46 protein-coding genes and 1 tRNA gene (1 of these 47 running past the window's edge) are annotated in these 46,462 nt (G+C 55.3%); 32 read left to right on the forward strand and 15 right to left on the reverse strand.

Annotated elements, in window-relative coordinates; translation table 11 throughout:
• From coaBC to slmA, 3 genes are all read left to right on the forward strand, one after another.
• Nucleotides 1–753, forward strand: partial view of a bifunctional phosphopantothenoylcysteine decarboxylase/phosphopantothenate--cysteine ligase CoaBC gene (gene coaBC, locus EKN83_RS11690; RefSeq protein ID WP_126800986.1) — the 3' portion only. 459 nt of this gene lie to the left of the window's left edge; 753 of the gene's 1,212 nt are visible here — the last part of the coding sequence; its start codon lies off the left edge, out of view; the stop codon is at nt 751–753.
• Nucleotides 731–1,189, forward strand: a complete 459-nt coding sequence (gene dut, locus EKN83_RS11695) for a dUTP diphosphatase (RefSeq protein WP_008502691.1) — start codon at nt 731–733, stop codon at nt 1,187–1,189. Before coaBC ends, dut begins: the two co-directional genes overlap by 23 nt.
• A 120-nt stretch (nt 1,190–1,309) precedes the next feature.
• Nucleotides 1,310–1,906, forward strand: coding sequence for a nucleoid occlusion factor SlmA (gene slmA, locus EKN83_RS11700; RefSeq protein ID WP_047957446.1), 597 nt, complete (start codon nt 1,310–1,312; stop codon nt 1,904–1,906).
• 81 nt (nt 1,907–1,987) lie between these two features.
• Here slmA and pyrE read toward each other — a convergent pair whose 3' ends face one another.
• Nucleotides 1,988–2,629: an orotate phosphoribosyltransferase gene (gene pyrE, locus EKN83_RS11705; RefSeq protein WP_126800964.1), complete on the reverse strand. Its 642-nt coding sequence runs from the start codon at nt 2,627–2,629 to the stop codon at nt 1,988–1,990.
• 67 nt (nt 2,630–2,696) lie between these two features.
• Entirely contained in the window at nt 2,697–3,413 is a 717-nt protein-coding gene (gene rph, locus EKN83_RS11710) for a ribonuclease PH (protein WP_013094888.1), read from the reverse strand.
• 125 nt (nt 3,414–3,538) lie between these two features.
• Here rph and EKN83_RS11715 point away from each other — a divergent pair, with 125 nt between their 5' ends.
• A complete protein-coding gene (locus EKN83_RS11715) occupies nt 3,539–4,402 on the forward strand; it encodes a YicC/YloC family endoribonuclease (protein WP_014830145.1) in 864 nt (287 codons plus the stop codon).
• Nucleotides 4,403–4,607: 205 nt separating this feature from the next.
• Nucleotides 4,608–5,225, forward strand: coding sequence for a trimeric intracellular cation channel family protein (locus EKN83_RS11720; RefSeq protein WP_126800965.1), 618 nt, complete (start codon nt 4,608–4,610; stop codon nt 5,223–5,225).
• 1 nt (nt 5,226) lies between these two features.
• Here EKN83_RS11720 and ligB read toward each other — a convergent pair whose 3' ends face one another.
• Nucleotides 5,227–6,897, reverse strand: a complete 1,671-nt coding sequence (gene ligB / locus EKN83_RS11725; protein ID WP_126800966.1) for an NAD-dependent DNA ligase LigB — start codon at nt 6,895–6,897, stop codon at nt 5,227–5,229.
• Nucleotides 6,898–7,148: 251 nt separating this feature from the next.
• On the opposite strand from ligB, the gene gmk reads away from it, so the two are divergent.
• Genes gmk through recG form a run of 5 tightly spaced genes read left to right on the forward strand, consistent with a single transcriptional unit; the run spans nt 7,149 to nt 13,015 of the window.
• On the forward strand, nt 7,149–7,772 hold the full coding sequence (gmk, locus tag EKN83_RS11730; protein ID WP_025757029.1) for a guanylate kinase: 624 nt from the start codon (nt 7,149–7,151) through the stop codon (nt 7,770–7,772).
• Nucleotides 7,773–7,826: 54 nt separating this feature from the next.
• Nucleotides 7,827–8,102: a DNA-directed RNA polymerase subunit omega gene (rpoZ, locus tag EKN83_RS11735; RefSeq protein WP_000135058.1), complete on the forward strand. Its 276-nt coding sequence runs from the start codon at nt 7,827–7,829 to the stop codon at nt 8,100–8,102.
• Nucleotides 8,103–8,121: 19 nt separating this feature from the next.
• Nucleotides 8,122–10,236, forward strand: a complete 2,115-nt coding sequence (spoT, locus tag EKN83_RS11740; protein ID WP_025757028.1) for a bifunctional GTP diphosphokinase/guanosine-3',5'-bis pyrophosphate 3'-pyrophosphohydrolase — start codon at nt 8,122–8,124, stop codon at nt 10,234–10,236.
• Nucleotides 10,237–10,240: 4 nt separating this feature from the next.
• Nucleotides 10,241–10,930 (forward strand): tRNA (guanosine(18)-2'-O)-methyltransferase TrmH, encoded by a 690-nt coding sequence (gene trmH, locus EKN83_RS11745; RefSeq protein ID WP_047957437.1) that lies wholly within the window; start codon nt 10,241–10,243, stop codon nt 10,928–10,930.
• Nucleotides 10,931–10,933: 3 nt separating this feature from the next.
• Nucleotides 10,934–13,015, forward strand: a complete 2,082-nt coding sequence (gene recG / locus EKN83_RS11750; protein ID WP_095449935.1) for an ATP-dependent DNA helicase RecG — start codon at nt 10,934–10,936, stop codon at nt 13,013–13,015.
• Between the two features lie 2 nt (nt 13,016–13,017).
• Here recG and gltS read toward each other — a convergent pair whose 3' ends face one another.
• Complete coding sequence (gene gltS / locus EKN83_RS11755; protein ID WP_025757025.1) at nt 13,018–14,220, reverse strand: sodium/glutamate symporter; 1,203 nt, start codon at nt 14,218–14,220, stop codon at nt 13,018–13,020.
• A 225-nt stretch (nt 14,221–14,445) separates the two neighbouring features.
• Between gltS and xanP the strand changes: the two genes are divergently transcribed.
• Together xanP and EKN83_RS11765 are read left to right on the forward strand one after the other, a co-directional pair.
• The gene (gene xanP / locus EKN83_RS11760) at nt 14,446–15,837 is read left to right on the forward strand and encodes a xanthine/proton symporter XanP (RefSeq protein ID WP_008502668.1); all 1,392 of its coding nucleotides are present in this window, start codon (nt 14,446–14,448) and stop codon (nt 15,835–15,837) included.
• A 119-nt stretch (nt 15,838–15,956) separates the two neighbouring features.
• A complete protein-coding gene (locus EKN83_RS11765; RefSeq protein ID WP_126800967.1) occupies nt 15,957–17,645 on the forward strand; it encodes an AsmA family protein in 1,689 nt (562 codons plus the stop codon).
• 85 nt (nt 17,646–17,730) lie between these two features.
• Here EKN83_RS11765 and yicI read toward each other — a convergent pair whose 3' ends face one another.
• Entirely contained in the window at nt 17,731–20,049 is a 2,319-nt protein-coding gene (yicI, locus tag EKN83_RS11770) for an alpha-xylosidase (protein WP_126800968.1), read from the reverse strand.
• Between the two features lie 328 nt (nt 20,050–20,377).
• Here yicI and EKN83_RS11775 point away from each other — a divergent pair.
• Nucleotides 20,378–20,472, forward strand: a tRNA-Sec gene (locus EKN83_RS11775).
• 6 nt (nt 20,473–20,478) lie between these two features.
• Here EKN83_RS11775 and EKN83_RS11780 read toward each other — a convergent pair.
• Both EKN83_RS11780 and EKN83_RS11785 read right to left on the reverse strand, forming a co-directional pair.
• Entirely contained in the window at nt 20,479–21,690 is a 1,212-nt protein-coding gene (locus EKN83_RS11780; protein WP_126800969.1) for a DUF3644 domain-containing protein, read from the reverse strand.
• A gap of 42 nt (nt 21,691–21,732) precedes the next feature.
• Complete coding sequence (locus tag EKN83_RS11785) at nt 21,733–21,924, reverse strand: toxin-antitoxin system HicB family antitoxin (protein ID WP_028028019.1); 192 nt, start codon at nt 21,922–21,924, stop codon at nt 21,733–21,735.
• A gap of 125 nt (nt 21,925–22,049) precedes the next feature.
• On the opposite strand from EKN83_RS11785, the gene EKN83_RS11790 reads away from it, so the two are divergent.
• From EKN83_RS11790 to EKN83_RS11810, 5 genes are all read left to right on the forward strand, one after another.
• On the forward strand, nt 22,050–22,391 hold the full coding sequence (locus tag EKN83_RS11790) for a SymE family type I addiction module toxin (RefSeq protein WP_126800970.1): 342 nt from the start codon (nt 22,050–22,052) through the stop codon (nt 22,389–22,391).
• 59 nt (nt 22,392–22,450) lie between these two features.
• A complete protein-coding gene (locus tag EKN83_RS11795) occupies nt 22,451–23,488 on the forward strand; it encodes a virulence RhuM family protein (protein WP_126800971.1) in 1,038 nt (345 codons plus the stop codon).
• Between the two features lie 264 nt (nt 23,489–23,752).
• Nucleotides 23,753–24,238: a type VI secretion system tube protein TssD gene (gene tssD / locus EKN83_RS11800; protein ID WP_126800972.1), complete on the forward strand. Its 486-nt coding sequence runs from the start codon at nt 23,753–23,755 to the stop codon at nt 24,236–24,238.
• A gap of 9 nt (nt 24,239–24,247) precedes the next feature.
• On the forward strand, nt 24,248–24,613 hold the full coding sequence (locus EKN83_RS11805) for a tlde1 domain-containing protein (RefSeq protein WP_072052498.1): 366 nt from the start codon (nt 24,248–24,250) through the stop codon (nt 24,611–24,613).
• The gene (locus EKN83_RS11810; RefSeq protein WP_260591231.1) at nt 24,610–25,197 is read left to right on the forward strand and encodes a hypothetical protein; all 588 of its coding nucleotides are present in this window, start codon (nt 24,610–24,612) and stop codon (nt 25,195–25,197) included. The genes EKN83_RS11805 and EKN83_RS11810 overlap by 4 nt, the downstream gene beginning before the upstream one ends.
• Before the next feature lie 39 nt (nt 25,198–25,236).
• Here the strand turns inward: EKN83_RS11810 and EKN83_RS11815 are convergent, their stop codons facing one another.
• The 3 genes from EKN83_RS11815 to EKN83_RS11825 form a co-directional block, all read right to left on the reverse strand.
• A complete protein-coding gene (locus EKN83_RS11815; RefSeq protein ID WP_126800973.1) occupies nt 25,237–25,674 on the reverse strand; it encodes an acetyltransferase in 438 nt (145 codons plus the stop codon).
• 144 nt (nt 25,675–25,818) lie between these two features.
• On the reverse strand, nt 25,819–26,817 hold the full coding sequence (locus tag EKN83_RS11820) for a class I SAM-dependent methyltransferase (RefSeq protein ID WP_126800974.1): 999 nt from the start codon (nt 26,815–26,817) through the stop codon (nt 25,819–25,821).
• A 78-nt stretch (nt 26,818–26,895) separates the two neighbouring features.
• On the reverse strand, nt 26,896–27,420 hold the full coding sequence (locus tag EKN83_RS11825; RefSeq protein ID WP_025757018.1) for a lipocalin family protein: 525 nt from the start codon (nt 27,418–27,420) through the stop codon (nt 26,896–26,898).
• A 117-nt stretch (nt 27,421–27,537) separates the two neighbouring features.
• Between EKN83_RS11825 and EKN83_RS11830 the strand changes: the two genes are divergently transcribed.
• The 4 genes from EKN83_RS11830 (at nt 27,538) to EKN83_RS11845 (ending at nt 31,070) form a co-directional block, all read left to right on the forward strand.
• A complete protein-coding gene (locus tag EKN83_RS11830) occupies nt 27,538–28,263 on the forward strand; it encodes a MerR family transcriptional regulator (protein ID WP_025757017.1) in 726 nt (241 codons plus the stop codon).
• 99 nt (nt 28,264–28,362) lie between these two features.
• The gene (uraH, locus tag EKN83_RS11835; RefSeq protein ID WP_025757016.1) at nt 28,363–28,776 is read left to right on the forward strand and encodes a hydroxyisourate hydrolase; all 414 of its coding nucleotides are present in this window, start codon (nt 28,363–28,365) and stop codon (nt 28,774–28,776) included.
• A 102-nt stretch (nt 28,777–28,878) separates the two neighbouring features.
• Nucleotides 28,879–29,838 (forward strand): YbgA family protein, encoded by a 960-nt coding sequence (locus EKN83_RS11840; RefSeq protein WP_025757015.1) that lies wholly within the window; start codon nt 28,879–28,881, stop codon nt 29,836–29,838.
• A gap of 143 nt (nt 29,839–29,981) precedes the next feature.
• Nucleotides 29,982–31,070: an AAA family ATPase gene (locus EKN83_RS11845; protein WP_126800975.1), complete on the forward strand. Its 1,089-nt coding sequence runs from the start codon at nt 29,982–29,984 to the stop codon at nt 31,068–31,070.
• A gap of 96 nt (nt 31,071–31,166) precedes the next feature.
• Here the strand turns inward: EKN83_RS11845 and nlpA are convergent, their stop codons facing one another.
• The 4 genes from nlpA to EKN83_RS11865 form a co-directional block, all read right to left on the reverse strand.
• On the reverse strand, nt 31,167–31,967 hold the full coding sequence (gene nlpA, locus EKN83_RS11850) for a lipoprotein NlpA (protein ID WP_025757013.1): 801 nt from the start codon (nt 31,965–31,967) through the stop codon (nt 31,167–31,169).
• Nucleotides 31,968–32,106: 139 nt separating this feature from the next.
• Nucleotides 32,107–32,505: a type II toxin-antitoxin system VapC family toxin gene (locus tag EKN83_RS11855; protein WP_185857670.1), complete on the reverse strand. Its 399-nt coding sequence runs from the start codon at nt 32,503–32,505 to the stop codon at nt 32,107–32,109.
• 3 nt (nt 32,506–32,508) lie between these two features.
• Nucleotides 32,509–32,769, reverse strand: a complete 261-nt coding sequence (locus tag EKN83_RS11860) for an antitoxin (protein ID WP_126800976.1) — start codon at nt 32,767–32,769, stop codon at nt 32,509–32,511.
• Nucleotides 32,770–32,898: 129 nt separating this feature from the next.
• The gene (locus EKN83_RS11865; RefSeq protein ID WP_126800977.1) at nt 32,899–33,318 is read right to left on the reverse strand and encodes a GNAT family N-acetyltransferase; all 420 of its coding nucleotides are present in this window, start codon (nt 33,316–33,318) and stop codon (nt 32,899–32,901) included.
• Between the two features lie 186 nt (nt 33,319–33,504).
• Here EKN83_RS11865 and EKN83_RS11870 point away from each other — a divergent pair, with 186 nt between their 5' ends.
• The 5 genes from EKN83_RS11870 (at nt 33,505) to EKN83_RS11890 (ending at nt 40,233) form a co-directional block, all read left to right on the forward strand.
• Complete coding sequence (locus EKN83_RS11870) at nt 33,505–34,074, forward strand: TetR/AcrR family transcriptional regulator (protein ID WP_126800978.1); 570 nt, start codon at nt 33,505–33,507, stop codon at nt 34,072–34,074.
• 148 nt (nt 34,075–34,222) lie between these two features.
• Nucleotides 34,223–35,344: an efflux RND transporter periplasmic adaptor subunit gene (locus EKN83_RS11875; protein ID WP_126800979.1), complete on the forward strand. Its 1,122-nt coding sequence runs from the start codon at nt 34,223–34,225 to the stop codon at nt 35,342–35,344.
• On the forward strand, nt 35,344–38,454 hold the full coding sequence (locus EKN83_RS11880) for an efflux RND transporter permease subunit (RefSeq protein WP_126800980.1): 3,111 nt from the start codon (nt 35,344–35,346) through the stop codon (nt 38,452–38,454). The genes EKN83_RS11875 and EKN83_RS11880 overlap by 1 nt, the downstream gene beginning before the upstream one ends.
• On the forward strand, nt 38,454–39,818 hold the full coding sequence (locus tag EKN83_RS11885; protein ID WP_126800981.1) for an efflux transporter outer membrane subunit: 1,365 nt from the start codon (nt 38,454–38,456) through the stop codon (nt 39,816–39,818). The genes EKN83_RS11880 and EKN83_RS11885 overlap by 1 nt, the downstream gene beginning before the upstream one ends.
• Nucleotides 39,819–39,936: 118 nt before the next feature.
• Entirely contained in the window at nt 39,937–40,233 is a 297-nt protein-coding gene (locus tag EKN83_RS11890; protein WP_045286461.1) for a YicS family protein, read from the forward strand.
• 48 nt (nt 40,234–40,281) lie between these two features.
• On the opposite strand, the gene EKN83_RS11895 is transcribed toward EKN83_RS11890, so the two are convergent.
• Nucleotides 40,282–41,232, reverse strand: a complete 951-nt coding sequence (locus EKN83_RS11895; RefSeq protein WP_025757008.1) for a LacI family DNA-binding transcriptional regulator — start codon at nt 41,230–41,232, stop codon at nt 40,282–40,284.
• A gap of 293 nt (nt 41,233–41,525) precedes the next feature.
• Here EKN83_RS11895 and EKN83_RS11900 point away from each other — a divergent pair, with 293 nt between their 5' ends.
• The 5 genes from EKN83_RS11900 (at nt 41,526) to EKN83_RS11920 (ending at nt 46,401) form a co-directional block, all read left to right on the forward strand.
• Nucleotides 41,526–41,840, forward strand: coding sequence for a PTS sugar transporter subunit IIB (locus tag EKN83_RS11900; protein WP_014830072.1), 315 nt, complete (start codon nt 41,526–41,528; stop codon nt 41,838–41,840).
• A gap of 11 nt (nt 41,841–41,851) precedes the next feature.
• Nucleotides 41,852–43,177 (forward strand): PTS sugar transporter subunit IIC, encoded by a 1,326-nt coding sequence (locus EKN83_RS11905; RefSeq protein WP_045286460.1) that lies wholly within the window; start codon nt 41,852–41,854, stop codon nt 43,175–43,177.
• Between the two features lie 17 nt (nt 43,178–43,194).
• Nucleotides 43,195–44,568 (forward strand): glycoside hydrolase family 1 protein, encoded by a 1,374-nt coding sequence (locus EKN83_RS11910; protein WP_126800982.1) that lies wholly within the window; start codon nt 43,195–43,197, stop codon nt 44,566–44,568.
• 13 nt (nt 44,569–44,581) lie between these two features.
• The gene (locus tag EKN83_RS11915) at nt 44,582–44,884 is read left to right on the forward strand and encodes a PTS lactose/cellobiose transporter subunit IIA (RefSeq protein ID WP_008500136.1); all 303 of its coding nucleotides are present in this window, start codon (nt 44,582–44,584) and stop codon (nt 44,882–44,884) included.
• A gap of 137 nt (nt 44,885–45,021) precedes the next feature.
• Nucleotides 45,022–46,401: a carbohydrate porin gene (locus EKN83_RS11920; RefSeq protein WP_045286459.1), complete on the forward strand. Its 1,380-nt coding sequence runs from the start codon at nt 45,022–45,024 to the stop codon at nt 46,399–46,401.
• The last annotated feature ends 61 nt before the right edge of the window (nt 46,402–46,462 follow it).

Below are 46,462 nucleotides of genomic sequence, written 5' to 3' on the forward strand. Positions count from 1 at the left end.
GGCAGCCAGGCCTGTGGTGACGTTGGCCCAGGGCGTATGCTTGACCCGCTAACCATTGTCGATATGGCCGCCGCGCATTTTTCGCCTGTCAACGATCTGCAACATCTCAACATCATGATTACCGCAGGCCCGACGCGTGAGCCGCTGGATCCCGTGCGCTATATCACCAACCACAGCTCCGGCAAAATGGGCTTTGCGATTGCGGCCGCGGCAGCAAAACGCGGCGCGAACGTGACGCTGGTGAGCGGCCCGGTGTCGCTGCCTACGCCTGCGTTTGTCACGCGAATTGACGTCACCACCGCGCTGGAGATGGAAGCCGCCGTGCAGGCGCATGCGCAAAGCCAGCAAATATTTATCGGCTGTGCGGCCGTCGCAGATTACCGCGCCGAGACCATCGCCGAGGCGAAAATTAAAAAGCAAGGTGATGAATTAACACTAAAAATGGTGAAAAACCCGGACATCGTTGCCGGTGTCGCCGCACTAAAAAGCCACCGTCCTTACGTTGTTGGGTTTGCCGCAGAAACAAATAATGTGGAAGAATATGCCCGGCAAAAACGTACCCGCAAAAACCTCGATTTGATTTGCGCGAACGACGTATCGCTGGCCACACAAGGATTTAACAGCGACAGCAACGCACTGCACCTTTTCTGGCAGGATGGAGATAAAGTCTTACCGCTTGAGCGCAAGGAACTCCTGGGCCAACAATTACTCGACGAGATCGTTACCCGTTATGATGAAAAAAATCGACGTTAAGATTCTGGACCCGCGTGTTGGCGAGCAATTCCCGCTGCCAACCTATGCCACCTCCGGCTCTGCCGGACTTGACCTGCGCGCCTGTCTCGATGACGCCGTAGAACTGGCGCCGGGTGCCACCACCCTGGTGCCGACTGGCCTGGCCATTCACATTGCTGACCCGTCTCTGGCGGCGGTGATCCTGCCGCGTTCTGGCCTCGGCCATAAGCATGGCGTCGTGCTGGGTAACCTGGTGGGCCTGATTGACTCCGATTACCAGGGTCAACTGATGGTCTCCGTCTGGAACCGTGGTCAGGACAGTTTCACCATTGAACCGGGTGAGCGTATTGCGCAAATGGTCTTTGTACCGGTGGTACAGGCAGAATTTAACCTGGTGGCAGACTTTGATGCCACCGACCGTGGCGAAGGCGGCTTCGGCCATTCCGGGCGCAAATAACCGCCCGACAGACACGCATCTCACAGCGCCATAACGTCATAACAAACCGCAAACGTCAGTTTGCGGTCGCTGTGTGGATGCCAGCCTGACAAGTGCTTATTTTCAGGGGTATTTTGTAACATGGCAGAAAAACAAACCGCGAAAAGGAATCGTCGCGAAGAAATACTTCAATCTCTGGCGCTGATGCTTGAATCCAGCGATGGTAGCCAACGCATCACCACCGCCAAACTGGCCGCCTCCGTAGGCGTGTCTGAAGCGGCGCTGTATCGTCATTTTCCGAGCAAAACCCGGATGTTCGACAGCCTGATCGAATTTATCGAAGACAGCCTGATCACACGCATCAACCTGATCCTGAAAGACGAAAAAGACACCACCGCGCGTCTGCGTCTGATTGTGCTGTTAATCCTGGGCTTTGGTGAACGCAATCCAGGTTTAACCCGTATCCTGACCGGCCACGCGCTGATGTTCGAGCAGGACAGACTACAGGGCCGCATTAATCAGCTTTTCGAGCGTATAGAAGCGCAACTGCGCCAGGTACTGCGCGAGAAGAAAATGCGTGAAGGTGAAGGTTACAGCACGGATGAAACACTACTGGCGAGCCAGATCCTGGCGTTTTGCGAAGGGATGCTCTCCCGCTTTGTGCGCAGCGAGTTCAAATACAGCCCAACGGACGATTTTGACGCCCGCTGGCCGCTAGTGGCTGCCCAGTTACAGTAACATCGTTGCCGGATGGCGGCTTCGCCTTATCCGGCCTGGGGTTGTATTGCCCGGTAAAGCTGGCGCCACCGGGCAATACAATTACACCCCGAACTCTTCCCGGTATGCGCGTACCGCCGCCAGATGGTCAGCCATCTCAGGCTTCTCTTCCAGATACGCAATCAGGTCTTTCAGGGTGATGATTGACGTCACTGAGCAATGATAATCACGCTCCACTTCCTGAATGGCGGAGATCTCGCCGCGACCCCGCTCCTGACGATCCAGACAAATCAGCACGCCAGCCAGCGTCGCCCCGTTAGCCTGAATAATCTCCATCGATTCACGGATCGCCGTGCCCGCGGTGATCACATCATCCACCAGCATCACGCGGCCCTGCAGCGCGCTGCCGACCAGATTCCCGCCTTCACCGTGAGTTTTGGCCTCTTTGCGGTTAAAGCAGTACGGCACGTCGCGATCGTGGTGTTCCGCCAGCGCTACCGCGGTGGTGGTCGCAATCGGAATGCCTTTATAGGCCGGGCCAAACAGCAGGTCAAAATCAATCCCGGAGCCCACCAGCGCTTCGGCATAGAAACGGCCTAACAATGCCAGATCGCGCCCGGTATTAAACAGCCCGGCATTGAAGAAATAGGGGCTCTTGCGCCCGGATTTCAGCGTAAACTCGCCAAACTTAAGAACCTGCTTGTTAAGCGCAAACTCAATAAACTGGCGCTGATACGGTTTCATGGATTCGCTCCTTTGTCTTTTCTGTCTTACAGGCAAAAAAAAGGCGACTCATCAGTCGCCTTTAAAATCAATTTTCTAACGCCGCCTTCTGCGTCGTTACGATAGATTCAATTCCCCCTCGGGCCAGAGCCAGCAAGGTGAGAAGTTCTTCGTGGGTGAAGGGTTCGCCTTCTGCGGTACCCTGCACCTCAATGATACGACCGTCTTCGGTCATGACCACGTTCATATCGGTCTCAGCGGCAGAGTCTTCGACATATTCCAGATCGCACAGCGCTTCACCGTTAACGATGCCCACGGAGACCGCTGCAACCATGCCTTTCATTGGATTCGTTTTCAGCTTACCGGCCGCAACCAGTTTATTCAGGGCATCCGCCAGCGCTACACAGGCCCCGGTAATGGAGGCGGTACGCGTACCACCGTCGGCCTGAATGACGTCGCAGTCCAGCGTGATGGTGAATTCGCCCAGCGTTTTCAGGTCAACAGCGGCGCGCAGCGCACGCGCGATCAGACGCTGAATTTCCATGGTACGACCGCCCTGCTTACCTTTTGCCGCTTCGCGGGCATTACGGGTATGGGTCGCACGCGGCAGCATGCCGTATTCAGCCGTGATCCAGCCCTGGCCCTGGCCTTTCAGGAAGCGCGGAACGCCTTCTTCGATGGAGGCGGTGCACAGCACTTTAGTGTCACCAAACTCAACCAGAACGGAGCCTTCAGCGTGTTTTGTATAGTTACGGGTCAGAGTGACGGGACGCACCTGATTGGCGCTACGACCTGCTGGACGCATGATGAATTCTCCGGCTTGAAACGAATGTGGCTGCGCATTATACGGATAAAGGACGCTTATTCCTATCCTGAGAAGCCCCCGAAAGCTATAATCCCCCCATCTCTCCTTTAAAAACGGGAATGTCTATGATCCGCAGTATGACCGCCTACGCCCGGCGTGAAATCAAGGGTAGCTGGGGTAGCGCCACATGGGAAATGCGCTCGGTAAACCAGCGTTACCTGGAAACGTATTTCCGTATGCCGGAGCAGTTCCGCAGCCTTGAGCCGGTGGTACGTGAGCGTATCCGTACCCGTCTGACGCGCGGCAAAGTGGAATGTAATCTGCGCTTTGAGCCTGATGCCAGCGCGCAGGGCGAACTCATCCTTAACGAAAAACTGGCGAAACAGCTCGTCAATGCGGCGAACTGGGTCAAAATGCAGAGCGATGAAGGCGAAATTAACCCGGTTGATATTCTGCGCTGGCCTGGCGTGATGGCCGCCGGTGAGCAGGATCTGGACGCGATTGCCGCTGAAATTCTTGCCGCCCTCGACAGCACGCTGGATGACTTTATCGTTGCCCGCGAAACCGAAGGCCAGGCGCTGAAAGCGATGATTGAGCAGCGCCTTGAAGGGGTCAGCGCCGAAGTGGCAAAAGTGCGCACGCATATGCCAGAAGTGCTGCAGTGGCAGCGCGAGCGCCTGGTTGCCAAACTGGAAGAAGCGGAAGTTCAGCTGGAAAACAACCGCCTGGAACAAGAGCTGGTGCTGATGGCGCAGCGCGTTGACGTCGCTGAAGAGCTGGATCGTCTGGAAGCGCACGTTAAAGAGACCTACAACATTCTGAAGAAGAAAGAAGCCGTAGGTCGCCGCCTCGACTTTATGATGCAGGAGTTCAACCGCGAGTCGAACACTCTGGCATCTAAGTCGATCAATGCTGAGGTGACGAATTCAGCAATTGAGCTCAAGGTACTGATTGAGCAAATGCGCGAGCAGATTCAGAATATTGAGTAATACTTTTCGGGTGGTGTCGGCTGCGCCACCCATTATTTTTTCTAATCCATCCCAGTATCCACTTTTGCTTTTTTACCGCCTTTCATCAAGCCTATTCAATATAACTTGATAAAAATTTATAGGGCAAACTGACTCGCCTTAGAAAATCTCAATCGTGATCTTACGCACAAATCGCTAACCTCCACGCGTTCACACCGGAGGGTATATGCTGCTTCACATTCTTTATCTGATTGGGATCACCGCAGAAGCGATGACAGGCGCACTGGCCGCCGGGCGTCGCCGGATGGACACCTTTGGCGTGATCATTATTGCTACAGCAACCGCTCTGGGCGGTGGTTCCGTGCGCGATATCCTGCTTGGCCATTACCCGCTCGGCTGGGTTAAACACCCTGAGTATGTGATTATCGTGGCGACGGCTGCTGTATTAACCACCATCGTTGCGCCCGTTATGCCCCACCTGCGCCGTCTGTTTCTGGTGCTTGATGCGCTGGGGCTGATAGTCTTTTCGATCATCGGCGCACAAATCGCGCTCGATATGGATGAAGGGCCGGTCATCGCCACCATTGCTGCAGTGATCACTGGAGTATTCGGTGGTGTACTGCGCGATATGTTCTGCAAACGCATCCCTCTGGTCTTTCAAAAAGAGCTGTATGCCGGCATCTCCTTCGCTGCAGCGGTGCTCTATATCGCCCTGCAGCATTACGTTTCTAACCATGATGTAGTGGTTATCTCCACGCTGCTGTTTGGCTTTACGGCACGCATGCTGGCACTGCGTCTGAAGCTCGGGCTACCCGTTTTTCATTACAAACACAGCACACATTAGTTTAGAACCCGTTGATGTGCTGTTCAGCAAGCCACTTCGCCAGTACATCAATCTGAGGCGCGAGCATCCAGTTAACAATTTTTCTCGCCTTCTCCTCGCCCGTTCCCGGCAAGGTTTGCCAGTCCTTTGCGTTACGTCCGCTCAGCTTTTGCCACGTTACGTCTCCCATAGCCTTCAGTGAAGCCTGCGTCAGCGGAACACCCAGCGCCATGAGCCAGCGGATAAACGGCTGCTCACGCACCAGATTAAACTGATGCCAGAGCGCCAGCCCGCGCGCTGAGGAAAACCCTGGTGTAGCCTGCAGTTGCGCCTGAGTTAATAGCAGCCATGAAAAGAGATGCTCAAACTGATGCGCCTGCCAGAGCGTGCGCCAACCTGACTCGCCTAACCCTTCAATGTTTAACACCTGCTTTGAACTAAGCCATGTCAGCCTGGCAAAGAACTGATCCATACATTCAGGCGAAGCATAAAAGCAGCTCAGGGAATGAAAGCGCGTGGCGGGCGGTTCCGGCTTTTGTCGGTCCGTCCCACGCCAGACAACCTTATCAAACCGGGGGATCCCCTGCCCGGCAAGGCTCACCTGTATCTGATCGCCGGGAGCAATATCCAGCCTTTGCCAACGCGCGACCGATCCCAGACTCACCCGCTGCACCTGCTTATCATCCAGTTGCACCGCTTCCAGCGTTGCCACTACGGAGATTTTGCCCGTTCGACCAACGGTAAAACGAATATCTCTCACTTCCGCGACCTGGGCGGCAGGAGAATACTTCCATGCCACAACCCAGTTACCTTCACCGGGTAGCCAGCTATCGCCAGGGGGAACATCCGAAGACCGAACCACAATGCCGTCCGTGGCAAAGGGTAATGCCGCGTTTTGCCAGGCCAGACGCTGTTTTTCAACAGCTTCAACCGTCTGTACGGGCACGGTGTAGCGCGCCGTCAGGATAAATCCTGCCTGCGACAGCGCTGTCAGCGCGTTCTGCATCATCTGCGGCCCGTCCGGCCAGGCCCAGATAAAAACGCCAATCTGGTTCAGAGGCGCATTGTCCTTTTGTCGCATCATCGCGCCCGCTACCTTTGCACGGGCATTCATTCCGCCCATCTGCCGCTGAACATGGCCCTCACGCAACCAGAAAAGCTCCCCCTGTAAGACGCTGTTTGCCAGCTCCCCGGATACGTTCTTAGGCACGGACGGGATCAAACGCACTTGTGCCGTCCAGTCCTCACCTTTAAGTCCATTGCCACGGCTGATGGCCTGAGCGAGGATTCCGTTGCGATACACCAGCGTCACTGCCACGCCGTCGACTTTTGGCTGCATCCAGAGAGAGGTTCGGCCGTGCATCCACTGAGCCAGCGCGTCTATGCTGGCAACTTTACGAACCCCCGTATGCGCTACAGGATGTGTCACGCTTCCCGTCAGCGCAGGCAAGGTGTTTGCAGAAATATCGTTGCCAAAACAGCGCTGCCACTGGGTTAAGCGGGCGTTCAGCTGGTCATAAACGTCGTCATTAACCTCGCTCACGCCCTGCTTCCAGTAAGCGTCATCCCAGCGTTTGATTTGCGCGCTTAACGACGCGATCTCTTTTTCCGCTTTTGCCTGCGACCACACCGGGCACACCGCCGCGCCATAGCCACACCACAACAGCATTAACCCGCTTATCCATCGCCCCATCGCTATCCCTCCTTTACGTTGCAGGAGGTATACCGCGATGGCTAAAACAACGCTAACCACCTTGTTTCACTGTGCGAGGCGCTATCCGGTCTTTCTTTTTGTTGCTGAAAACCACAGATAAAACCTGAAAACGGCACGCAAAATTCAATAATCCAGGGGAAAAAGTGTGACAAAGGCTACGTCACACGGCGGTGACGTGTATAATAAGCCCGTATGTAGGACTTCTTCGCTAACACATACAAAAGACTCTCATGGCTCAAGGCACGCTTTATATTGTTTCTGCCCCTAGTGGCGCGGGTAAATCCAGCCTTATTCAGGCACTGTTAAAAACCCAACCGTTGTACGACACACAGGTTTCTGTTTCTCACACCACGCGTAAACCGCGTCCGGGTGAAGTGCACGGTGAACACTATTTCTTTGTGGATCACGACGAATTCAGAGCGATGATCGGCAGAGACGCGTTTCTTGAACATGCTGAAGTGTTCGGTAATTACTACGGCACCTCACGTGAGACCATTGAGCAGGTTCTGGCCACGGGCGTGAATGTGTTCCTGGATATCGACTGGCAGGGCGCGCAGCAGATTCGCAAGAAAATGCCTGACTCGCGCAGTATCTTTATTTTACCGCCATCGAAAGATGAGCTGGATCGCCGCCTGCGTGGCCGCGGTCAGGACAGCGAAGAGGTGATCGCAAAGCGTATGGAACAGGCTGTTGCAGAAATGAGCCATTACGCGGAATATGATTACCTTATTGTGAATGATGATTTTGATGCCGCACTGAGCGATCTCAAAACCATCCTTCGCGCAGAACGTCTGCGTATGAGCCGCCAGAAGCAGCGACATGACGCATTAATCACCAAACTGTTGGCAGACTGAACCCACTTTCAGTATCATGCCCAGTCATTTCTTCACCTGTGGAGCATTTTAAGTATGGCACGCGTAACTGTTCAGGACGCTGTAGAGAAAATTGGTAACCGTTTTGACCTGGTGCTGGTCGCCGCGCGTCGCGCTCGTCAGATGCAGGTAGGCGGTAAAGATCCGCTGGTACCGGAAGAAAACGATAAAACCACCGTTATTGCACTTCGCGAAATCGAAGAAGGTCTGATTAACAACCAGATCCTCGACGTGCGTGAGCGCCAGGAGCAGCAAGAGCAGGAAGCCGCAGAACTGCAGGCCGTAACCGCTATTGCTGAAGGTCGTCGTTAATTAAACCTGCGGGTCGCCCTTGTATCTGTTTGAAAGCCTGAATCAACTGATTCAAACCTACCTGCCTGAAGACCAGATTAAGCGTCTTCAGCAGGCGTATCTCGTTGCACGTGACGCTCACGAGGGCCAGACACGTTCAAGCGGTGAACCCTACATCACGCACCCGGTAGCGGTGGCCTGTATTCTGGCCGAGATGAAACTCGACTACGAAACGCTGATGGCCGCGCTGCTGCACGACGTGATAGAAGATACCCCAGCCACTTACCAGGACATGGAGCAGCTGTTTGGCAAAAGCGTTGCCGAACTGGTGGAAGGGGTCTCTAAGCTTGATAAGCTGAATTTCCGCGACAAGAAAGAGGCGCAAGCCGAAAACTTCCGCAAGATGATTATGGCGATGGTGCAGGATATCCGCGTCATTCTCATCAAACTCGCTGACCGTACCCACAACATGCGCACGCTGGGCTCACTTCGCCCGGACAAACGTCGCCGCATTGCCCGTGAAACCCTCGAAATCTACAGCCCGCTGGCGCACCGTTTAGGTATTCATCACATTAAAACCGAGCTGGAAGAGCTGGGTTTTGAAGCGTTGTACCCGAACCGCTATCGCGTGATTAAAGAGGTGGTGAAAGCCGCTCGCGGTAACCGTAAAGAGATGATTCAGAAGATCCTCTCTGAAATTGACGGGCGCTTGCAGGAAGCGGGGATCCCGTGCCGGGTCAGCGGTCGCGAAAAACATCTTTACTCCATCTACTGCAAAATGGTGCTCAAAGAGCAGCGTTTTCACTCGATAATGGATATCTACGCGTTCCGCGTGATCGTCCACGACGCCGATACCTGCTATCGCGTGCTGGGGCAGATGCACAGCCTGTATAAACCGCGTCCGGGTCGTATGAAAGATTACATCGCCATTCCAAAAGCGAACGGCTATCAATCTTTGCATACCTCGATGATCGGGCCACACGGCGTGCCGGTTGAAGTGCAAATTCGCACAGAAGACATGGACCAGATGGCGGAGATGGGTGTTGCCGCACACTGGGCCTATAAAGAGCACGGTGGCGAGAGCAGCACAACCGCACAAATCCGCGCCCAGCGCTGGATGCAGAGTCTGCTGGAGCTGCAGCAGAGTGCGGGCAGCTCGTTTGAATTTATCGAGAGCGTGAAATCCGATCTCTTCCCGGATGAGATTTACGTTTTCACCCCAGAAGGTCGCATTGTCGAACTGCCTGCGGGCGCGACGCCGGTCGACTTCGCGTATGCCGTGCACACCGATATCGGTCACGCCTGCGTGGGCGCGCGCGTCGACAGACAACCGTATCCGCTGTCTCAGCCGCTCGCCAGCGGCCAGACGGTGGAAATCATTACCGCGCCGGGTGCACGTCCGAACGCGGCCTGGCTGAACTTTGTCGTGAGCTCCAAAGCGCGCGCCAAAATTCGCCAGCTGCTGAAAAACCTCAAGCGTGATGATTCCGTGAGCCTCGGGCGTCGTCTTCTCAACCACGCGTTGGGCGGCAGCCGCAAGCTGGCCGAAATCCCGCAGGAGAACATCCAGCGTGAGCTGGAGCGCATGAAGCTCGCCTCCCTTGACGATCTGCTGGCAGAAATCGGCCTCGGCAACGCCATGAGCGTGGTGGTGGCGAAGAACCTGCAGCAAGGCGACACGACAGCCGTGCCTGCAACAACCCAAAGCCACGGACACCTGCCGATTAAAGGCGCGGACGGCGTGCTTATCACCTTCGCAAAATGTTGCCGTCCCATCCCTGGCGACCCGATTATTGCGCACGTCAGCCCCGGTAAAGGGCTGGTTATCCACCATGAATCCTGTCGTAACATCCGCGGCTATCAAAAAGAGGCGGAGAAATTTATGGCGGTCGAGTGGGATAAAGAGACCGCGCAGGAATTTATCACCGAAATTAAGGTGGATATGTTCAACCACCAGGGTGCCCTGGCGAACCTGACGGCAGCGATCAACACGGCCTCTTCCAATATTCAAAGCCTGAACACGGAAGAAAAAGATGGCCGCGTGTACAGCGCCTTTATTCGTCTGACCGCCCGCGACCGCGTGCATCTGGCGAACATTATGCGCAAGATCCGCGTCATGCCGGACGTGATTAAAGTCACCCGTAACCGAAACTAGTGGCATGAATTCACAACGTTACGCGCGGATATGCGAAATGCTCGCCAGGCGTCAGCCTGACCTGACGGTCTGCATGGAGCAGGTCCATAAACCGCATAACGTCTCTGCTATCGTCCGTACCGCAGATGCCGTCGGCGTGCATGAAGTGCACGCCGTCTGGCCGGGCCACCGGATGCGAACCATGGTCTCTGCTGCGGCAGGCAGCAACAGTTGGGTGTCCGTTAAATCTCACCAGACGATTGGCGATGCCGTCTCGCACCTGAAAGGGCGCGGTATGCAGATCCTTGCCACCAACCTGTCCGCTAAAGCCGTGGATTTCCGTGAGATCGACTACACCCGCCCGACCTGTATTCTGATGGGCCAGGAGAAAACCGGGATCACCCAGGAAGCGCTGGATCTGGCAGATCGGGACATCATCATTCCGATGATCGGCATGGTGCAGTCCCTGAACGTCTCCGTGGCCTCCGCGCTCATTCTGTATGAGGCGCAGCGCCAGCGTCAGAACGCCGGGATGTACGAGCGCAGCAACAGCATGCTGCCGGAAGATGAACAGCAGCGCCTGCTGTTTGAAGGTGGTTATCCGGTGCTGGCTCGCGTTGCGAAGCAGAAAAAATTGCCTTACCCCCACGTCAACGCGCAGGGCGAGATCGAAGCCGATGCCGGGTGGTGGGCCACCATGCAGTACGCAGGGTAACCGATGAAAGGCCGCCTGCTGGATGCCATCCCGCTCAACAGCCTGACGGGCGTGGGTGCGGCGCAAAGCAATAAGCTGGCTAAAATCGGCCTGCACACGGTGCAGGATCTCCTGCTCCACCTTCCCCTGCGTTATGAAGACCGCACCCAGCTGTACAAAATTGGCGATCTGCTGCCCGCCATTTATGCCACCGTTGAAGGCGAAGTCCTGAACTGCAACATCACCTTCGGCGGACGCCGGATGATGACCTGCCAGATAAGCGACGGCACCGGCATTCTCACCATGCGATTTTTCAACTTCAGCGCGGCAATGAAGAACAGCCTGGCAACGGGCCGCAGGGTGCTGGCCTATGGCGAAGCCAAACGCGGGAAATACGGCGCAGAGATGATCCACCCGGAGTACCGCGTTCAGGGCGATCTCAGCACGCCGGAGATGCAGGAGACGCTCACCCCGGTTTACCCGACGACCGAAGGCATCAAGCAGGCGACGCTGCGTAAGCTGACCGATCAGGCGCTGGAGCTGCTGGATACCTGCGCCATTACCGAGCTGCTGCCACCCGAACTGGCGCAGGGGATGATGAGTCTGCCCGAGGCGCTGCGTACCCTGCACCGTCCGCCGCCAACGCTGCAGCTCAGCGATTTAGAAAGCGGCAAACACCCTGCCCAACAGCGTCTTATCCTTGAGGAATTACTGGCCCATAACCTGAGCATGCTGGCGCTTCGCGCCGGCGCGCAGCGTTTCCATGCCCAGCCGTTAAGCCCGCGTGATGAGCTCAAGGATAAGCTGCTGGCCTCGCTGCCGTTTAAACCCACCGGCGCACAGGCGCGCGTTACCGCCGAAATTGAACGCGATATGGCGCTCGACGTACCGATGATGCGCCTGGTGCAGGGTGATGTGGGATCCGGTAAAACGCTGGTAGCCGCTCTGGCCGCCCTGCGCGCGATTGCACATGGCAAACAGGTGGCGCTCATGGCACCGACCGAACTGCTGGCCGAACAGCATGCGAACAATTTCCGCGCCTGGTTTGCGCCGCTGGGCATTGAAGTGGGCTGGCTTGCCGGGAAGCAAAAAGGCAAAGCGCGCCTTGCGCAACAGGAGGCGATTGCCAGCGGTCAGGTACACATGATTGTTGGCACCCACGCGATCTTCCAGGAGCAGGTGCAGTTTAACGGCCTTGCGCTGGTGATTATCGATGAACAGCACCGCTTTGGCGTGCATCAGCGTCTGGCCCTGTGGGAAAAAGGGCTGCAGCAGGGTTTCCACCCGCATCAGCTGATCATGACCGCCACGCCGATTCCGCGCACCCTGGCGATGACGGCTTACGCCGATCTGGATACCTCCACCATCGACGAACTGCCGCCGGGTCGTACGCCGGTGACGACGGTCGCCATTCCTGATACGCGTCGCAGCGATATCATCGACCGCGTGCGCAATGCCTGTACGCATGAAGGACGTCAGGCATACTGGGTGTGTACGCTGATTGAAGAGTCTGAACTGCTGGAAGCGCAGGCTGCAGAAGCCACGTGGGAAGAGTTAAAGCTGGCGCTGCCTGAACTCAACGTGGGTCTGGTTCACGGGCGAATGAAGCCTGCTGAAAAACAGGCGGTAATGCAGTCATTTAAGCAAGGGGAACTGCATTTACTGGTTGCAACGACGGTCATTGAAGTGGGCGTGGACGTGCCAAACTCCAGCCTGATGATCATCGAGAACCCGGAGCGTCTGGGCCTTGCCCAGCTTCACCAGCTCCGCGGGCGCGTTGGCCGCGGCGCGGTGGCGTCCCACTGCGTCCTGCTCTACAAAGCCCCGCTCTCGAAAACCGCCCAGATGCGGTTGCAGGTGTTGCGCGACAGCAACGATGGTTTTGTGATTGCGCAAAAAGACCTGGAGATCCGCGGCCCGGGTGAACTGCTGGGTACCCGCCAGACGGGGAACGCGGAGTTCAAAGTTGCGGACCTGCTGCGCGATCAGGCCATGATCCCGGAAGTTCAGCGCCTCGCCCGCCATATTCATGAACGCTACCCCGAACAGGCGGCAGCGTTAATTGAACGCTGGATGCCGGAAACCGAACGCTACTCCAACGCCTGACTTCAGGCGAACATCGGCAACATCAGGTACAGCTTAATCACCAGCGCGTTGACGATATCAATAAAGAATGCCCCGACCATCGGGACCACCAGAAACGCCATGTGCGATGGCCCGAATCGCTCGGTGATCGCCTGCATATTGGCGATTGCCGTTGGAGTTGCCCCGAGCCCAAACCCGCAATGCCCCGCCGCCAGCACCGCCGCATCGTAGTTTTTACCCATCATGCGCCAGGTGACGAACATGGCATAGAGCGCCATAAACAGGGCCTGCACCGCCAGAATCGCCACCATCGGCAGCGCCAGCGAGGCCAGCTCCCACAGCTTGAGGCTCATCAGCGCCATCGCCAGGAACAGCGACAGACAGACGTTGCCGAGCACCGAGACCGCCCGTTCAAACACGCGGTAGAAGCCCATCAGCGCCAGACCGTTGCTGAGGATCACTCCGATAAACAGCACGCAGACAAACGTCGGCAGCTCAAACGCGGAGCCCGCCAGCCCTTGCGCAACCACTTTGCCCACGGTCAGGCAGATGGCAATCATCGCGATGGTTTCAATCAACACCAGTGAGGTAATGCTGCGCCCGACGTCCGGCTTTTCAAAGGCGGTCGGGACCAGCTCATCGTCCGGTCTGCCGTCCGGCGTGGTGGAGTGCTTCACCAGATAACGCGCCACCGGGCCGCCAATCAGGCCCCCCAGCACCAGGCCAAAGGTGGCACAGGCCATCGCCACTTCCGTCGCATTTTCAAAGCCATAGCGCTCGATAAACAATTTACTCCACGCCGCCCCGGTGCCGTGGCCGCCAGACAGCGTAATTGACCCTGCCAGCAGCCCCATCAGCGGATCCAGCCCCAGCAGCGTCGCCATCCCGATACCGATGGCGTTTTGCATCAGCAGCAGCCCGACCACCACAATCAAAAATACGCCGAGCACTTTGCCGCCCGCCCGCAGGCTCGCCAGGTTGGCATTGAGGCCGATGGTGGCAAAAAAGGCCAGCATCAGCGGATCTTTCAGGGACATATCAAAATCGATTTCCCAGCCCATGCTTTTTTTCAGCACCAGCAGGGCCAGCGCCACCAGCAGGCCACCGGCGACAGGTTCAGGGATGGTGTATTTCTTCAGAAGGGAAACGCTATGTACCAGCTTACGACCAAGCAGCAAGACCAGCGTTGCGGCAACAAGGGTCGACAACGTATCGAGATGAATCATAGAAGGCTCCTGTTTTGCGCGTGTTCCATACACACGCGGCGTTATCCTGGGCCGTTTTGCGCTCTTCATGAGCCCCCGGCGCAAAAAGTGTAATTTTTTTTCCTTATCGGATGTAGAAAACCTGCTCACAGCGGCAGATTTTCTTGTCTTTTTTTGCTGGCAATCGTTTGCTTTTACCAGGTGGTCAGATAAAATGCCCGCTTTTCCACCGTGGGATTGCCGCCGATGTCCGTTAACACCATAGAGTCGCCTGATGCGCAACCGATTGCGCAGAAGCAAAATAGCGAACTGATTTACCGCCTTGAAGACCGCCCGCCGCTGCCGCAGACGCTTTTCGCTGCCTGCCAGCATCTTCTGGCGATGTTTGTTGCGGTGATCACCCCGGCGCTGCTGATTTGTCAGGCGCTCGGCTTACCGGCGCAGGATACGCAGCACATCATCAGCATGTCTCTCTTCGCCTCCGGCGTGGCCTCGATTATTCAGATTAAAGCGTGGGGTCCGGTGGGGTCGGGATTACTGTCGATTCAGGGCACCAGCTTTAACTTTGTGGCACCGCTGATCATGGGCGGTACAGCCCTGAAAACCGGCGGTGCGGATGTCCCGACCATGATGGCGGCGCTGTTTGGCACCCTGATGCTGGCAAGCTGCACGGAGATGGTGATCTCCCGCGTGCTGCATCTGGCGCGTCGCGTCATCACGCCGCTGGTTTCCGGCGTGGTGGTAATGATTATCGGCCTGTCACTGATTCAGGTGGGCCTCACCTCCATCGGCGGCGGTTATGCCGCAATGAGCGACCACACCTTTGGCGCACCGAAAAACCTGCTGCTGGCGGGCGTCGTACTGGCTATCATTATTCTGCTTAACCGTCAGCGTAACCCTTACCTGCGCGTCGCCTCGCTGGTGATCGCCATGGCGGCGGGCTATCTGCTGGCGTGGGCGCTGGGCATGCTGCCGGAGAATACCGCGCCAGCCAACAGCGCGCTGATCACCGTCCCGACACCGCTCTACTACGGCCTGGGCATCGACTGGGGTCTGCTCCTGCCGCTGATGCTGGTCTTTATGATCACCTCTCTGGAGACCATCGGCGATATCACCGCCACCTCCGACGTCTCCGAACAGCCGGTTTCCGGCCCGCTGTATATGAAGCGTCTGAAGGGCGGCGTGCTGGCGAACGGCCTGAACTCGTTTGTCTCCGCGGTGTTCAACACCTTCCCGAACTCCTGCTTCGGCCAGAACAATGGCGTGATCCAGCTCACCGGCGTGGCCAGCCGCTACGTCGGCTTCGTGGTGGCGCTGATGCTGATCGTTCTCGGCCTGTTCCCGGCAGTCAGTGGCTTTGTGCAGCACATCCCTGAGCCGGTGCTGGGCGGCGCGACGCTGGTGATGTTCGGCACCATCGCGGCTTCCGGCGTGCGCATCGTCTCCCGTGAGCCACTGAACCGTCGCGCGATCATGATTATCGCCCTGTCGCTGGCCGTCGGTCTGGGCGTTTCTCAGCAGCCGCTGATCCTGCAGTTTGCCCCGGACTGGGTGAAAAACCTGCTCTCTTCCGGCATTGCTGCGGGCGGTATCACCGCTATCGTGCTGAACCTCGTTTTCCCGCCAGAGAAAAACTGATCGTCCTCGCGGCAGGCTGTCAATGCCTGCCGTGACATCTCTTTACACCATTCCCGCCTTGAGGATTGCGCATAAATCGTGCATAACTCCTCTATGTGCGTTTTGCGGGATGGAAGACCATGAAATTTATTGGAAAGCTGCTCGTCTATCTTCTGGTAGCCCTGCTCATTGTGCTGCTGGCGCTCTATATTCTGCTCCAGACCCGCTGGGGCGCGACTCAGGTCAGCAGCTGGGTGACGGTGAATACCGACTACGAACTCAGTTTCGACAAAATGAACCACCGCTTTTCGTCGCCTTCCCACATCATTCTGGAAAACGTCACCTTCGGTCGGGACGGTAAACCCGCCACCCTGGTTGCCAAAAAAGTCGATATTGGCCTGAGCAGCCGGCAGCTCACCGATCCGCTGCATATGGACACCATCACCCTGTTCGACGGTACGCTGAATCTCTCCCCGCAAACCGCGCCGCTGCCCTTCCAGGCGGACCGCCTGCAACTGAACAATATGGCGTTTAACAGCCCCAATACCGAATGGGACCTGAGCGCGCAGAAGGTGACGGGGGGCGTCAGCCCGTGGCAGCCGGAAGCGGGCAACGTGCTGGGTAAAAGCGCGCAGATCCAGATGAGCGCCGGCTCGCTGACCCTGAACGGCGTGCCGGCCACCAACGTGTTGATCGAGGGCCAGCTTAACGGCAAAGAGGTGGTGCTGAGCACCATTGGTGCCGATATGGCACGCGGCTCACTCACCGGCTCCGCCCTGCGCAACGCCGACGGCAGCTGGATTATCGACACCCTGCGTCTGAACGAGATCCGCCTGCAGAGCGATAAAACGCTGATGGCGTTCTTCGCCCCGCTGACCACCATCCCTTCTCTGCAGATTGGTCGTCTGGACGTTACTGACGCCCGGCTGCAGGGCCCGGACTGGGCGGTAACGGACCTGGATTTAAGCCTGCGCAACCTGACGCTGAGCAAAGGTGACTGGCAAAGCCAGGAAGGCCGCCTGTCCATGAACGCCAGCGAGTTCATTTACGGTTCTCTGCATCTCTTCGACCCGATCCTGAATGCGGAATTCTCCCCGCAGGGCGTGGCGCTACGCCAGTTCACCTCCCGCTGGGAAGGGGGCATGGTACGTACCTCCGGTAACTGGCTGCGCGACGGCAAAGCGCTGGTGCTGGACGACGTCGCCATCGCCGGGCTGGAGTACACTCTGCCGCAGAACTGGAAAACGCTGTGGATGGCGCCACTGCCGGAATGGCTGAACAGCGTCACGCTGCAAAAATTCGGCCTGAGCCGCAACCTGGTAATCGACATCGATCCTGCCTTCCCGTGGCAGATCACCTCTCTGGATGGCTATGGCGCAAACCTGCAGCTGGTAAAAGATCGCCAGTGGGGCGTCTGGGGCGGCAGCGCAACCCTCAACGGCGCTGCGGCCACCTTTAACCGTGTGGACGTGCGTCGTCCGTCGCTGGCGCTAAACGCCAACGCCGCCACGGTGAATATTAGCGACCTGAGCGCGTTTACCGAGAAAGGGATACTTGAGGCGACCGCGACGGTTTCACAACTTCCTCAGCGACAGACAACCGTGAGCCTGAACGGGCGCGGCGTGCCGCTCAACATCCTGCAGCAGTGGGGCTGGCCGGCGCTGCCGATTGCGGGCGACGGCAATGTTCAGCTCACCGCCAGCGGCAGCGTGCAGGCCAGTGCGCCCTTAAAGCCGACGGTCAACGGCAAGCTGAATGCGGTGAATATGGATAAACAGCAGGTGCAGCAGACCATGACGGGTGGTGTAGTTTCAACACCGGTGCAATAAACAAGCCGGGTGGCGGCTATGCCTTACCCTGCCTACTCGATCCCGTAGGCCCGGTAAGCGAAGCGCCACCGGGCATTTTTACGGCTCAGAAGTAAACCACCACTTCATCCCCCTGGGCTTTCACCACCACTCCCCACTCGCTACCGACGTGTGAACCGCCTTTCACGCCGCTCACCTCCGGCACGTTGCGCAAGCAGACCGACCAGTTTCGCGCGTCACCCGTGCCGGTAAAGGTCACGGTGTCGCCCTGACGTGATGCCTTCAGCGTAAACGCCACAGAACCGTCCACCGCAGGTACCTCGCTCACTGCCGTGATGCCATCGCCCAGGTTAAACAGCTGGAACGCTGTCCCCTCATTCCATGCATAGTCCGGCTTCTGCTTATTGTTGCCCAGCGCCAGCAGGGTATTGTCGCGCACGTAAACCGGCAGGCTCATGAAACCATGCTGCTGTTTATGCCAGCGGCTGCCCTCGATTTCATCGTTATGCCACAGGTGCGTCCACCGTCCTTGCGGCAGGTAGAACTGCACGTCACCCGCCTCAGAGAAGACGGGCGCGACCATCATCGCATCCCCCAACATGTACTGACGGTCGAGGTAATCACACGCCGGATCGTCCGGGAACTCCAGCATCATCGCCCGCAGCATCGGCGTGCCGAACTCGCGGGCCAGCGCCGCCTGACGATACAGATACGGCATCAGCTGGCATTTCACCTCGGTGAAGTGGCGTACCACGTCGCAAGACTCGTCATCGTACGCCCACGGCACGCGATAGGATTTGCTACCGTGCAGGCGGCTGTGGCTGGAGAAGAGGCCAAACGCACACCAGCGCTTGTAGACGTGCGCCGGGGCGGTGTTTTCGAACCCGCCGATATCGTGGCTCCAGAATCCGAAACCGGAGAGACCGATCGACAGACCGCCGCGCAGGCTTTCCGCCATCGATTCGTAGTTGGCATAGCAGTCGCCGCCCCAGTGCACCGGAAACTGCTGCGCGCCGACGGACGCGGAGCGGGCAAACAGCACCGCCTCTTCCTCGCCCACCGTCTCTTTCAGCACGTTCCACACCAGCTCGTTATAGATGAAGGCGTAGTGGTTGTGCATTCTCTGCGGAACGGATCCGTCAAACCACTGCACGTCCGTCGGAATACGCTCGCCAAAGTCGGTCTTGAAGCAATCGACGCCGATATCCACCAGGCCTTTCAGCTTGTCGGCATACCACCGACACGCGTCCGGGTTGGTAAAGTCATAAATCGCCAGTCCGGGCTGCCATTTGTCCCATTGCCACACGCTGCCGTCCGGGCGCTTGAGCAGGTAGCCTTTCTCTTTCAGCTCCTGAAAGACCGGTGACTTCTGGCCGATATAGGGGTTGATCCACACGCAGACCTTCAGCCCTTTCTCCTTCAGGCGCCGAATCATCCCTTGCGGGTCCGGGAAGGTCACCGGGTCCCACTCGAAGTCGCACCACTGGAAGGCCTTCATCCAGAAGCAGTCGAAGTGGAAGACGTGCAGCGGCAGGTCGCGCTCGGCCATCCCGTCGATAAAGCTATTTACCGTGGCTTCGTCGTAGTTGGTGGTAAACGAGGTGGTGAGCCACAGGCCGAACGACCACGCCGGCGGCAGCGCCGGACGCCCGGAGAAGCGGGTATAGCGGTTTAATACCTCTTTTGGTGTCGGCCCGTCGATCACGAAATACTCCAGGTATTCCCCTTCAACGCTGAACTGCACTTTGGAGACTTTCTCCGAGCCAATTTCGAAAGAGACGTTTTCCGGATGGTTGACCAGCACGCCGTAGCCGCGATTGGTCAGGTAGAACGGGATATTTTTGTAGGACTGCTCGGTGCTGGTGCCGCCGTCGCAGTTCCAGGTATCGACCCGCTGACCGTTGCGCACCAGGGCGGTAAAGCGCTCGCCGAGACCGTAGACCGTTTCCCCCACGCCCAGATCCAGCCGTTCAAACACGTAATTGCGGTCGGTATGGGTATCCTGCACGTAACCGTTGTTTTTCAGCTGACTGCCGGTAATACGCTGACCGTCGCGCAGGAAATCCAGCGCCCAGAACTCCCCTTTGGTGACGCGCACGCTGATGTTGCCGCTTTTCAGCTCGGCAAACTCGGCGTTGTTTTCAATCTCAACCTTCACTTCGTTCAGCACGTTGAGCGGGTAGTGCGGGCCTTTATCCTGCCTCCCCTGGAAGTGCTCGATGCGCACCCCGACAATCCCTTCCTGCGGTGCGAAGAGCCGGACGGTGAACATCAACGTATCAAGCTGCCAGGCGCGTTCCCGCACGTCGCGCGGCGCCACGTAAACCACCAGGTCATTGCCCTGCCGCTCCACGTCGAACACCTGCACCGGATACGTCACGTTCAGCCCCGGTTGAATAAGCCAGTTTCCATCACTGATTTTCATACTTTCGTCCTCCTGGTTCTGTAATCCTTTGCTGGCCGTCAGGCGCCAGCCGTGTGGCGACACGGGCACTGAGACCGGTTACAGAGGTTTTAAACCATTGGTTCAGGGGGGAGTATTGCGTTTTCTGGTTAGCAAATTACGTTTCTTGTTTTTTGTGATCGGGGTAAATGTTGGGGGGCACGCAGGGCTAACATGAGGATTTTCTTAAGAATTAACTGAAATGGGGGTATTCAGGTCAAAAGAGAGGTGAAAAAAGTGTGTCGGGGTATGTGGTAAATGCCTGAAAGTAGCTATAATGCGCCCCGCCTCCATGTAGCAATGCAGGCGCGGAAGATCGTCATCTCCGGTGAGGTGGCTGGACTTCAAATCCAGTTGGGGACGCCAGCGTTCCCGGGCAGGTTCGACTCCTGTGATCTTCCGCCAGTTCGTTTATTTTTTCTTTCGCTTTGTTTTATAGAATAAAACTGCGTCATCAAGCCAATTTGGTTGTTTAAGATTCTTTATTACCCACTGTATGAATTTTTCTGAATATCTGTGGCGCTCATCGATCATAAAGTGCATATCAGAACGTTTTGTTTTTTGGATGTTATGCTTTTGAACAATTGCCCTGAACGAGAATCTTGTTATTGTCGTACATGTTTGCAATTTATTAATGAGTTCAATTGCTGTACTTTCATAATACGGATGTGTTATATCAGGATCTCGAGTTTCTCTAATAATAACAGCCTTATTGCCTGTATTACCCATATCTAAAGACAGGTCACTATCTTTTTCTGATCTTGTTAAGATCAGTCTGTAATCTATTGCTATACTGAATGCATTGGAATTTTGTTCTTTGTCTATATTATGAAAGCGAGTCAAAAATTCTTTTGCAATATTAGCGGTCATGTCACCATAATTTTCTTTCAGCGTGGCAATATCGCTTTTAGGCCCATCAACGATAAGACTTAACATACCAACACTTTGACCTGCCAGAGGAGAAGTACCAGTTTCATTCAAATATCGTTGTTGGTAATTCAAGACATTTGCCTGAAAAAGGCGTGAAAGTTCTGGCTGCAATTCAGGCAGAAGAAGATGTATTGCTCCATCCCGAAGTTCAATCAAAGTCTCTAGATTTTTTTTAACGGGATCACTTTGTTGTAAACGTTTGTTTATAGCATCAGAAATACATATCGTATATCCATTCTTTTTAAAAACTGAATCAACTCCAATCGACTTAATCAACTCAGCTTTTAACAAAAGCTCCCATGCATTCACTGCTAAAATACAAAAAGCCTCAACTCTATTATCTAAAGTTGGTCTATTGTATACTTCCAAAGACAAAATAAAAGCATCCAAACTTCTTTTTAGAAGAGATCTATAAATTTTTATATCTGGGGTTAATGCTTTAGCTCTTAATGATTGAGACATTATTAGTATGAAATCATCATTAGAGAGTTTCTGAATACCATCACACTTCCAAAATTTCCCATCCACACTATATACGTACTGACCATTTAGCTTTTCATTTATATACTTTCTAATACTGTTTTCTGTATACCCAGTTTCATTTGCTAAATCCTTTGCAGTAAATAAAGTCTTGTTTTTATCGTATTTTCTTAGAGAGTTTAATAATTTTAATTGATTAGCTGTGCGTGTCATAATAAATTCCTTTTTTGCTATTAAGCAATTTATTTGCATTAATCATCCTTTTGGCTCTAGACCTTTTCGTCGTAAAGCCTCCCTCGCCAGTTCCTTCAACCAACTGGCGAGACTAACTCCTTCCTCAGCCGCCACCGCATCCAACTGTTCCTTCAATGCCGGATCAATTCGCATCTTAAACTGCGGAGACTGCCCGCCACCTTTTGGTTTTTTTTCGCGCGATATGATTGACATGAGGCCACCTATCCATCTACTCTGACATACATAGGAGGCCACCTAAACCTCCTGTATTTGCAACGCCCCGATGTGCGGGAACACAGCCGGAGCGTCTAACCTCACCAACTATCAAGGAGTTGATTATGGCTGATTCGCATTCTACCCCAGACACCGACCAATCCGGAACCGAGCGTTCGTTAATTGTGGGATACCGCCCGAATGTTTTCGACAAATCCACACCCAATATCATTTTATCCGGAAAATGGCTGCGCGCAGCGGGGTTCGAAACCGGGCATTATGTGACCGTAAAGGTGATGAAAGGGTGCATTGTTCTGGTGGCGTATAACGAGCAGGAGCAGAGATTGCAGGATGAGTACAAACGGACAAAGGACAAACTTGTGCAGATAGAGAAAGGCCTTGCCGCGATTCAGACTCAGATTCCTGGAAAGCGCCTCGCAAAAGCAAATACAAACCATCTGGCTTAGCGGCTATTTCTGGCATACTACGTGCCTGGTGCGTTAATCATTAAGGATGAGGAGGCGACATGGCAGATAAAGACGTAATCCAAAATCCAACAGGCGAATTTATTATATTTGCCAGCGGTGACGGAAGAGTCCGTGTCGAATGTCGCTTCGAATCAGACACGATCTGGTTATCCCAGGCAGCAATGGCCGATCTGTACGGTAAAGATGTTCGAACTATCAACGAGCATCTGATGAATATATTTTCTGATGGTGAAATTGATCAATATTCAACTATCCGGAAATTCCGGATAGTTCGTCAGGAAGGAAAACGTCAGGTTTCCAGAGAGATAGAGCACTACAATCTTGAAGCAATACTTGCTGTCGGCTATCGCGTCCGCTCCACGCGAGGTACACAGTTCCGCCAGTGGGCCACCCAAACGCTGCAGGAATATCTGGTAAAAGGCTTCGTTATGGACGACGAGCGCCTGAAAAATCCCCCTGTTGGCTCATCCGTCGTACCTGACTATTTCGATGAAATGCTGGAACGCATTCGCGATATACGGGCCAGCGAACGCCGGGTTTATCTCCGCGTGAAGGAGATTTTTGCATTAGCCGCTGATTATCAGCCATCACTCAAAGAAACCACGCAATTTTTCCAGACCATCCAGAACAAACTGCATTTTGCCTGCACGGGTCTTACCGCTGCTGAGTTGATTCACCAACGTGCGGACGCCACGCAACCGCATATGGGGCTGACCAGCTATAAAGGCGAAGAAGTCCGTAAAAGCGATGTCACCACTGCAAAAAATTATCTGTCTCATGATGAGGTCAGCGAGCTTAATCGCGTCGTTAATATGTGGCTCGACTTTGCTGAAGATCAGGCCAAACGCCGTAAGCAGGTATTTTTACGAGACTGGCAAACTAAACTCGATCAGTTCCTGCAATTTAACGACCGGGACGTTTTAGAAGGCGCAGGCAAAATCAGCAAGAAAGCGGCGGATGAAAAGGCCTGCTCAGAATACGTTGAGTTTGAAAAAAAGCAGCGCCTGCTGAAAGAAGCCGAAGGTGAGAAAGATATTATCGGCTTATTAAAATGGGATAAGCAGGCTAAGCGATAATTCCGGTACAAGTTCGTTACTTAACGACATTCCCCATTTTAATACTAGATACTTTCTATAAGCTATTATTGCTCTTACTATAGAATAGCGATCATAAATAAATCCTATGTTTTTTTTCACATCAATTCACGCCACACATATTTCGCAAAGGTAATTTTATTTTTAAGCAGATAAAATTTTCCAGCATTTCTATTTTGAAATGTAGATCACAATTTAACATATCAATGAAGAGTAGTTTCCCTCAGTCTATAAAAGGAGACTGAGATGGCTATACCTGTTTACTTATGGCTCGAGGATGATTCAGGCCGTAAAATTAAAGGCTCTGTCGATATACAAGATCGCGAGGGTTCAATAGAGGTTATTGAATTTATGCACTCTATAGAACAACCAATAGATAAACTCACTGGGAAAACCACAGCAAAACGCATTTGTAGTACCTATGCATTCATGAAAGAGATTGATTCATCATCCTCTTATCTATACAAAGCCTTGACCACTGGACAAACGCTAAAAAAAGCAGAGTTTATATTTTACAGGATCAACTATAACGGGCTAGAAGAGGCTTACTTTAAGACAACTTTAGAAAACGCAAGAGTTGTTCAAATTGAACCGATCATGTTTGACATTAAACATCCGCAAAACGAACACAATACACACCATGAATATGTAGATCTGACATATGAAAAAATAACATGGCACTACATTGATGGAAACATCATTCACTCTGATACCTGGAAAGAACGCGCTTAAGGAGGAAATATGTCCTGGGAATATGATGTAAAAGAGCATAAGTTTTATCTGGATGGTGTCTACCAATTTGATGCGGATTATGCAGGAGCAAGTGGTTACAAAAACGATCCTTCGCAAGAATGTGTGAAAAACAGCGGACCTCTGCCCAGAGGTACCTACACTATTGGGTCCCCCCATAATTCAGCGCATACTGGAAAATATACTCTCAGCCTCACGCCCTACTCAACAAATGAAATGTGTGGTAGGGACTCATTTAAAATTCATGGTAAAAGCAGTTTGCACCCTGATGATTCTTCAGAGGGCTGCATCATTGCTCCTTTAAGTGCCAGAAGGAGTATCTGGAAAAGCAACGATACGGTACTGATTGTCAAATGAAGCGTTTATTTTATTTATTGCCATTACTCGTTGCAGTCAGTACGCATGTCTTCGCAACTGAAATGACCGGCTTTGCAACCCAGTATTACAATGAAGACGACTCGCTGGCAGAAATTTCAACAACATTGCCCCTCTCCCCCACCATTACCATCGGCAAGAAAACCGTTCAGATGGAGGTTACACCTCTGGTGGATATCTCCAGCACAACCGTTCAGAAAGGCAGTTCCGCACGCTGGGTCTGCCTTCATGACGATGATGGAACGAATTACTGGTTCATTTCGGATAACGAAATGGGAGCAGGATTGCTAACTGCGCTAGCTATAGCCCAGGATGGCATCCATAAAGAGTGTGCAAAAACAACGGAGCATGTCAGCGTCTCAGTCGCTAATGTTCCATTGTTAAATGCGACGCATGGGAACTTAGTCGAATTGCTCGGCAAGAAAGAGATCGCCAAAAACAACGCGATGCTTTTTTATCAGGAGACACCAGTAAAGAATGGATTCATCAGGAGTAATACCGTCTCTTATTACTTTGACGGCGAAAAAGTACGTGGCGTCATCATCGGGCAAATTACCAGTAACTAGCTCACAGGCTCCCTCTTCGCAGGAAGAGGGAGTAAAAGACTATTCACCCAACCGCATATGCAACAGCGGAAACGGATTCCCCTGCCCGTCCACTTCCGAGCGTCCGACCTGCTTAAACCCCATATGGCGATAAAATTCAACGCCCTGCGGGTTTTGCTCATTCACATCCACTTCATTCACGCCAAACTCTGCGATGGCATATTTCAGCAGTAATTTCCCGATGCCTTTTCCCCGGCTCGCATCGTCAACAAACAGCATTTCAATACGATTTTCATCCACGCCTAAAAAGCCATGAATTACGCCTGCGTCATCGCGAGCCATCACGACGGTGAGATTTGGCAGATACGCGTTGAGCAGTAGCGGGCGCAGCGCCGCAATATCGCTTTCCTGCAAAAAATGGTGAGTGGCGCGAACGGAGGATTCCCAGATGGCGACCAGTCGTTCGAAGTGTGAGGGGTGTACGGTTTCTATTTTCATGAGGAGATCATGTCTGGAAAACCAAACGCATTCAAGTCACTCTCTGCGGCCTGTTCCCCCTCACCCTCACCCTAACCCTCTCCCTCGAGGGAGAGGGGACTGTCCGTGCGGTTTCTGGCCAACTCAGCGGATGTACCGATCGCGCTAAACCCTAACCTCCATCACCGCATACACCCCATCCTTCGGCACCACCACGGTGACGTTTTCAACCGGGACGCCCGCCGCAATGTGGATATCCTGCAGCTGCTGTAACGACCGCGGGTGAATATCCTCCCAGCCGATACCGCGCAGCACAAAGTCAATCTGCGGGCTGCTGGTCAGCATGTTCGATACAATCACCGCCCCGCAGGGCTTGACCAGCCGCAGCGCGCGCTGGAGGAAAATTACCGCATCGGTATCGTTGAAGTATTCGAAAATCCCCAGCGCATCGACCAGTTCAGCCTGATGCTCACCCAGCTCCAGCAGTAAGTCCTCATTACGCACCAGCGTATGAAGCAGGTTGCGCCGAAGCAGGGTCAGCTGTTCGCCCACCACAATGCCCTCCTGGGCCGCCATGGTTTCGGCCCAGCTGAGCGCCACGGGGTCTTTGTCCACCAGCGTGAGATACACCTGCTGGCCGTCGAGCTTTGCTTCGCGCAGCGCCTCCAGCACCGGGATTGCAGCCCCGCTCGCCAGGCTGACCCAGTTGTTCTCACTCTCGTTATGAATGTATTTATCCACCAGCGCGGCCAGCACCCGGGCGCGGGAACGCACGCCTACCGCATCGTTAGCGTGGATAAACCACTGGCGGCTGTCGCTGTCCATTTTGGTTCCGTCTGGCAGGCGGTCTTCCAGCGGGTTTTGCACCACAAACAGCGCCAGCGCGGAGGGCACCAGCCGGGTGCGCCACGCGCTCAGCGCCGGGCGGTTGCGAAAGGCCTGTTCGGAATAGCGGTTCTGCGGGACAAGCACCGCCTCTCCCCCCTCTTCGTATTCAATCCGAGGGGGACGGAGCGCAGGCTCAGCTTTCAGCGCCCGGTCAAGGGTGGCAATCTCACGGACAGCATCGTCTTTCATCGGCCACCGATCGCTGACGTCGGGAAATGACGCACTGAAAATGGTCATGTTTTCCGGTGCATTGCCGCGAAAAGGCTGCCAGTTCATGTCCTCTTCCCTCCGTAGGGCTTTTAACGGAAGTCTATCCAGGCGAGCCAGTAATACCCTACGAAGAAAGCACGATCTTTACTGCTTCACCCACACCAGCTGATCAACCCGGAAGCCCAGGCTGCGGGCAGTGTTCAGATAATCTTGTTTCACCGCATCCGGGATCGTGGGCGTGCGCGACAAAATCCACAGGTAATCGCGGTTCGGACCGCTCACCAGCGCGTACTGGTACTTGTCGTCCAGCTTGATCACGTTATAGCCGCCGTAGAACGGTCCGAAGAACGACACCTTCAGCGCAGCCGTGGTCGGTTCGCCGGTAAAGTACGCCTTCCCTTCGCTCTCATTCCACTTGTTCTTCACCGGGTCGTAACCGCGGTTAAGCACGCTAATGCCGCCGTCGCTGCGCTTGCCGTAGGTGGCGGTCACCTGCTCCAGCCCGCGTTCAAAACGGTTTTCCAGGCGGGCGACTTCGTACCATTTACCGAGATAGCGGCTGGCATCAAAACCGGAAATCGGCTGCACGCCCTTCGGCGGCGTAGGGGATGTACAGGCGACCAGCGTCAGGGCAATGGCAACACCGGTCACAACAGGCCATAGCTTCATGAGAATTCCTTTCATTTGCACGGTTGGATGTTAAGTGTAGTGCACCGTTTCGGCGCTTCATCCCGTTCGGGAAAATTCGTAGTATATTGAGAGTATTCCTCCACTCTGGACACGGACATGGCTTACTCCATCGGCGAATTCGCCAGACTCAGCGGCATCACCGCCACCACCCTGCGGGCGTGGCAGCGTCGCTACGGTTTACTCAAGCCACAGCGCACGGAAGGCGGCCACCGCCAGTACAGCGATGAGGACGTCCAGCAGGCGCTAAAAATCCTCGACTGGGTTAAAAAAGGTGTCCCGATTGGCCAGGTCAAACCGCTGCTGGAACGCCCGACGCCGGGGCGGACCAACAACTGGCAAACCCTGCAACAGAACATGCTGCAACGTCTGCAGGACGGCAAAATCGAGTCCCTGCGCCAGATGATCTACGACGCCGGACGCGAGTACCCAAGACCCGAGCTGGTCACGAACGTGCTGCGCCCGCTGCGCAGCCAGGTCTCAGCTAACGTCGCCGCCGCCATGACCCTGCGCGCGATCCTTGACGGCATCATCATCGCCTACACCTCGTTTTGCCTCGAAGGCGATAAAAAAGCGCCAGGGGATAATATTCTGCTCAGCGGCTGGCACCTGAACGACGCCTGCGAGATCTGGCTCGAAGCCCTGACGCGCACCGGGCAGGGCCACCGGATCGACATTCTGCCCTCGCCTCCTGACGCGCTGGCCCCGGAAATTTTCCCGGAGCGCAAATGGCTGCTGGTCACCAGCGGCAAGCTCACCGCCGCGCGGAGAAAGCAGGTGGAGCAGTGGCAGCAGCAGGTTTCCCTTGAGGTGATTATCCTCTGACGATTTTCTCCTGTGGGAATTGTCACGAAAAGTTGAATATTTTCCCGCGCTGCGAATGCTAACGTTTTCCTGTGACGACTAACTCCACAGGAAAACATCATGAAAAAAACCACCCCTCTGCTGATCCTGGCCGCGATGGCCTTTACCCCTGCCGCCTTCAGCGCCGCCCCGGCTGGCACGCTGAGCGTACACGTTCTAGACCAGCAAACCGGTATGCCGCCGTCGGACGTGACCGTTACCCTGGAAAAGCAGGAGCAGGATAAATGGACCCAGCTTGCCAGCGGTAAAACCGACCATGACGGACGCATCAAATCGCTCTATCCTCAGGACCAGGACATGCAGCCCGGCGTATATAAAGTGACCTTTAAAACCGCCGACTACTTCCACACCAAAAAGCTGGACTCCTTCTTCCCGGAGATCCCGGTGCTGTTTACCGTGACCCGCACCAACGAGAAACTGCACATTCCGCTTCTGCTGAGCCAGTACGGTTACTCGACCTACAAGGGCAGTTAAGACGTGTTGATTTTAAAAGAATAAAAAAAATAGTTACGCCAATACTTGGACAAATTAGTCATGTTGTGTAAGTTTTAGTTATATGAACGGGAGGACCACACCATGACAACGAAACCTGTGCTCGGTATTAGCGGATGTTTGACCGGATCCGCCGTTCGCTTTGACGGCGGACATAAGCGTATGGGCTTCGTCATGGATGAGCTGGCCCAGTGGGTGAATTTCAGGCCCGTCTGCCCGGAAATGGCCATCGGCCTGCCGACGCCTCGCCCGGCGCTGCGTCTGATCGTCATGACGAACGGTGAAACGCAGATGCGCTTCAGCCATGCGCCTCATGAAGACGTTACGCAGAAAATGGCGGACTTTACGGCAGACTTTTTGCCGAAAATTGGCGATCTCTCCGGCTTTATCGTCTGTGCGAAATCCCCCAGCTGCGGCATGGAGCGCGTGCGGCTGTATGATGAAAACGGCAACCGGGGCCGCAAGGAGGGGGTTGGGCTGTTCACCGCTGCCCTCCTTGAAACCTGGCCGTGGCTGCCCGTGGAGGAAGATGGACGCCTGCACGATCCGGTGCTGCGGGAGAACTTCGTCGAGCGTGTTTTTGCGCTGCACGAGCTGAACACACTGCGAAAAAATGGCCTGACGCGCCGCGCGCTGCTGGACTTCCACAGCCGCTACAAGCTCCAGCTGCTGGCGCACCATCAGGCGGGTTACCGTGAAATCGGCCCGTTCGTCGCCTCACTGCACGAGTGGGAAGACCTGGACGCCTTCTTCGTGGCGTACCGGGAGAAGCTGATGACTATCCTGAAAAAACCCGCCTCGCGGAAGAATCACACTAACGTACTGATGCATATTCAGGGCTATTTCCGTAACCAGCTGAACAGCCGCCAGCGCGGCGAACTGCGCGATGTGATCCTGCACTATCGCAACGGGCAGTTACCTATCCTCGCGCCGATCACGCTGCTGAAGCACTACCTTGCCGAATATCCTGACCGGTATCTGATGACGCAAAACTACTTTGATCCCTATCCTGATGATTTGGGTCTGCGTCTGGCCGTTAAGTAAATAAAGACGCGAAGGCCCCATTGACCCGTAGAGGCCCGCAGCAGTAGCCCGTTTAGACGACATCCTCACTGTCGTCTCTTTTTTGCATTTCATCTCAAAGACTGTGATTATATACAGGCTTATTCTGCAAAAGGGGCCTGCCTGTGATTAACACCCTGCACATCCAAAACTACCGCTCCATCCGCGATATGTCGCTGGAGCTGGAGCAGCTCAACATTGTCTTTGGGCCGAACGGCACCGGGAAATCGAATATCTACAAGGCGATACATCTGATGCACAGCGCCGCGCAGGGGCAGTTTTCCCAGGCGCTGGCAAACGAGGGCGGCATCCTGAAGGTGTTCTGGGCAGGCAAAACCCGCAGCGATCAGCTGCGGCGGATGAATCTGGCGGTAGAAACAGAGACCTATGAATACGAGCTGCAGGTCGGGTTTGTGGAGAAGCTGCCCTATCCCTCGCAGTTTCAGCTCGATCCGGTGATCAAAGAAGAATCTCTCTGGCTGAGTGGCCAGCACCGACGCCCCTCGTCGCAGCTGATGAAGCGCAGGAATCAGGCGGTGTTTCTGAATAACGTGCATCACGAGAAAGTGACTCACAGCGGCACGCTCTATGAGAATGAATCGGTGTTCGGTCAGCTCGGTGAACCGCATCTTTACCCGGAAGTGTCGCAGATGCGCGAGTCCCTGCGTAACTGGCGCTTTTACCATGAGTTTTCCGTCTCCTCCGGCTCGGCGATGCGTGCCCCGCAGGTCGGTTTCCGCTCCCCGGTGCTGGCCAGCGACGGCGCCAACCTGGCGGCGGCGTTTCAGACCATTGTCGAGATTGGCGACGAACTGCTGCTGATGCGCATTCTCGACCAGGCCTTCCCCGGCTGCGTATTTTACAGCGACAACACCGGCGGGCGGTTCCGGATGATGATGCAGCGCGAAGGGCTGAGCAGACCGCTGGAGCCCGCAGAATTCTCTGACGGTACGCTCCGCTTCCTGTGCCTGGCGGTGGCGCTGTTAAGCCCGCGCCCACCGGCGTTTATCGCGTTGAACGAGCCGGAAAACAGCCTGCATCCTCAGATGCTGCCCGCGCTGGCGAGCTTAATCGCCGAGGCCAGCCGCTACTCGCAGATCTGGCTCACCAGCCACTCGCCGGAGCTGGCGCATTTGATTGAGAAACATCGATCGTTTTCGCTGTATCAGCTGTCGATGGTGGAGGGAGAGACGAGGGTGGAGAGGCTGGGGTAAGGCTGCATAAGCCTGTTTGCGCCCTTCGGGGCCAGCATCGGGTCGATTACCGATGGAATCGGGCCAATTTAAGCAACCCGTTTTCCGTCAGATCGTTTACCAGCCCGGTACCGCCCCGCCGTTAAAGATGGTTTCAGCGGCTTTAGCCACTTCAGGCGACTGATAAGACTGGATAAATTCCTTCACGTTCTCCGCGTCTTTGTTGTCTTCGCGCGTCACCACAATGTTCACGTACGGTGAGTTTTTATCTTCAATAAAGACACTGTCATGCACCGGCGACAGCCCGGTTTGTTGAATATAGGTGGTGCTGATAATCGCGACATCCACTTTCGGGTCATCCAGCACGCGCGGCAGCTGCGCCCCTTCCAGCTCCATAATCTTCAGGTGTTTGGGGTTGGCGGTAATATCCAGCGCCGTCGGCAGCAGACCGGTGTCTGGCTTCAGGGTAATGAGCTTCTCTTTTTGCAGCAGCAACAGCGCGCGTCCCAGGTTGGTCGGATCGTTTGGAATGGCGATGGTCGCGCCGTCCTTCAGGTCAGACACGGATTTGATTTTGCGGGAGTAGCCCGCCATCGGGAAGACAAAGGTGTTCGCCACGGCCACCAGCTTGTAGTTATGCGCCTTATTATCCTCTTCAAGGAACGGGCGATGCTGGAAAACGTTGGCATCCAGTTCCCCCTGGTTGGTGGCGTCGTTGGGCAGCAGCGAACCGCTGAAGCCCACCAGCTCCACATCCAGGCCATATTTCTCTTTAGCCACTTTTTTGGCGACTTCCGCCACGTCCTGTTCAGCGCCATTGATGACGCCGACTTTAATGTGTTTGGCATCGCTGCCACTTTGATCGCATCCTGCCAGCAGCAGACCTGCGAGAACCAGAGCACCCAATCGACGTTTCACAAGACAGTTCCTTTTGATAAATGGTGTAGTGACTATATCGACAACGAGGCGGTGAAATAAAAACCGAAAAAGAATCAGTAAGAAGGATACGTTATATGCGGATATCGCCGGGTGGCGGCGTGCCACCTGGCATCAAAGATCACGACGCTGTCGTCCAGTCCTCGACGGCAAGCTCCTGCACCATTCTGAACGCATGATCGTTAGTCACTATCGTTGTACCCCGACTAATAGCATGCGCAGCGATCAGCTGATCGAGATCGCCCATCACTTTTCCTCTCTTTTCCATTTCTGCGCGGAGTTCACCGTACGTTGCTGCGGCTTCACTGTCCCAGTCGCAGATAGTGATGGTTTTAAGGAACTCAAGTATGGTTTTTTGTAATGTGTCACTTTGCTTTTTGGCTATTCCATAAAGCAGTTCGGCCTCCGTCACGCTTGAAATACACATTTTTTCTGTTGGGGTGCGAGAATATTGTTTTATCACCCCGGGATGTTGCCTTACGAGGTGGCTTACTATGTTTGTGTCCAACATATGCAGCATATTCTAGAGCCCTTCAAATGGATCTCTTGTTGTATAGCTCTGATTACGTTCCTCTTTGCTCAGAAATGAATCAGGAACATGAGTCTGCTTCAATAAACGTAAAAAGTTATCTCTGTGACGCTCCTTTTCCGATCTCGCAGTCAAAACGACATTCCCCTCCTCATCTCGTCGGATATATACGCTCTTTGTATCAAACGTGAATTCAGCAGGCAGCATCACTGCCTGATTTCGCCCCTTTTTGAAGAGTTTTGCTGTACGTTCCATTGCCATCTCCATGGTTTTCTTGACCAGGCCAAAGCATGCGCCTGGGCCTGAAAAGAAGACAAGTAACGCGCTTTAAATTCGGAAAGCGACTCGCAATAAATAGCAGAATGCCTAACGACAGAACCGCGCTTAAAGCGCTTTCGCCAGGTAATGACGCTGCATACCCTGATAGGGATAGTCCTGCAAAGACATCTGCAGCTGATACCCCTGTTTTTCATAAAACGGACGTGCCTGGAAGCTGGCCGTATCCACCAGCGCGTGCTTGCAGCCTTTGCGTCTCGCTTCCTCTTCAGCCGCTTTGATGAGCTGGCTGCCTACACCAGTTCCTCGTACGGTGTCGCTTACCCAGAGGTAATCAATATTCAGCCAGTCGCCTTTGCGCACGCCGATTAACCCACCCAGCATGACGCCTTTTTCGTCACGCACGTAAACGCCAATATCGCCGCTAAAGTTTGCCAGATCTAAAAACCTCGCGTTATACGCTCTCAGTCCCGTTAATAACTCTTCTTTTTCTGCGAGTGTGACATTTTCTGTTATGCTCAGGTGCATATTTCTCTCCTTATTTTCCACGCAATCTGAATATCTCACAGCTTATCCTTCACAAAAACTCCTTATTTCCTCCATTTTTTTAATCCTGAAATATTCATTCAATATGTAAATAAAAAAAGCCTTTCCAGGAGGTGTCCAAAACGTATAATGAGAACGATCATTCTCACTTTTACACGGTAGCCGACGATGAGCACAAAACTGGAAGAACGACAAAAACTGCGCCAGGACGAGATCATCACCGCCGCTCGCCGCTGCTTTCGCGCCAGCGGATTTCATGCGGCCAGCATGTCGCAAATTGCCAGCGAGGCGAAACTCAGCGTCGGGCAAATTTACCGTTATTTCAGTAACAAAGACGCGATTATTGAAGAGATGATCCGCCGTATCATCGATTCCCGTATCGAGGGAATGCAGGACAAAACGGTGGTAGAAGGGATGCCACAGGCCCTCGCCTGGCGAAAGACGCTCAACGAAGACGACGATGCGCTGATGCTCGAAATGTCCGCCGAGGCGACGCGTAATCCGCAGGTAGCGGCCATGTTAACCGCAGCCGAAGCCCGTATGTTTGCCAACGCCTGTGCGCATCTGAAAAAGCAGTTTCCTCACCTGAGCGATGAGCATATTCGCTGCTGCGTGGAGATTACCGCCGTGATGATCGAAGGCTCGATTTACCGGCGACTTACGCCATTAAAAGTGCCGTCAGAACAATTAGAGCCCATTTATCAGGATATTTTAAATATGCTTTTCACTGAGAAGTAATTGCATGTGAATAATTAGCGGGAATAAGTAATTCCCTTTTTTTACATTTCTGGCTCAGCCAGAGATGCGGTATCGCTGTGCCTTTAAATAGCCCTCCTCCCTGTTAAGCCATTTACAGGGCAGGCCTCGTTCACCCTGGAAAAAGATTATGAAAACCATAACAACCTCCATCGCAGCATTATTCCTCCTGACAGGGTGCGATAATGCGCAAACATCTGCTCCCCAGCGCCCTCTTCCGGAAGTGGGGATTGTCACGCTCATGAGCCAGCCGGTGTCCGTCGTCAGTGAGCTGACTGGCCGCACGACCGCCGCGATGAGCGCCGAAGTGCGTCCACAGGTGGGCGGCATTATCCAGAAGCGGCTCTTCACCGAGGGCGATACGGTGAAAGCCGGACAGGCGCTGTATCAAATCGATCCCTCCAGCTACCGTGCCGCGTTTGATGAGGCCGCCGCGGCGCTGAAACAGGCGCAGGCACTGGTAGCGGCTGATTGCCAGAAAGCCCAGCGCTATGCGCAGTTGGTAAAAGACGACGGCGTATCACGCCAGGATGCGGAAGACGCGAAATCCACCTGCGCACAGGACAAGGCCAGCGTCGAGTCAAAGAAAGCCGCGCAGGAGAGCGCACGCATTAACCTCAACTGGACCAACGTCACCGCGCCAATTGCCGGACGCATCGGCATCTCTTCCGTTACGCCCGGAGCACTGGTCACCGCCCAGCAGGACACCGCGCTTGCCACCATTCGAGGGCTGGACACCATGTACGTGGATTTAACCCGCTCAAGCGCCGATCTGCTGCGATTACGCAAGCAAACTCTGGCCACAAACAGCGATACGCTGAGCGTCACGCTACTGCTTGAAGACGGCAGCCCCTACAGCGAAAAAGGTCGCCTGGCGCTGACCGAAGTGGCGGTCGATGAATCGACTGGCTCGGTCACCCTGCGCGCCGTCTTCCCGAATCCGCAGCATCAGCTTCTGCCCGGCATGTTCGTCCGCGCCAGAGTGGATGAGGGCATTATGGATGACGCGATCCTGGCCCCTCAGCAGGGCATCACCCGCGATGCCAAAGGTATAGCCACCGCACTGGTGGTGAACGCCAGCAACAAGGTGGAGCAGCGCCAGCTGGAAACGGGTGACACTTACGGTGACAAATGGCTGGTACTGCGCGGCCTGAAGGCGGGCGACAGGCTGATTGTAGAAGGCACCGATAAAGTCACCGCCGGCCAGCAGGTGAAGCCTGAAGAGATAAAAGCCAAAGGAGGGAACGCCTGATGTTTTCCCGTTTCTTCGTGCGTCGCCCGGTGTTTGCCTGGGTGATCGCCATTCTGATTATGCTCGCCGGTATACTTGCCATCCGCACGCTGCCGGTCGCGCAGTACCCGGACGTCGCCCCTCCGTCGATCAAGATCTCCGCCACCTACACCGGTGCCTCCGCGCAGACGCTGGAAAACAGCGTGACGCAGGTCATTGAGCAGCAGCTAACCGGGCTGGATAACCTGCTCTACTTCACCTCTACCAGCAGCTCGGACGGGTCGGTAAGCATTACCGTCACCTTCGAGCAGGGTACCGATCCGGACACCGCGCAAGTCCAGGTGCAGAACAAAGTTCAGCAGGCGGAATCTCGCCTGCCCACTGAGGTGCAGCAGTCCGGCATTACGGTGGAAAAATCACAGAGCAACTTCCTGCTGATCATGGGCGTGTACGATAAAACCGACACCGCCAGCAGCTCGGATATCGCCGACTGGCTGGTGAGTAATATGCAGGATCCGCTGGCGCGCGTGGAAGGCGTCGGGAGCCTGCAGGTGTTCGGGGCGGAATACGCGATGCGCATCTGGCTCGACCCGGCGAAGCTGGCCTCTTACTCGCTGATGCCTTCAGATGTGCAGAGCGCAATTGAAGCGCAGAACGTGCAGGTTTCCGCCGGTAAAATCGGCGCACTGCCCTCGTCGAACGCCCAGCAGCTGACCGCCACCGTCCGCGCCCAGTCGCGCCTGCAGACGGTGGATCAGTTCAAAAACATCATCGTGAAGAGCCAGTCCAGCGGTGCAGTGGTGCGCATCAGCGACGTCGCGCGCGTGGAGATGGGCAGCGAAGATTACACCGCCACCGCCAGACTGAACGGCCACCCGGCGGCAGGTATGGCCGTGATGCTTTCACCAGGCGCCAACGCGCTGAATACCGCCACGGCGGTAAAAGAGAAAATCGCGGAGTTCAAAAAGTCGATGCCGGAAGGCTACGACGTGGCCTACCCGAAAGACAGCACCGAGTTCATCAAGATCTCCGTTGAGGACGTGATTCAGACCCTGTTCGAAGCCATCATTCTGGTGGTGGTGGTGATGTATCTGTTCCTGCAAAACATTCGCGCCACGCTGATCCCGGCGCTGGCGGTACCAGTGGTGCTGCTGGGCACGTTTGGCGTGCTGGCGCTGTTTGGCTACTCCATCAATACCTTAACGCTGTTTGCGATGGTGCTGGCGATAGGGCTGCTGGTGGATGATGCCATCGTGGTGGTGGAAAACGTCGAGCGTATTATGCGCGACGAGGGGCTGCCCGCCCGGGAGGCCACCGAAAAATCGATGGGCGAAATCTCCGGCGCGCTGATCGCCATTGCGCTGGTGCTCTCTGCGGTATTCCTGCCGATGGCCTTCTTTGGCGGCTCCACCGGGGTGATTTACCGTCAGTTCTCGGTCACCATTATCTCGGCGATGCTCCTCTCCGTGGTGGTGGCATTAACCCTGACGCCCGCACTCTGTGGCTCGATTCTGAGCCACACGGCTTTGCACAAGAAAGGTTTCTTCGGCGCGTTTAACCGCTTCTACAGCAAAACAGAGCACGGCTATCAGAACAAGGTGCTGCGCGCCCTGCGCCGCTCCGGCGGCATGCTGGTCATCTACGCCCTGCTCTGCGGCGCGATGGGGTTAGCGATGCTGAAGCTGCCGGGCAGCTTCCTGCCAACGGAAGATCAGGGCGAAATCATGGTGCAATACACCCTGCCTGCTGGCGCCACGACGGTACGTACCGCCGAAGTCAGCCGCCAGGTGCGCGAGTGGTTCCTCACCAAAGAGAAAGCCAACACCAACGTTATTTTCACCATTGAAGGCTTTAGCTTTAGCGGCAGCGGCCAGAACGCCGGGATGGCGTTTGTCTCCCTGAAAAACTGGTCCGAACGTAAGGGCGATGAAAACACCGCTCAGGCCATTGCCCTGCGCGCCACGCAGGAGCTGAGCACCATCCGCGATGCCACCATTTTCGCCATGACGCCCCCGGCGGTGGACGGTCTGGGCCAGAGCAACGGATTTACCTTTGAGCTGATGGCCAGCGGCGGCACCGACCGCGACACGCTGCTGAAGATGCGTAACCAGCTGCTTGGCGAAGCCAATCAGGACAGCGCCCTGCACGCGGTACGCGCCAACGATCTGCCCCAGATGCCGCAGCTGCAGGTGGATATCGATAACAACAAAGCCGTGTCGCTGGGACTCTCTCTGAGCGACGTCACCGACACCCTCTCCAGCGCCTGGGGTGGCACCTACGTGAATGATTTTATCGACCGCGGTCGAGTGAAAAAGGTCTATATCCAGGGCGACAGTGACTATCGCGCCGCGCCGTCCGATCTCAACAAATGGTACGTGCGCGGCAGCGACAGCACCATGACGCCGTTCTCCGCGTTCGCCACCACCCGCTGGGAGTATGGCCCGGAAAGTCTGGTGCGCTACAACGGCTCGGCGGCCTATGAAATTCAGGGGGAAAACGCCAGTGGCGCCAGTTCCGGTACGGCGATGAGCAAAATGGAGCAGCTGGCAAACAACCTGCCATCCGGCAGCACCTGGGCGTGGAGCGGTTTGTCCTTACAAGAAAAACTGGCCAGCGGTCAGGCAATGAGCCTCTATGCCCTCTCGATCCTGGTGGTCTTCCTCTGCCTGGCGGCGCTGTATGAGAGCTGGTCAGTGCCGATTTCCGTCATCCTGGTGATCCCGCTGGGGGTACTGGGTGCGGCGATTGCTGCCTCCCTGCGCGGCCTGAGTAATGACGTCTATTTCCAGGTGGCGCTGCTGACCACCATCGGCCTGTCGTCAAAGAATGCGATCTTGATTGTTGAGTTTGCCGAGGCAAAAGTCGCCGAAGGCTACTCCCTGACGCGGGCAGCGCTGCGTGCCGCCCAGACGCGTCTGCGCCCCATCATCATGACCTCGCTGGCGTTTATCGCAGGCGTGACGCCGCTGGCGATTGCCACCGGGGCGGGGGCCAACAGCCGGGTGGCAATCGGTACCGGCATTATCGGTGGAACGCTCGCCGCCACGCTGCTGGCGATCTTCTTCGTTCCGTTATTTTTCGTACTGGTGAAACGTCTGTTCTCCGGTAAACACAGCAACCGGAGGTCATAATGTTTCGTTTATCTGTTTTAGTGTTAGCGCTGCTGAGTGCAGGCTGCGTGTCGTTGGATCCGACGTATCAGCGCCCGGCCGCGCCCGTCCCGGCAACGTTACCTGGCGTGCATGGCGAAGCCACTGCTGTGGTGAGCCAGTGGCAGCAGGTGATGCACGATCCGCGCCTGAAAAGCGTGATTACCCTGGCGCTGAACAGCAACCGCGACGTGCAAAAAGCGATTGCCGATATCGACGCCGCCCGCGCCCAGTACGGCGAAACGCGATCGTCTCTGTTCCCGACTGTGGACGCGGAGCTGAGCCACACCCGCAGCCGTACGCTGGCAAGCGGCGTCGCCACAAGCGATGAGGCCAACGGCGCGGTCTCGAGCTTCGAGCTGGATCTGTTTGGCCGTAACCAGAGCCTGTCGCGCGCGGCGCGTGAAACCTGGCTCGCCAGCGAGTTCACCGCCCGGAACACGCGCCTGACGATGGTCAGCGAGTTGACCACCGCCTGGGTGACGCTGGCGGCGGATAACAGCAACCTGGCGCTGGCGAAATCGACCCAGGAGAGCGCGGCGAACTCGCTCAGGATTGTGAAGCGCCAGCAGGAGGTCGGCGTGGCGGCGGCAACGGACGTCAGCGAAGCGATGGCGGTTTACCAGCAGGCGCGCGCCAGCGTGGCGAGCTATCAAACACAGGTGCTACAGGACAAAAACGCCCTTAATCTGCTGGCGGGCAACACGGTGCCAGACAACCTGCTGCCGGGTACGCTGGAGAGCCTGAGCGATAACGCCATCACGCTGATCCCGGCGGGCGTCAGCTCCAGCGCGCTGCTGCGTCGCCCGGACATTCAGGAAGCCGAGCATAACCTGCTGAGCGCCAACGCTAACATCGGTGCCGCGCGCGCGAACTTCTTCCCGACCATCTCGCTTACCGCCAGCGCGGGCGTCGGTAGCGATTCGCTGTCGTCTCTGTTCAGCCACGGTATGAAGGTATGGTCATTCGCACCGTCCGTTACCCTGCCGTTGTTCAGCGGCGGCAACAATCTGGCGCAACTGCGTTATGCAGAAGCCGAGAAAAAAGGGTTAATCGCCACCTACGAGAAAAGCATCCAGAGCGCGTTTAAAGACGTGGCCGACGCGCTGGCGCGTCGTGAAACCCTCAGCGAGCAGCTGGATGCCCAGCGAGAATACGTGGCGGCGGAACAAAAAACGCTGGAGGTAGCAACACGCAGCTACCGGGCAGGTGCCGGGGATTATCTGACGGTACTGACCGCACAGCGGTTATTGTGGTCGGCGCAGTCGTCGCTTATCGCGTTACAACAAACCGATCTGGAAAACCGCATCACCCTGTGGCAGTCGCTCGGGGGAGGTATTCAGTAGCGCTTGCGGGGATTCATGATACGCGGGGGTGAGAAAATTCATACTTTCGGCTGGCGTCGCTACACTGAATGTAACGATATATTTCATGGGAAGCATGCGTCTCTTCAAGGGGGTTTCGATGAAAGCTGCGCACCTGGTCTGCCTGCTGGTTTGTCTGCTGTTCGCCGCGTTTGTCCATGCGCAGGAAAAGGACGATCCGGCGAAAGAGGCCCAGATAAAACAGCAGATCCTTAAGGATGTGAAGAAAACCTGTACGCCGCAGAAAAAACAGAGCGATAAAGCCTGGCAGGAGATGATTTTGTCGTCTGAGGCCAATCAACTGCTGATTAAGAATGCCATCACCGCCGTCAAGCGCGACAACCTGGACGCTTACTGGGCAGCGATTGGCCAGGTGGATTGCATGGAAGATTATTAAATGCTGCTTGCCGGGTGGCGCTACGCTTACCCGGCCTGGATAACGTTTTTAACGCTTACGCACATCCGGAATAATTAAATCCCCGCGCAGCACATACGACCCCAGCATCTGCGTTTTTTCCGTCAGCCAGCTCACGATACGCGCCGCCATGGCATCCATTGAATATTCAATGGCTGGGATCACCGGAATACCCGGCAGGTGCAGCGAACCGGCCAGGCTGAAGACCATAATGTCCTCCGGCACGGATTTATTAAACGCCTGCAGTTGCGGGATCACCCGCTGGGCTTCCTGCTCGTCCGCGACCAGCAACGCGTTGAAATTCAGCGTGCTGGCGTTATTGAGCAGCTCCTGAAGCGCAACGGACGAGGAAGTGGCGTCCATAAACACAAGGTTGCGATTAAAGGGCAGGAAATTTTTCTCCAGCGCATGCTTGTAGCCAAGCAGAACCTGGTCAGCAAAACCGCTGCCGTGCGGGTGGATGAGGGCAATCTGGCGTCGCCCCTGGCTGGTCAGATAGTTACAGGCGGTTTCGGCGGCAAAGGCATGATCGAACTGGATACTGTTGGAATTATCAGACTCCATACAGTCAACCAGGATAACGTTGTCCCTGTCGACGTCCAGCGGGAAACGCGCGCCAATCACCAGAATGTCATCGCACAGCCCGCAGGAGAGCTCTTCCAGAGCATGCATCACTTCCGCTTTGCTATGCGCGAAGCGCAGCAGCAGGTGTTTCTGGTGCTGACTGAGCTGTTTTTCCAGCGCGTAGAGATAACCGGTGGTCTGGTTAATGTTTTCCTGGGCACAAATCACCCCGATGCACCCTGTCGACTGGCTCAGCAGCGACTGCGCAATCACATTAGGCCGGTAGTTAAGTTCATCCACTGCCTTCAGAACCGCCTGACGGCTGGCTTCCTTTACGCCACGCGACCCACTCAACACTCGCGATACCGTGGCTTTAGACACCCCGGCAAGACGTGATACATCATTGATTGTCGACATCTCTTTCCCCTGACAGGCTTACCTCGCGCCTGCAAATTCCATGACCGCTTCGGCTCACATTATAGCCAGAAGGGAGTATATCCGTTTCCGTTTTCCATGGAAACCGATTTTCCGTTTCCACTCAAAATGATGTCAAAACAGCCAAATTGTGTGACGCATATCGGGTTAATTAGCCTCATAAGTAAGGGATCTTGATGAGTATCACACTTCTGCTTTTTATAAATGGAAACCGGTTTCCATCTGATATCCAATCATCAGCGCAATATCTATTTACATTTTGAGGATGGTTGTCGATGTTCAAGATTATGCTCTGCTGCTCTGCCGGGATGTCCACCAGCCTGCTGGTCAGCAAAATGGTCGATGTCGCGAAAGAACGGGGTTTGCCGGTAAAAATTGATGCGTATGGCGTTTCCGAATTTGATACGCAGTTTCCGCAATACCAGGTTGTCCTTCTCGGACCGCAAGTGAAATACATGTTACAGACACTCTCAGACAAGGCAGCCACCAAAGGCATTCCCGTCCAGCCCATCGATATGATGGACTACGGCATGCAACGTGGCGATAAGGTACTGGACTATGCTCTGTCGCTCATCGAAGCGGCACACTAAAAGGTGTTCTCATGAGTTCGTTATATCAATCCATGGTCGCGGTGATTGAGCAGTCAATTACCCCGCTGGCCGCGAAGCTCGGCCAGCAAAAGTATGTGATTGCCATCCGCGACGGCTTTACCGCCGCGCTGCCGTTTATGATCATCGGCTCGTTTATGCTGGTGTTCATCTTCCCGCCGTTCTCGGCGGACACCACCAATAGCTTCGCCCGCGGCTGGCTGGATTTCTCCCAGACCTACCGCGAGCAGCTGATGCTGCCGTTTAACCTCAGTATGGGCGTCATGACCTTTTTCATCTCGGTGGGAATTGGCGCAAGCCTGGGACGTCAGTTTAACCTTGACCCGGTGATGTCCGGCCTGCTGGCCTTCATGGCCTTCCTGCTGGTCGCCGCGCCGTATGCCGACGGTAAGATCTCCACCCAGTATCTTTCCGGTCAGGGGATTTTTACCGCGCTGATCACCGCGATTTACGCCACACGCGTCTATGCGTGGCTGAAGCAGAACAACGTCACCATTCGTCTGCCGAAAGAAGTCCCGACCGGCGTGGCGCGGTCGTTTGAGATCCTGATCCCGGTGATGGTGGTGATCGGTACCCTGCATCCGCTGAACCTGTTTATTGAGGCGCAAACCGGGATGATTATCCCGCAGGCGATAATGCACCTGCTGGAGCCGCTGGTCTCTGCGTCTGATTCCCTGCCTGCCATTCTGCTCTCCGTGCTGCTGTGTCAGATCTTCTGGTTTGCCGGGATTCACGGCTCGCTGATTGTCACCGGCATCATGAACCCATTCTGGATGGCGAACCTGTCGGCCAACCAGGCGGCACTGGCGGCTGGCGCGGCGCTGCCGCACGTCTACCTGCAGGGCTTCTGGGATCACTACCTGCTGATTGGCGGCGTCGGTTCTACGCTGCCGCTGGCCTTCCTGCTGCTGCGTAGCCGCGTAACGCACTTACGCACTATCGGCAAAATGGGCGTTGTGCCAAGCTTCTTTAACATCAACGAGCCGATCCTGTTCGGCGCGCCGATCATCATGAACCCGATGCTGTTTATTCCGTTCGTGTGCGTTCCACTGGTGAACGCCTGCCTGGCCTGGGCGGCAACCCGACTGGGCTGGCTGGCACAGGTGGTGTCGCTCACGCCGTGGACCACTCCCGCGCCCATTGGCGCCTCATGGGCCGCCAACTGGGCGCTGAGCCCGGTGGTGATGTGTCTCGTTTGTATGGTGATGTCAGCGCTGATGTACCTGCCGTTCCTGCGCGCTTACGAGCGTACGTTGATGAAAAACGAAGAGCAGAAGGCTCAGGCAACCGTCGGAGCCGCTGAGACCGCAAGCCATTAAGTCAAAGAGGACGCGTCATGAAATATACCTTTCCCGATAATTTCTGGTGGGGCAGCGCAAGCTCCGCTCTCCAGACCGAAGGGACACGAGAGGGTGAAACCACATGGGATTACTGGTTTGCCCGCGAGCCGAACCGTTTTCACAACGGCGTGGGTCCACAGCAGACCTCCACGTTTTATCAACACTGGAAAACGGACATTCAGCTGTTAAAGCAGCTGAATCACAACAGCTTTCGCACTTCCATAAGCTGGGCGCGCCTGATCCCCGACGGTATCGGTGAAGTAAATCCGAAGGCAGTCGAATTTTATAATCAGGTCATTGATGAGCTGATCGAACAGGGCATTACGCCGTTTATCACCCTGTTCCACTTCGACATGCCGATGGCGATGCAGGAGATCGGCGGCTGGGAAAACCGTGACGTGGTGGAGGCTTACGCCCGCTATGCGCAGGTTTGCTTCGACCTGTTTGGCGACCGCGTGCTGCACTGGTTTACCTTCAACGAGCCGATCGTCCCGGTGGAAGGCGGTTATCTGTACGACTTCCATTACCCGAACGTGGTGGATTTCCGCCGGGCGGCCACCGTGGCGTACCACACCGTGCTGGCCCATGCGAAGGCCGTTCAGGCCTACCGTGCGGGCCATTATGCCGGGGAGATCGGCATCGTGTTGAACCTGACGCCGTCGTACCCGCGCTCGCAAAACCCGGCGGACGTCAAAGCGGCGCACGTGGCCGATCTGATGTTTAACCGCAGCTTCCTCGACCCGGTTCTGCGCGGGGAGTATCCGGCCGACCTGGTGGCGTTGCTGAAAACCCACAATCAACTGCCCGCCTGTAAACCGGAAGACAGTCTCCTGATTGCGGAAGGGAAAATCGACCTGCTCGGCATTAACTACTATCAGCCGCGTCGCGTGAAGTGTCGTGACAGCGCGGTGAACCCGCAGGCGCCGTTTATGCCGGAGTGGTTCTTTGAAAACTACGAGATGCCAGGCCGCAAGATGAACCCGTACCGTGGCTGGGAAATCTACGAACAGGGTATTTACGATATTCTGGTTAACCTGCGCGACAATTACGGCAATCCACGCTGTTTTATTTCTGAAAACGGTATGGGCGTCGAAAATGAGCAGCGCTTTATTGAAAATGGCCAGATAAACGATCAATACCGCATTGATTTTATTTCCGGGCATTTAACCTGGCTGCATAAAGGTATTAGCGAAGGGTGCAATTGCCTTGGTTATCATATGTGGACCTTTATTGATAACTGGTCGTGGTGCAATGCGTATAAAAATCGCTATGGATTTATCCAGCTCGATTTGGAAACGCAGCAGCGCACCCTTAAAAAGAGCGGAGAGTGGTTTGCCACCACCTCATTAAATAATAGTTTCGATATCTAAAGAGAGAGAGATGATGATTGCCTTAGAAGAAGCGGTTATGGAAATCATCGTCAATGCGGGTCAGTCGCGCAGCCTGTGCTTTGAAGCACTGCACGCTGCGCGGCAGGGCAACATTGACGAAGCCAAAAGCCTGCTGCGTGAAGCCGATGGCTACGCGCGACAGGCGCACAAGATGCAGACCAAACTTATTGAGCAGGATGCGGGTGAAGCCCGTCAGCCGATGACCTTAATTATGGTTCACGCCCAGGATCATTTAATGAATTCGCTATTAGCGCGTGAATTGTCTGAAGAAATAATCCATTTATATCAGAGATAATGTATGGCGAAATAAATTAATGTAATACCTCTGTACCTAAAATAGAATTCCACTTGTTCTGATGATAGCGACATACTCTGTCAGATCGGAGCGGGATGGTTATTGTCTGAATAAAATTAAACTATATTGAGATAACCATGAATACGATTAAAAAACTTCCATTAACCATGGCGGTTATCGCCGCGCTTTGCCCAATTTCTGTCCTCGCCCAGGAATTTACGCAGGAGCAAATCGACGCCATCGTGGCAAAAGCGGTGGATAAAGCCCTGGCCGAACGTCAGGCCAAAATGGATGCCGCCGTGGCGAAAAAAGCCGACGTGGTCACCGAGCCGCAAAGCGCGGCGCAATCCCCGGACATGGCGATTCCGTTCGGCATTAAATTTACCGGTTACGCCCGTTACGGCGCGCACTTCCAGGCTGCTGACCAGAAGTATGTGGCGGTAGACGGCTCCTATAACGGCGCATCTGCCATCGGTCGTCTGGGTAACGAAGGCAACGGCGGCGAATTCCAGCTCTCCAAAGCCTTCAAGGGCGACAACGGCGCCATCTGGGACATCAACGTGATGATCGACCACTGGGGCGATGAAGTTAACCTGAAAAAAGCCTACGCCGGTGTAACCAACATTATGGCCTCCAACCCGAACGCCTATTTCTGGGCCGGTCGTGACTTCCACCAGCGTCCGCAGCAGGGCATCAACGATTACTTCTGGATGAACCACGACGGCCAGGGCGCCGGGGTGAAGAACTTCGACATCGGCGGCGTGCAGTTCGACGTGGCCGCCGTGGCGGCGGTGGAATCCTGTAGCCCGGAAGTACTGGAAGATGAAGCGAACCCGTCGCGCATCACCTGTACCGGCGGTTCCGGCACGGGCGACAAAGGCAACTATGCGGCAACCTCAAAAATCCACGGCATGAAGGTCGGTCCGCTGGATCTGGAGCTGTACGCTAACTACGGCTTTGACTCAAAAGCCGTGGAGAGCGACGAACGGCTGAACGCCTGGCAGGGCGGCGTGGTGCTGAGCCACACCAACGACAGCGGCGTGAACAAGGTGATCGCCCGTTACTCCGATAACGCAGACAACAGCGTGTTCAACAAAACCGAGGATCTGACCACGGTTTACGCCAGCTTCGAAGGGCTGCACAAATTCACTCCGCAGACCCAGGTGGAGTATATCCTCGCCTTCCACGACTACGACAACAGCCGTGATAAAACGGACAACCGTAAGAACTACAACGCCATTGTGCGTCCGATGCACTGGTGGAACGACGTCCACTCCACCTGGCTGGAAGCGGGCTGGCAGCATGTGGATTACGACAACGGCGGCGATAACAAGGGCTGGAAGCTGACCCTCTCCCAGAACATGTCGATCGCCATGGGGCCGGAGTTCCGTCCGATGCTGCGCTTCTACGTAACCGGCGGCAAAGTGGATAACGAACGCACCGCCCGCGTGAACGGCACCAAAGACGAGACGCTTGACGACTTCAACGTCGGCGCAATGTGGGAGGCGTGGTTCTAAGCAAGGTAGAAGCAAAACGGCAACGATAGTTGCCGTTTTTAGTGTTTGCTCCCTCTCCCCG

It is taken from the genome of Enterobacter sp. WCHEn090032, assembly GCF_003986875.1.
GTDB lineage: Bacteria > Pseudomonadota > Gammaproteobacteria > Enterobacterales > Enterobacteriaceae > Enterobacter > Enterobacter sichuanensis.

What these genes read in the sequence shown, in the direction of transcription:
- pyrE (WP_126800964.1), bottom strand. Translation starts at nt 2,629, where the DNA reads ATGAAACCGTATCAGCGCCAGTTTATTGAGTTTGCGCTTAACAAGCAG.
- ligB (WP_126800966.1), bottom strand. Translation starts at nt 6,897, where the DNA reads ATGGGGCGATGGATAAGCGGGTTAATGCTGTTGTGGTGTGGCTATGGC.
- EKN83_RS11920 (WP_045286459.1), top strand. Translation starts at nt 45,022, where the DNA reads ATGAATACGATTAAAAAACTTCCATTAACCATGGCGGTTATCGCCGCG.
- tssD (WP_126800972.1), top strand. Translation starts at nt 23,753, where the DNA reads ATGGCTATACCTGTTTACTTATGGCTCGAGGATGATTCAGGCCGTAAA.
- EKN83_RS11860 (WP_126800976.1), bottom strand. Translation starts at nt 32,769, where the DNA reads ATGGAACGTACAGCAAAACTCTTCAAAAAGGGGCGAAATCAGGCAGTG.
- yicI (WP_126800968.1), bottom strand. Translation starts at nt 20,049, where the DNA reads ATGAAAATCAGTGATGGAAACTGGCTTATTCAACCGGGGCTGAACGTG.
- EKN83_RS11820 (WP_126800974.1), bottom strand. Translation starts at nt 26,817, where the DNA reads ATGAACTGGCAGCCTTTTCGCGGCAATGCACCGGAAAACATGACCATT.
- dut (WP_008502691.1), top strand. Translation starts at nt 731, where the DNA reads ATGATGAAAAAAATCGACGTTAAGATTCTGGACCCGCGTGTTGGCGAG.
- EKN83_RS11855 (WP_185857670.1), bottom strand. Translation starts at nt 32,505, where the DNA reads ATGCTGCATATGTTGGACACAAACATAGTAAGCCACCTCGTAAGGCAA.
- EKN83_RS11815 (WP_126800973.1), bottom strand. Translation starts at nt 25,674, where the DNA reads ATGAAAATAGAAACCGTACACCCCTCACACTTCGAACGACTGGTCGCC.
- xanP (WP_008502668.1), top strand. Translation starts at nt 14,446, where the DNA reads ATGTCCGTTAACACCATAGAGTCGCCTGATGCGCAACCGATTGCGCAG.
- EKN83_RS11905 (WP_045286460.1), top strand. Translation starts at nt 41,852, where the DNA reads ATGAGTTCGTTATATCAATCCATGGTCGCGGTGATTGAGCAGTCAATT.
- EKN83_RS11780 (WP_126800969.1), bottom strand. Translation starts at nt 21,690, where the DNA reads ATGACACGCACAGCTAATCAATTAAAATTATTAAACTCTCTAAGAAAA.
- gmk (WP_025757029.1), top strand. Translation starts at nt 7,149, where the DNA reads ATGGCTCAAGGCACGCTTTATATTGTTTCTGCCCCTAGTGGCGCGGGT.
- EKN83_RS11900 (WP_014830072.1), top strand. Translation starts at nt 41,526, where the DNA reads ATGTTCAAGATTATGCTCTGCTGCTCTGCCGGGATGTCCACCAGCCTG.
- EKN83_RS11795 (WP_126800971.1), top strand. Translation starts at nt 22,451, where the DNA reads ATGGCAGATAAAGACGTAATCCAAAATCCAACAGGCGAATTTATTATA.
- EKN83_RS11720 (WP_126800965.1), top strand. Translation starts at nt 4,608, where the DNA reads ATGCTGCTTCACATTCTTTATCTGATTGGGATCACCGCAGAAGCGATG.
- EKN83_RS11895 (WP_025757008.1), bottom strand. Translation starts at nt 41,232, where the DNA reads ATGTCGACAATCAATGATGTATCACGTCTTGCCGGGGTGTCTAAAGCC.
- recG (WP_095449935.1), top strand. Translation starts at nt 10,934, where the DNA reads ATGAAAGGCCGCCTGCTGGATGCCATCCCGCTCAACAGCCTGACGGGC.
- EKN83_RS11865 (WP_126800977.1), bottom strand. Translation starts at nt 33,318, where the DNA reads ATGCACCTGAGCATAACAGAAAATGTCACACTCGCAGAAAAAGAAGAG.
- EKN83_RS11830 (WP_025757017.1), top strand. Translation starts at nt 27,538, where the DNA reads ATGGCTTACTCCATCGGCGAATTCGCCAGACTCAGCGGCATCACCGCC.
- EKN83_RS11765 (WP_126800967.1), top strand. Translation starts at nt 15,957, where the DNA reads ATGAAATTTATTGGAAAGCTGCTCGTCTATCTTCTGGTAGCCCTGCTC.
- rph (WP_013094888.1), bottom strand. Translation starts at nt 3,413, where the DNA reads ATGCGTCCAGCAGGTCGTAGCGCCAATCAGGTGCGTCCCGTCACTCTG.
- EKN83_RS11825 (WP_025757018.1), bottom strand. Translation starts at nt 27,420, where the DNA reads ATGAAGCTATGGCCTGTTGTGACCGGTGTTGCCATTGCCCTGACGCTG.
- EKN83_RS11805 (WP_072052498.1), top strand. Translation starts at nt 24,248, where the DNA reads ATGTCCTGGGAATATGATGTAAAAGAGCATAAGTTTTATCTGGATGGT.
- uraH (WP_025757016.1), top strand. Translation starts at nt 28,363, where the DNA reads ATGAAAAAAACCACCCCTCTGCTGATCCTGGCCGCGATGGCCTTTACC.
- EKN83_RS11715 (WP_014830145.1), top strand. Translation starts at nt 3,539, where the DNA reads ATGATCCGCAGTATGACCGCCTACGCCCGGCGTGAAATCAAGGGTAGC.
- EKN83_RS11790 (WP_126800970.1), top strand. Translation starts at nt 22,050, where the DNA reads ATGGCTGATTCGCATTCTACCCCAGACACCGACCAATCCGGAACCGAG.
- EKN83_RS11840 (WP_025757015.1), top strand. Translation starts at nt 28,879, where the DNA reads ATGACAACGAAACCTGTGCTCGGTATTAGCGGATGTTTGACCGGATCC.
- EKN83_RS11810 (WP_260591231.1), top strand. Translation starts at nt 24,610, where the DNA reads ATGAAGCGTTTATTTTATTTATTGCCATTACTCGTTGCAGTCAGTACG.
- EKN83_RS11785 (WP_028028019.1), bottom strand. Translation starts at nt 21,924, where the DNA reads ATGTCAATCATATCGCGCGAAAAAAAACCAAAAGGTGGCGGGCAGTCT.
- rpoZ (WP_000135058.1), top strand. Translation starts at nt 7,827, where the DNA reads ATGGCACGCGTAACTGTTCAGGACGCTGTAGAGAAAATTGGTAACCGT.
- trmH (WP_047957437.1), top strand. Translation starts at nt 10,241, where the DNA reads ATGAATTCACAACGTTACGCGCGGATATGCGAAATGCTCGCCAGGCGT.
- EKN83_RS11870 (WP_126800978.1), top strand. Translation starts at nt 33,505, where the DNA reads ATGAGCACAAAACTGGAAGAACGACAAAAACTGCGCCAGGACGAGATC.
- EKN83_RS11910 (WP_126800982.1), top strand. Translation starts at nt 43,195, where the DNA reads ATGAAATATACCTTTCCCGATAATTTCTGGTGGGGCAGCGCAAGCTCC.
- EKN83_RS11915 (WP_008500136.1), top strand. Translation starts at nt 44,582, where the DNA reads ATGATTGCCTTAGAAGAAGCGGTTATGGAAATCATCGTCAATGCGGGT.
- slmA (WP_047957446.1), top strand. Translation starts at nt 1,310, where the DNA reads ATGGCAGAAAAACAAACCGCGAAAAGGAATCGTCGCGAAGAAATACTT.
- EKN83_RS11885 (WP_126800981.1), top strand. Translation starts at nt 38,454, where the DNA reads ATGTTTCGTTTATCTGTTTTAGTGTTAGCGCTGCTGAGTGCAGGCTGC.
- EKN83_RS11890 (WP_045286461.1), top strand. Translation starts at nt 39,937, where the DNA reads ATGAAAGCTGCGCACCTGGTCTGCCTGCTGGTTTGTCTGCTGTTCGCC.
- EKN83_RS11880 (WP_126800980.1), top strand. Translation starts at nt 35,344, where the DNA reads ATGTTTTCCCGTTTCTTCGTGCGTCGCCCGGTGTTTGCCTGGGTGATC.
- gltS (WP_025757025.1), bottom strand. Translation starts at nt 14,220, where the DNA reads ATGATTCATCTCGATACGTTGTCGACCCTTGTTGCCGCAACGCTGGTC.
- EKN83_RS11875 (WP_126800979.1), top strand. Translation starts at nt 34,223, where the DNA reads ATGAAAACCATAACAACCTCCATCGCAGCATTATTCCTCCTGACAGGG.